This is a genomic window from Kitasatospora sp. NPDC036934 (assembly GCF_055608425.1).
In genome coordinates this window covers 1-56,744 of sequence record NZ_JBVJQR010000012.1, presented here as the reverse complement: position 1 = coordinate 56,744, position 56,744 = coordinate 1, and the positions used below count along the sequence as shown (strand labels likewise).

The window sequence follows — 56,744 nt, the reverse complement described above, 5'->3', positions numbered from 1 at the left end:
ACGGCCGCCAGCAGCACGCCCGCCAGCAGTGCCACGGCCGCTCCGGCCGAGACCAGTGCCTGGTCGTGCTCGGTGCGCTGCCGGCTGCCCGGCAGGGTGGTGTGCCGGGGCGTGGCGAGCAGCCGCAGCGGCGGGACGGCGTGGCTGCGGACGGCCTGGCCGATCCGCGGCTGCCAGACGGCCGCCTGGGCCGTCGCACGGACGGCGAGCCGGCGCAGGGCCGGTCCCACGGGCGGAACGTTGGACATCGCCGGTCGCACCTCACGGTCGTACGGGGGCAGCAGCGTGAAGCGCCCGACGGGGCGCTGCGCTGAGCGGGGGACCACTCAGCTTTAACCGTCACCGAGCGGAGCCTCAAAAACGGTGACGTACTACCCCGTGTAGTCGGCAGCGGCACCCGGATTCAGCTCGATGGCGTAATGATCATGAGATCGCACCGCCTGCGACCGGCCCGGTCCGCGCGGGTGGCCCGCCCCGCCCGACTACTAGGCCCGGTCGTACCACCCCGGAGCGCTGTGACGAGTGCCACCCGGTGGCGGGGTTTGAACCGCCGCCGGAAAAGCGTCCGGCCCGCCCCCGCGCGATGGCGGGGACGGGCCGGACGGGGAGACTTCAGTGCCGCGCGATCACGGCCTGACCGTCAGGACGATCAGTTGTCGACCGGGCGGACCCGGATCCAGGTCTCCAGGTAGTTCGCGGACTCGTTCTCGACCTCGATGCTGGTGCCGGTCTTCGGCACGTCGACACCGCTGTACGGGTTGTCCTTCGACCACCACGACTTCAGGTCGGAGAACTCGTCGACGCCCTTGGACTTCGGGATGACCGTCTCGACGTCGGCCTTGTGCAGGGTCAGCGCCGGGACGCGGCGCGAACCGAAGGTCGAGTCGAAGCCCTGCATGCGCGGGCGCATCAGGGTGCCGTCCGTCCACTTCAGCGGAGCCGGGTGCGAGTCGACCGGCAGCACCAGGCCGTGGCCCGGGTGGGCGCTGACGTTGTTGTCGGTCTGCGACTCGTCCCAGTACCAGATCAGCAGACCGGGCTGGTACGAGTAGTGCTCGACCCAACCGGGCTTGGCGGCCGAACCGAAGTTGTACGGGCCGGTCTTCAGCGTCTGGTCGAACGACACGTACTGCTTGTTCTCCGCGATGTAGTACTGCGCGTAGTCCTTGGTGTACGAGCCGCCGAAGCGGGTGAAGCCGGCGGCGGTCCAGCCGTTGTCGCCGTTCTCCACGTCGTCGCTGAACACGGTGGCGCCGTCGGCGGTCACCGCGATGTTGTCCACCGCGAGGCCGCGGTAGTGCAGGCCGCCGTCGGTGGTGTTGTGGTAGCGGAACTGGATCTTCTTACCGGCGTAGGCGTCCAGGTTGAACGACAGGTCACCCCAGGCCGCGGCCTGGCCGCTGAGGGCCGGGCGGCCGTTCTCCTTGGGGAGCGCGGCGCCGTTCCAGGTGCCGTCCACGACGGTCCAGGTCTTGCCGCCGTCGGTGGAGACCTCGCCGAAGGCGTAGTCGAAGTCCTGCTCCAGCTCGTACCAGGCCTTGGCGTTGATGCTGGCCTTGGCCTTGCCGGTCAGGTCGATCTCGCGGGTCAGCGTGACGTTCAGGTTGTCGGCGCTGCCGCTCCACCACTCGCTGTTGCCCCCGAAGGGCTTGTTGATGTCGGTGGTGATGCTCTTCTTCGGCAGGTCGACGAGGAGCGCCTGCGGCAGGCTGGTGTTGTACTCCACCGGGCCGATGTGGTGGGTCGACTCGGTGCCGGCCTTGGCGCGGTCGACCTTCAGCCAGCCGAGCTGGTACTTGCTCCAGGCGTCGAGGTCGTTCGGCATGTCGCCGATGCTGTCCTTGCCCTCGCCGAGCCAGGAGCCGGAGGACATCAGCGACCAGAAGCCGACCGAGTTGTCGATGCCCTTGCCGGCGGTGTCGTAGAGGTCCGGCAGACCGAGGTCGTGGCCGTACTCGTGGGCGAAGACGCCGAGGCCGCCGTTCTCCGGCTGCATCGTGTAGTCGCCGATCCAGAGGCCGGAGTTGCCGACCTGGACGCCGCCGAGCTTGTTGCCGTCGGGGCCGGCCTGGCCCGTCAGGTTGCCGTAGACGTACGAGCGGTGGGCCCACAGGGCCTTGCTGCCCTGCTTGCCGCCGCCGGCCGACTTGTCCTCACCGGCGTGCACGATCTGGAAGTGGTCGATGTACCCGTCGGGCTGGTTGAAGTTCCCGTCGTGGTGCGAGCCGTAGCGGTCCCACTGGTCGTACTGGGCCAGCGTCGCCTTGATCTGGGCGTCGGTCTGACCCTTCGCCTGCTGGTCCTTGTACCAGATGTCGACGGCGTCGCGGATCAGGTCCTGGGCGCTCGCGCAGACGTTGGAGCCGCAGTAGTCGGAGCCGTACCGGGCCTCGTTCCACGGCACCCGGACCCAGTCCGAGACCACGCCGTCGACCGAGTAGCGGCCCGAGGACTGCTTCTCGTAGAAGGTCTTCAGCGAGGGCTTGTCCTTGGAGAAGTACAGGTCCTGGTAGTGCTGCTGGTTGTAGTCGGCCTGCCAGGCGGTCGAGTTGTTCGTGGCGCGGTCCGGCGCCTCGATCTCGTTGTGCTTGGGGCCGGCCTCGCCGCCGTACTTGACCTTGCCGTCGGCGGTCTTGGTGGTGTTGTCGACCTGGTCACCGAAGTCGACCAGGATCGTGAAGATCTTGTCCGTGCGCTCACGGGCGAGCTCGACGTACTTGTCCTTGCCGAGCTTCACGCTGGTGCTGCCGTTGTGCTGCTCGACCTGGGCGGTGCCGTTGAGCAGCTGCTCGGTGGCGGCCTTCTTCTCGGCGTCGACCTTGGCGGTCAGCGGGCCCGGGATGTTGTGCTCGGTGTTGACGGACTGGACGGCGTCGGCGGGGTCCCTCGGAACCGGTGCCGAGCCGGCCGCGACGGCGCTGCTCGGGAACAGACCCGCGCCGAGCGTGACTATGACCGCCGCCGCGGTGGTGACCGCTGCGGCTCTCCTGGTGGTCTTCAACGTTGTGACGCCCTCCCCGACCGAGCCGACTCTTGGCCAAGGCCCGGTAAACCAATATGAAAGACAGGTGGACGTCATTTGACCGAAGTGGGGCGGGAAAAGATAGACCTTGACCCTGACATGGCCACGGCGCTATGCTGACCGATTTTCCGTCAGCTGACGCCCGGTCAGGCGGGATCCGGTCAGGAGAGCCCTGGTCAGGGGAGCGGACCGGCGCCGGAACGCACCGAGCCCCCGGCGCGAACGCCGGGGGCTCGGTGGCTGTGAAGTTGTCTGTTAAATGTTGGCTTACTTCGTCAGGTCCGGACCGGACGAGGCGACCGCGGCCGGGGTGTCCGCGACGGCCGACTTCTCCTCGCCGCGGAAGGTGAACTTGGCTTCCTTGCCCTCGCCCTCCACGTCGACGACCACGATGTGGCCGGCCCGCAGCTCGCCGAAGAGGATCTTCTCGGAGAGGTGGTCCTCGATCTCGCGCTGGATGGTGCGGCGCAGCGGACGGGCACCCAGGATCGGGTCGTAGCCGCGCTTGGCCAGCAGCTTCTTGGCCTCGACGCTGAGCTCCAGGCCCATGTCCTTGTCCTTGAGCCGCTCGTCCACCTTGTCGATCATCAGGTCGACGATCTGGATGATGTCTTCCTCGGACAGCTGGTGGAACACCACGATGTCGTCGACGCGGTTCAGGAACTCGGGGCGGAAGTGCTGCTTGAGCTCCTCGCCGACCTTCGCCTTCATCCGCTCGTACCCGGTCTGGGTGTCACCCGTGGCCGCGAAGCCCAGGTTGAAGCCCTTGGAGATGTCCCGGGTGCCGAGGTTGGTCGTCATGATGATGACGGTGTTCTTGAAGTCGACCACGCGGCCCTGGGAGTCGGTCAGGCGACCGTCCTCCAGGATCTGCAGCAGCGAGTTGAAGATGTCCGGGTGGGCCTTCTCGACCTCGTCGAAGAGGACGACCGAGAACGGCTTGCGGCGGACCTTCTCGGTCAGCTGGCCGCCCTCCTCGTAGCCCACGTAGCCGGGCGGGGAGCCGAACAGCCGGGAGACGGTGTGCTTCTCGGAGAACTCGGACATGTCGAGCGCGATCAGCGCGTCCTCGTCGCCGAAGAGGAACTCGGCGAGCGTCTTGGACAGTTCGGTCTTACCGACGCCGGACGGGCCGGCGAAGATGAACGAACCGCCGGGGCGCTTCGGGTCCTTGAGGCCCGCACGGGTGCGCCGGATGGCCTGGGAGAGCGCCTTGATGGCGTCCTTCTGGCCGATGACGCGCTTGTGCAGCTCGTCCTCCATGCGCAGCAGTCGGGAGGTCTCCTCCTCGGTCAGCTTGAAGACCGGGATACCGGTGGCGGTGGCCAGGACCTCGGCGATGAGCTCCTCGTTGACCTCCGCGACGACATCCATGTCGCCGGCCTTCCACTCCTTCTCGCGCTTGGCCTTGGCCTGCAGGAGCTGCTTCTCGTCGTCGCGCAGGGACGCGGCCTTCTCGAAGTCCTGCGCGTCGATCGCGCTCTCCTTCTCGCGGCGCACGTCGGCGATCTTCTCGTCGAACTCGCGCAGGTCCGGCGGCGCGGTCATCCGGCGGATGCGCATTCGCGACCCGGCCTCGTCGATCAGGTCGATCGCCTTGTCCGGCAGGAAGCGGTCCGAGATGTACCGGTCGGCCAGGGTGGCGGCGGCGACCAGGGCGGCGTCCGTGATGGAGACCCGGTGGTGGGCCTCGTAGCGGTCGCGCAGACCCTTGAGGATCTCGATGGTGTGCGGCAGCGAGGGCTCGGCGACCTGGATCGGCTGGAAGCGGCGCTCCAGCGCGGCGTCCTTCTCCAGGTGCTTGCGGTACTCGTCCAGGGTGGTGGCACCGATGGTCTGCAGCTCGCCGCGGGCCAGCATCGGCTTGAGGATGCTGGCGGCGTCGATGGCGCCCTCGGCGGCGCCCGCGCCGACCAGGGTGTGCAGCTCGTCGATGAACAGGATGATGTCGCCGCGGGTGCGGATCTCCTTGAGCACCTTCTTCAGGCGCTCCTCGAAGTCACCGCGGTAGCGCGAGCCGGCCACCAGGGCGCCCAGGTCCAGCGTGTAGAGCTGCTTGTCCTTGAGCGTCTCCGGGACCTCGCCCTTGACGATCGCCTGCGCCAGGCCCTCGACCACGGCGGTCTTGCCGACGCCGGGCTCACCGATCAGGACCGGATTGTTCTTGGTGCGGCGGGACAGCACCTGCATGACCCGCTCGATCTCCTTCTCGCGCCCGATGACCGGGTCGAGCTTGGCCTCGCGGGCGGCCTGGGTGAGGTTGCGCCCGAACTGGTCCAGGACCAGCGAGGTCGACGGAGTGCCCTCGGCGGGCCCGCCAGCCGTGGCCGACTCCTTGCCGCCGCTGGCCTGGTAGCCGGAGAGCAGCTGGATGACCTGCTGGCGCACCCGGTTGAGGTCGGCACCCAGCTTCACCAGGACCTGGGCGGCGACGCCCTCGCCCTCGCGGATCAGGCCGAGCAGGATGTGCTCGGTGCCGATGTAGTTGTGGCCGAGCTGCAGGGCCTCCCGGAGCGACAGCTCCAGGACCTTCTTCGCCCGGGGGGTGAAGGGAATGTGACCGGACGGGGCCTGCTGGCCCTGGCCGATGATCTCCTCGACCTGCTGGCGCACCGCCTCAAGGGAAATCCCGAGGCTCTCCAGGGCCTTGGCGGCGACGCCCTCGCCCTCGTGGATCAGACCCAGGAGGATGTGCTCGGTGCCGATGTAGTTGTGGTTGAGCATCCGGGCTTCTTCCTGAGCCAGGACGACAACCCGCCGCGCGCGGTCGGTGAACCTCTCGAACATCGTTTATCGCTCCTCAGAGCGGTCGGGCAGTTCGGGGTCCGTCCCCGCCCTGTCCTTCCGCATGCTAGTCCCGCTCAGCGGCGCGGCCCACGGATTCACTCCCCCGGTAGAGGAGCGAGATGCTGCGCGACCAGCCGACACCAATCCCAACCTGATGCTGGGAATCGGTGTTCCCACAGGTGGGCCGGATGCACCGGAATCCGCTACGCCATCGGCGAACAAGAGCCGCCGGGGCGGAGCCGGATCCACTCCGGCCGGTCGTACATGCTGCCCCTGGACAGGTCGAAGAACCCGTCCACCTGCATTCATACCCGGTATCGGGGCGGTTCTCGCGCAGTTTCCGCGGTGGCGGTGTTCGCCTGGCGAGAAGTCGGGCCGCGGTGGCGCTGGTTCGACGGCGGCCGGGGCCGGTTGTACGCCGTCCCGGGGTGTCCGCGTTACCGCTTCGCCCCTACAGCGTTGCACAGCTCGTGATTGTTCCGCCGCCCGAGCCCGCCGCCCCGGCCGCCGGTGCCGACGCGGCTGCCGGCACCGGTGGCGCCCCGGTCGTCCGGGCGCGCGCCGCGGGGCGCGGAGGGGACCCCTCCGCGCCCCGCGCGTGTGTCGTCAGTGCCGTACGCGGTCGCCGGGGCCCCGCATCCGCTCCGGCGGGCCGGTGGCGCCGGGGTCAGGCCGCGTTGGCCTTGTCGTAGGCCTCGCGGACGGTGCTCGGCACCCGGCCGCGGTCGTTGACCTCCATGCCCTGCTCCTTGGCCCACGCGCGGATCTTCGCGGTGTCGGGAGCGCTGCCGGACGGGCGGGCCGCGGTGCCGCGGCCCGGACGCCGGGTGCCGGCGAGCCGGCCGCTCTGCTTGCGGCCCTTCTCCAGGTAGGGCGCCAGCAGACCGCGCAGCTTGTCCGCGTTGGCGCTCTTCAGGTCGATCTCGTAGGCAACGCCGTCGAGCGCGAACGTCACCGTCTCGTCCGCCGAACCGCCATCGAGATCGTCTTCAAGAATGACCTGCACCCTCTGTGCCACGGGCTTCCCTTTCCGCTAAACGACCCATTGCCTAAGGAAAGGAAAGCGCCTTTCTCCGGAAAACACAAACCCTTGACCGGCTCGGAGCCGCTCAGAGGTGCAGCAGCATGCGTGAGTTGCCCAGTGTGTTGGGCTTCACTCGCTCCAGGTCAAGGAACTCGGCGACACCTTCATCGTACGAGCGGAGAAGTTCTTCATAGACATCCGTAGCGATCGCCGCCGGGTCTGTCGTACCATCATCGGTTTCCTGGAGCTCTCCGATCTCGACGAAACCGTGTTTCGCGAAGAACGGAACCTCGAACGTCAAGCAGAAAATCCGACGGACGCCCAGCCAGCGAGCCGTCTGCACCAGCTTCTCCAACAGCAGGTGCCCGATCCCGAAGCCCCGGCAGGACGGATCGACCGCGAGCGTACGGACCTCGGCGAGGTCCTCCCACATCACGTGCAGGGCGCCGCAGGCCACCACCACGCCGTTGTCGTCGCGTTCCGCGACCCAGAACTCCTGGACGGATTCGAACAGTGTGACTGTGGGCTTGTCGAGCAGAATGCCGTCGCGCGAGTAGGCGTCGATGAGCCCGCGTACGGTCCGTACGTCCGTGGTCCGCGCGCGGCGGATGGTGACCTCCATGGCGGGACGTTATCGCGTCGCGCCCGGCGCGGTCCCGCCGGTATCAGCTCCGCCGGTATCCGGGCCGTCCGCGGGGGATTCCGCGGCCGGCGGATCGGACGGGAACAGAGCCGCCACCCGCAACGCGTCCCGCAGTGCCTCGCGTTGCTCCGGCGACATCAGGCCGAAGAAGTGGACCAGCGCCGCCGCGGGATTGTCGCTGGTGGCCCAGGCGTCGTTCATCAGGGCCGCCGTGTACGCCTCGCGCGAGGAGACCGGTTCATATCGATAGGCCCGGCCGGCCCGCTCGCGGCGCAACCAGCCCTTTCTGTGCAGCTTGTCCAGGACGGTCATCACCGTGGTGTACGCGATTTCGCGTTCCGACTGCAGATCCAGGAGAACCTCGCGAACCGTCACCGGTCGGTTCCACCGCCACACCCGGGTCATGATGGCGTTCTCAAGTTCGCCGAGTTGCCGGACCATAGTCCGGCCAGGATAGGGAGTGAATGGGGCAAATCTTGTGAAGTGCGCCAAACCGGCGCGCCGCCACCCCCGGGAATCGGGAATGACGGCGCGCGGTGGTTCGGGCGGCTGACGGCGTCAGTCGATCAGTCCAGGTCTTCCTTGGCCTTCTGGGCCCCGCCCTGGCTGCGGACGATGGCCCGCACCAGGAATCCGAAGCCGATCGCCATGACGAGCGGCGGCACGATCGCGCTGACGTAGTCCATCAGGTCAGTCCTCCTCGGTCTTCTCCGCCGTCGCGGCGGAAGCCTTCGGTTCCGGCTTCACCAGCGGGAAGAGCACGGTCTCCCGGATGTTCTTGCCGGTCAGCAGCATGATCAGGCGGTCCACGCCGAGGCCGAGGCCACCGGTGGGGGGCATCGCGTACTCCAGGGCACGCAGGAAGTCCTCGTCCAGCTGCATCGCCTCGACGTCGCCGCCGGCCGCCAGCAGGGACTGCGCGGTGAACCGGGCGCGCTGCTCGACCGGGTCGACCAGCTCGGAGTAGGCGGTGCCGATCTCGGTGCCGAAGATCACCAGGTCCCACTTCTCGGCCACGCCGGCGACCGAGCGGTGCTGGCGGGTCAGCGGGGAGACCTCGGTCGGGTAGTCCTTGATGAAGGTCGGCCGGACGGCGTTCTCCTCCAGCAGCCGCTCGACCATCTCCAGCACGATCTGACCGTGGCCCCAGTCCTTCTCGAACGGGATGCCGTGTTCGGTGGCCAGCGCGCGCAGCTCCTCGACGGTGGTCTCCGGGGTGACCTCGACGCCCAGGTGGGCGGAGATGCCCGGGTAGACGCCGACCTCCTCCCACGGCTCGGCCAGGTCGATCTCGTGCTCCACGCCGTGCGCGTCCACGCCCTTGATCACCGTGGTGCCCAGGGCGTCCCGGGCGGCGTTGACGATCGTCTCGCGGATCAGCTCGGCCTGGGTGTTGTAGTCGCCGTACGCCTCGTACGACTCCAGCGAGGTGAACTCGGGGTTGTGGGTGGCGTCCGCGCCCTCGTTGCGGAAGTTGCGGTTGATCTCGAAGACCTTCTCGGCGCCGCCGACCACCAGCCGCTTGAGGTACAGCTCGGGGGCGATGCGCATGTAGAGGTCGATGTCGTACGCGTTGATGTGCGTCTTGAACGGACGGGCGTTGGCGCCGCCGTGCACCGGCTGCAGCATCGGGGTCTCGACCTCGATGTAGCCGCGGTCCTCGTACGTGCGGCGGATCGAGCGGACGACCTTGCTGCGCAGGTGCAGGATCTCGCGCGCCTCGGGGTTCACGATCAGGTCGAGGTAGCGCTGGCGGACCCGGGCCTCCGGGTCGGTCAGGCCCTTGTGCTTGTCCGGCAGCGGACGCAGGCACTTCGCGGTGAGTTCCCAGCGGTCCACCATCACGGACAGCTCGCCGCGCTTGGAGGTGATCACCTCGCCCTCGACGCCGACCTGGTCGCCGAGGTCGATGTCGGCCTTCCAGGCCGCCAGCCGCTCGGCGCCCAGCTTGTCCAGGGAGAGCATCACCTGGAGGTCGCCGCTGCCGTCGCGCAGGGTGGCGAAGCAGAGCTTGCCGCCGGTGCGGGACAGGATCACCCGGCCGGTGATCCCGGCGCGCTCGCCGGTCGCGGTGTCGGGCTCGAGGTCCGGGTGCTTGGCACGCAGGTCCGCGATGGTGCTGGTACGGGGGAATCCGACCGGGTACGGGTCGACCCCGGCCGCCCGGAGCCGGTCCAGCTTCTCGCGCCGGACGCGCATCTGCTCGGGAAGGTCGTCGGTCGCGGGAACAAGACTCTGATCGCTCACCCCACAAGGGTAGCCAGCCGTACACCGTGCTCCGCGACCGGATGACACCGGAGGGGAGGCCGTCGACCCGACGGCCTCCCCTCCGGGGGCTGGGCGGGGCGGGATCAGCCGGTGCCGGTGCGGAGTTCGATCTCTTCGGGGGACTGGTCGGCCGGTGGGGCGGAGGGGGCCGGGGGCTTGGGGCGGCGGCCGAAGAGTTCGGCCGGGGTGGGCATCCGGTGCGGGCGGGGCGGGGTCTGCGCGGCGGCGGGCTGCTCCGGGCGGGAGTCCCGGGAGTCGGTGCTGCTCATCGTGGTCCGTCCTCCTACAGGGGTGGGGTGACTGCTCGGTGGTGCGGCGGGGTTCGGTACGGCCACCAGGTGGCGGGGGTGCCCGGTGGTGAGCGCGAGCCGCTCGCGGACGGCGGCCTCGGCCAGTGCGTGGCAGCGCCCGGCCAGTCGGGAGCGGCGGGCCCGCTCGCCGTGGCCGCAGGGCTGGCGGGACAGCCCGCGCAGCGCGGTGAGGTCCTCGGGGCCGGGCAGGTAGCCGTCGGTCACGGCCTCCTCCAGCCGCTCCAGGTAGCCGGCGGCGCTGCCGGGGAGGGCGGCGCGGTAGCGGCCGAGGTCGGCGAGCAGGAAGGCGCGCAGTCGGCCGCCCTCCTGGACGGCCTCGTCGATCGCCTCGGTCAGGCGCAGGGCGTCCTGGACGTCCTCGGCCCACAGTTCGGCGCCCGGCCCGGCGAACGCCGTCCGGTCGGGCAGCTGGAGGTGGACGGGGACTGCGGGGTGCAGGGCTTGGGCGAGGGCTCGGCGCAGCACGCGGACTTCGTCGGCGCTGAAGGCCATGCCGCCGCGCGATCCGTGTGGCGTAGGCATGGGCTGACACTACGTGACGAATATCCGATTTGTCGGTAACGTCGCGCGGAATTCCGCACGATCGGCCCGGCCGGGCTCAGCTCGTCGGTCGGTTGCGCTCGTACACCAGGCGCAGGCCGATCAGGGTCAGCCAGGGCTCGTGCTCGTCGATGGTGGCGGCCTCGCCGAGGACCAGTGGCGCGAGGCCGCCGGTGGCGATCACCTGGACGTCGTCCGGGTCCTTGGCCAGCTCCCGGGCCATCCGCTCGACCAGGCCGTCGACCTGCCCGGCGAAGCCGTAGAGGATGCCGGACTGCATGCCCTCGACGGTGTTCTTGCCGATCACGTTGCGCGGGCGGGCCAGCTCGATCTTGCGCAGCTGGGCGCCGCGGACGCCGAGCGCCTCGACCGAGATCTCGATGCCGGGGGCGATCGCGCCGCCGACGTAGTCGCCGCGGGCGTTGACGGCGTCGAAGGTGGTCGCGGTGCCGAAGTCGACCACGATGCACGGGCCGCCGTACAGGTGGTTGGCGGCCAGTGCGTTGACGATCCGGTCCGCGCCGACCTCCTTGGGGTTGTCCATCAGGACGTGCACCCCGGTTTTCACGCCGGGCTCCACGATCACCGCGGGGACGTCGCCGTAGTAACGGCGGGTCACCTCGCGGAGCTCGTGGAGCACGGCGGGGACGGAGGAGCAGATCGCCAGGCCCTCCACCGCGGCCTCCCGGACCGCGGTCTGGTTGCCCATCAACCCCTGCAGCAGCACCGCCAGTTCATCGGCCGTGCGGCGCGGATCGGTGGAGATCCGCCAGTGTTCCACCACTTCATCGCCGTCGAACAGGCCGAGTGTGGTCTGGGTGTTGCCGACGTCGATGGTGAGGAGCACGGGGACGCTTTCTGCGAGTCGGGACGGGGTCGGGGCAGGAACCGCTCTCGACCTGACGGTCAGGCGCGCAGGTCCAGGCCGATGTCCAGGATCGGCGAGGAGTGGGTCAGCGCGCCCACGGCCAGGTAGTCGACACCAGTCTGGGCGACCTCGCGCGCGCTGGCCAGGGTCAGTCCGCCGGAGGCCTCCAGCTTCGCCCGGCCGGCCACCAGCGCGACGGCCTCCTTCAGCTGGTCGACGGTGAAGTTGTCCAGCAGGATGAGGTCCGCCCCGGCGTCCAGCACCGGCGGGATCTGCGCCAGCTCGTCCACCTCGACCTCGACCGGCAGCTCCGGGTACGCGGCCCGGACGGCCCGGAAGGCCTCGGCCACGCCGCCGGCCGCGACCACGTGGTTGTCCTTCACCAGGGCGGCGTCCGAGAGCGCCATCCGGTGGTTGGCGCCGCCGCCGCAGCGGACCGCGAACTTTTGCAGCGCGCGCAGGCCCGGGGTGGTCTTGCGGGTGTCCCGGACGACCGCGCCGGTGCCCTCCAGGGCGTCCGCCCAGGCCCGGGTCGCGGTGGCGATGCCGGACAGGTGGCAGAGCAGGTTGAGCGCGCTGCGCTCGGCGGTCAGCAGGTCGCGGGTGCGGGAGCGCACCGACAGCAGCACCTGGCCGGCCTTCACCCGGTCGCCGTCCTCGACGTGCCGCTCGACCTCGAACTCCTCCTCGCAGACCAGCGAGACGACCGCCTCGGCGACCCGCAGACCGGCGACCACGCCGGCCTGGCGGGCGGTGAAGTCGGCGGTCGCGACGGCCTCGGCGGGCACGGTGGCGACCGAGGTGACGTCCTCGCCGCCGGCCAGGTCCTCGGCCAGCGCCAGGGTGGCGATGTCCTCGACCTCGATCGGGTCCAGCCCGGCCGCCTCCAGCAGCTCGGCGAGCTGCGGGTCCAGGCCGGTCTCGTAGCCCTCGCCGTCCCCGCAGGCGCAGCCGTCGCCGCAGCCGCCCTGGTCGGCCAGCGGGAGTTCCTCGTGCGAGTGGGTCATGGTTCTACTGCTCCTCGGGGGTGCTGACGGGGTCGCCGGAAGCGGCGAGGGTGGTGATCAGGTGGCGCCGCCAGTGGGCGTCGTCGCGCTCGGGGAAGTCCTCGCGCCAGTGGCAGCCGCGGGTCTCCTCGCGCTGCGCGGCGGCCGCGACCAGTGCGGTGGCGACCAGCAGCAGGTTGGCGGCCTCCCAGGTCTCCACCCGGGGATCGGCCGGCTTCTCCTCGGCCACGTGGAAGTGAGCCTGCTCGGCGAGCAGGGCCAGCCCGGCCGCGGTGTCGGCCATCGAGGCGGCGGAGCGCAGGATGCCCGCGCCGCGCGACATCAGCCGCTGGACCTCCGCCCGGGCCTCGGACGGCGGCAGCGGGACGGGCCGCGCGGCGCGCGCGGCGCCGACGTCGACCGCGCGCTCGGGCAGCTCGCCGGCCGCGTGCCGGCCGGCCAGGTCGGCGGCGATCCGCTCGGCGAAGACCAGGCCCTCCAGCAGCGAGTTGGAGGCCAGCCGGTTGGCGCCGTGCACCCCGGTGCAGGCGACCTCGCCGCAGGCGTACAGGCCGGGGACGGTGGTGCGGCCGTGCCGGTCGGTGCGGACGCCGCCGGAGGCGAAGTGCGCGGCCGGGGCGATCGGGATCGGCTCGGTGACCGGGTCGATGCCGTTGGCGCGGCAGAAGGCGAGGATGGTCGGGAAGCGGTGCTCCCACATCTCGGCGCCGAAGTGCCGCCCGTCCAGGAACATGTGCTCGGCGCCCTGCTCCTGCATGCGCCGGGTGATCGCCTTGGCGACGACGTCGCGCGGGGCCAGCTCGGCCAGCTCGTGCTGCCCGACCATGAAGCGGACACCGTCCGCGTCGACCAGGTGGGCGCCCTCGCCGCGGACCGCCTCGGAGACCAGCGGCTGCTGGCCCTCGGCGTCCGGGCCCAGCCAGAGCACGGTGGGGTGGAACTGGACGAACTCCAGGTCGGTGACGGCGGCGCCGGCCCGCAGCGCCAGCGCCACGCCGTCGCCGGTGGAGACCGCCGGGTTGGTGGTGGCGGAGAAGACCTGGCCCATGCCGCCGGTGGCGAGCACCACCGCGCGGGCCCGGACGGCGCCGACGCCGTCGCGCTGGCCCTCGCCCATCACGTGCAGGGTCAGCCCGGCGGCGTGGCCCTCGGCGTCGGTCAGCAGGTCGAGGACGAGCGCGTGCTCGATCAGCTCGATGCCCGGGTCGGTGCGGACGGCGGCGACCAGGGCGCGCGACACCTCGGCGCCGGTCGCGTCCCCGCCCGCGTGGACGATCCGGCGGCGGTGGTGGCCGCCCTCGCGGGTCAGCAGGACCTCGCCGTCCTCGCCCCGGTCGAACAGGGCGCCGGTGGCGATCAGCCGGCGGACGGCGTCCGGGCCCTCGGTGACCAGGGTGCGGACGGCCTCCTCGTCACAGACGCCGGCGCCGGCCACCAGGGTGTCGTCCAGGTGCTGCTCGGGGGTGTCCCCCTCGCCCAGGGCGGCCGCGATGCCGCCCTGGGCCCAGCGGGTCGAGCCCTCGTCCAGCATCGACTTGGTGACCACCATGGCCCGCAGGCCGGCCTTGCGGACGTTGAGGGCGACGGTGAGACCGGCCACCCCGGAGCCGACCACGACCACGTCGGTGGTGGCGGTCCACCCGGGGTTCGGGGCGGTGAGGCGATGGGTAACGGACATGGCTCAGTGGCTCCTTCAGCGCGTGGCGGCGGTGACCGCGCCGTCTTCGCCACGGTACGCCGCGTCCCCGCGGAGCAGTCCGGTGCCCTCCTGGGCCTCGGCCGGGTCCCCGCCGAGGCCGGTGATCCGGTTCCGCTCGTCCACGAAGACGACCTTCGGCTCGTAGCCCTTGGCCTCGGCCGTGTCCATCTGCCCGTAGGCGATGAGTATGACCAGGTCGCCCGGGTGGACCAGGCGGGCGGCGGCGCCGTTGATGCCGATCACGCCGGTGCCGCGCGGGCCGGCGATGGTGTAGGTCTCCAGCCGGGCGCCGTTGTTGATGTCGACGATGTGGACCAGCTCGCCGGGGAGCAGGTCGGCGGCGTCGAGCAGGTCCTCGTCCACCGTGACCGAGCCGACGTAGTGCAGGTCGGCCTGGGTCACGGTGGCCCGGTGGATCTTGGACTTGAGCATGGTGCGGAGCATTGCGGGTCACGCCTCCTGTGAGTGCATGCCTGAAGGGGGGTTCTTACTGCCGGTGCCGCCGGACGAGCCGTCGGTGCTACCGGACGATCATGCGGACGTTGTCGATCAGGCGGGTCGAGCCCACCTTCGCGGCGACGGCCAGCACCGCCTCGCCCTGGAAGTCGTCCGCCGCCTCGGTGAAGGCGTGCGGGTCGATCAGGGCGAGGTAGTCGAGGGTGACGCCCTCGGCGCCGTCCAGGACGGCGGAGGCGGCCTCGCGCACGGCCTTCGGGCCCTGCGCGGCGACGTCCCGGCCGGCGAACAGCGCCTTGGACAGGGTGAGCGCCTGGCCGCGCTCCTCCTCGGAGAGGTAGCGGTTGCGCGAGGACAGCGCCAGGCCGTCCTCCTCGCGGGCGGTCGGCACGCCGACGATCTCGACGTCGAAGTCCAGGTCGGCGACCATCCGCTGGATCAGGGCCAGCTGCTGGGCGTCCTTCTCGCCGAAGAACGCGAAGTCCGGGTCGGTGATGTGCAGCAGCTTGGCGACGACGGTCAGCACGCCGTCGAAGTGACCGGGGCGGGTGGCGCCCTCGAAGCGCTCGCCCATCGGGCCGGCCGCCAGGCGCACCTGGGGCTCGCCGTTCGGGTAGACCTCGTCGACGGACGGCGCGAAGACCACGTCCGCGCCGTTCTCCTCGGCCAGTTTCACATCGGCGTCCAGGGTGCGCGGGTAGCGCTCCAGGTCCTCGGACGGGCCGAACTGCAGCGGGTTGACGAAGACCGTCACCGCGACCCGGCCCTCCCGGCCGACCTGCTTGCGGGCGGCCCGGATCAGCGCGGCGTGGCCCTCGTGCAGGGCGCCCATGGTCATCACCACGGCGTTGTCCACCGGCTGCTCGTCCGGCCAGAACGCGGCCTCGAAGTCGTCCACGGTGTGGGTGACCACGGCCCGGTGGACCTTCGGCGCCCGCTGGGCCTTGCTCGGCTGCTTACCGCGTGCCATCTAGCGCTTCTCCTCGTTCAGTACGTCCAGCAGCGCCGCCGCCGACGCGTCGTCGATCGTTCCGTTGGCGAGCGCCCGCTGGGCGGTGGCACGGGCCATCGCGCGGTAGGCCGCCGGGATGTCCGGGGACACCGTACTGAGCTGCGCCAGGTGGCGCCGCACGGTGCCCGCGTCGCCCCGGGCGACCGGGCCGGTGAGGGCCGCGTCGCCGGAGCGCAGGCTGTTGTCCAGGGCGGCGCCGAGCAGCGGGCCGAGCAGTCGGCCGGGCTCGGCGACGCCGGCCGTGCGCAGCAGGTCCATCGCCTGGGCGACCAGGGTGACCAGGTGGTTCGCGCCGTGGGCGAGGGCGGTGTGGTAGAGCGGGCGGACCTCCTCGGGGACCCACTCGGGCTCGCCGCCCATCTCCACCACCAGGGCCTCGGCGACCGGCCGCAGCTCCTCGGGGGCGGTCACCCCGAACGGGCAGCCGGCCAGCCGGGCGAGGTCGACGGAGGTGCCGGTGAAGGTCATCGCCGGGTGCAGGGCCAGCGGCAGCGCCCCGGCCCGGGTGGCGGGCTCCAGGATGCCGACGCCGTGCGCGCCGGAGGTGTGCACCAGCAGCTGGCCGGGGCGGACCGCGCCGGTGGCGGCCAGCCCGGTGACCAGGTCGGCCAGCGCGTCGTCCGGGACGGTCAGCAGGACCAGGTCGGCGGCGGCCATGACCTGCGGCGGGGTGACGATCCGCACGCCCGGCAGCAGCGCCTCGGCGCGCCGGCGGGAGGTGCCGGACACCCCGGATGCGGCGACCACGGTGTGCCCGGCCAGCTGCAGGGCGGCGCCCAGCGCGGGGCCGACCCGGCCGGTGCCGACCACGCCGACGGCCAGCCGGGCCGGGCGGTTGCCGGGGTCGCGGGGATCTCCGAAGGCCGGGTCGCCGAGGCCGTCGGCGAGCGGGGCGAACTCACCGGAGTCGGCGAAGTCGGACGAGTCCATGTCCACCCTTGTCCTGAATGACCGTTCCGGTCCATCTGCGGGTACCGGACGTACCGCCCCAGTGTACGGGCGGCCCCAGTCGGAGGCCCCGGCCCGGATCAGTCCGAGGCCCCGGCCCGGATCAGCCCCGCCTCGTACGCCAGCACCACCGCCTGGACCCGGTCGCGCAGCCCCAGCTTGGCCAGGATCCGGCCGACGTGGGTCTTCACGGTGGCTTCGGAGAGCACCAGCCGGGCCGCGATCTCGCCGTTCGACAGGCCCTGGGCGACCAGCAGGAACACCTCCCGCTCGCGCTCGGTCAGCGGGCCCAGGACGTCCGAGCCGGTGGCGCTCTGCGAGGTGGGCAGCACCTCGGCGAAGCGGTCGATCATCCGGCGGGTGGTGGTCGGGGCGACCACGGCGTCGCCGCCGTGCACCGCGCGGATCGCGGCCACCAGCTCGGTCGGCGGGACGTCCTTGAGTAGGAAGCCGCTGGCCCCGGCCTTGAGCGCGGCGAAGGCGTACTCGTCCAGGTCGAAGGTGGTGAGGATGAGCACGTGCGGGGCGTCCGGCAGCGGGCTGCCGTCCTCGGCGAGGCAGATCCGGCGGGTCGCCTGGACGCCGTCCAGGCGGGGCATCCGGACGTCCATCAGGATCACGTCCACCTTCGTGTGCCGCAGCAGCTCCACGGCCTGGGCGCCGTCGCCCGCCTCGGCGGCGATCTCGATGTCGCCCTGCGACTGGAGGATCATCCGGAAGCCGGTGCGCAGCAGCTCCTGGTCGTCGACGAGCATCACGCGGATGGTCAAGGTGGCTCCTAACAGGGGGCGGGGGGTTAGTGCGCCGTCTTGAGCGGGAGGACGGCGCGGATCCGGAAGCCGCCGCCGGGGCGGGGGCCCACGTCGAGGCTCCCGCTGACCATGCCGACCCGCTCGCGCATGCCGATCAGGCCGTGGCCCAGGCCGTCGGTGCCGCCGGCGGCCAGCTGTTCGTCGGTGCTGCCGCGGCCGTCGTCCTCGACCAGGACGGCCAGCTCGCGGTCGCCGAAGTCGACCGCGACCCGGGCGTGGACGTCGGGGCCGCCGTGCTTGCGGACGTTGGTCAGTGCCTCCTGGACGATCCGGTAGACCGTCAGCTCGACGCCGCGCGGCAGTTCGCGCGGGTGCCCGGAGGTCGCGTAGTCCACCTGCAGCCCGGCGGTGCGGACCTGCTCCAGGAGGTCCGGCAGCTCCTCGACGCCCGGCTGCGGGACGTACTCCTCGGCGGTGTCCGCGGTGCGCAGCACGCCCAGCAGGCGGCGCATCTCGACCAGGGCCTGCCGTCCGGTGGAGGCGATGGTGCCGAGCGCCTCCTTCGCCTGCTGCGGGGAGTTGTCGAGCACGTAGGCGGCGCCGTCGGCCTGGACGATCATCACCGAGACGTTGTGGGCGACCACGTCGTGCAGCTCGCGGGCGATCCGGGCCCGCTCGGCGGCGACCGCCACCTTGGACTGGGCGTCCCGCTCGCGCTCCAGCCGGGCCGCGCGGTCCTCCAGCTCGGTCAGGTAGGCGCGGCGCACCCTGGTCAGCCGGCCCCAGGCCCAGCAGAGGATGAACGGGGTGCTCATCAGCAGGGCGTACAGCACCGACTCGCCGAGGCCGAACGACCGGGAGACGTAGTGCCCGCCGCCGGTGGAGACCGTCTTGGTCGGGTGCAGCCGCCAGAACTCCAGCGGCCCGGCGGCCAGGCCGGCCACCAGGGCGAGCCGGGAGGTCCACTTCTGGCCGAAGGCGGCGCCGGTGTAGGCGAACACCAGGTAGGCGATGGCGGAGCCGCCCGGCGTGACGTCGGCGGCCACCTGGCCGAGGCCGATGCCGGTGGCCGCGGCCACGGTGACGTCGGGGAAGCGCCGGCGGAAGACCATCAGCAGCGGCAGCAGCACCGCGATCAGGAGCTCGGAGTCGAGGCCCCAGCCGTCGTCGGGGAAGTCGCCGTTCGGCAGCAGGCCGAGGAGGAGCACGATCGACGCCCAGACGGCGTCGACCACCATGGGGTGACGGCGGAGCCAGGCGTTGAGTCGATGCACGTGTCCAGCCTAGGCAGTCGCGCGAGGTGCCCAGGTCCGCCGGTAGGGCGATCCGCTCTACTCCGTAGGTCGGAGACGTCGTGGCTCCGGTTGGGAGGGGCCGCCCGGTGCCGGGTAGCGTCCCGCCCCATGACGTGGATGCGGTGGGCGCCCGCCATGGAACGGGCCCTGTACGACCGGGACGGTGGCTTCTACCGCAGGCCGGAGGGCCCGGCCGGGCACTTCCGAACCTCGGTGCACGCCTCGCCCCGGTTCGCCCGTGCGGTGGCACGGCTGCTGCTGGAGGTTGACGCGGCCCTCGGTCGTCCGGAGGAGCTGGCCCTGGTCGACGTCGGGGCCGGGCGGGGGGAACTGCTGACCGGGGTGCTGGCCGAACTGCCCGGCGAGGTGCTCGCCCGGCTGCGCCCGTACGGCGTGGAGCTGGCGGCGCGGCCCGACGGACTTCCGTCCACAGCCCTGTGGACGGCGGAGCCGCCGCGCGGGGTGACCGGGCTGCTGTTCGCCAACGAGTGGCTGGACAACGTGCCGCTGGACGTCGGCGAGGTGGACGACGACGGGGTGCTGCGCTACCGGGAGGTGGACACCGCGACCGGTGCGGAGCGCCTCGGCGAGCCCGTTTCGGCGGCGGACGCGGCCTGGGCCGAACGCTGGTGGCCGGTCGCCGAGCCCGGCGAGGTGGTGGAGTTCGGCGCCCCCCGGGACGCGGCCTGGGCCCGGGCCGTGGCCGGGCTGGACCGCGGGCTGGCCGTCGCCGTCGACTACGGGCACACCGCGGGGCGGCGGCCGCCGTTCGGCACCTTCACCGGGTTCCGGGACGGCCGGGAGGTCGCGCCGGTGCCGGACGGCTCCTGCGACGTGACCGCGCACGTCGCGCTGGACGCCGTCGCCGTCCCCGGTCTCCACAGCCTGTGGACAACCCAGCGCGAGGCCCTGCGCGCGCTCGGGGTCGGCGGCGGACGCCCGCCGCTGGCGCTCGCCTCCACCGACCCGGCGGCCTACCTGCGGGCGCTGAGCGGGGCGGGGGAGGCGGCCGAACTCACCGACCCGAACGGGCTGGGGGCCTTCGGGTGGGTCCTGCAGGCCGTCCGCATGCCGCCCCTTGACATCTTCGGGAGGGCAGCAAGACCGGCGGCCCTGCCGGGATGGCAGACTCTGGGGTCATGAGGGAGACCACGGTCGGCATCGGGGCGGGAGCCGAGAACTTCACCGGCGAGGCGGGCACCACCGACATGGTGCTCAACATCGGCCCGCAGCACCCGGCCACCCACGGCGTGCTGCGGCTGCGGCTGCTGCTCGACGGAGAGCGGATCGTCACCGCCGAGCCGGTGATCGGCTACATGCACCGCGGCGCGGAGAAGCTCTTCGAGGCCCGTGACTACCGGCAGATCATCATGCTGGCCAACCGGCACGACTGGCTCTCCGCCTTCTCCAACGAACTCGGCGTCGTGCTCGGCGTCGAGCGGATGCTCGGCATGGAGGTCCCCGAGCGGGCGGTGTGGGTCCGCACCCTGCTCGCCGAACTCAACCGGGTGCTCAACCACCTGATGTTCCTCGGCTCCTACCCGCTGGAACTCGGCGGGATCACCCCGATCTTCCACGCCTTCACCGGCCGCGAGGACCTCCAGCACGTGCTGGAGGAGGCCTCCGGCGGCCGGATGCACTACATGTTCAACCGGGTCGGCGGCCTCAAGGAGGACCTCCCGGCCGGCTGGCTCGGTCGGGTCCGCACCGCCGTCGCCACCGTCCGCTCGCAGCTGCCGGTCTTCGAGGACCTCGTCCTCGGCAACGAGATCTTCCGCGCCCGCACCGCCGGCGTCGGCATCCTCACCAGGGCCCAGGCCGAGGCCTACGGGGTCAGCGGCCCGATCGCCCGGGCCAGCGGACTCGACCTCGACCTGCGCCGCGACGAGCCCTACCTCGCGTACGGCTCCGAGGAACTGCGGCAGGTGCTCACCGTCGTCACCCGCGAGGAGGGCGACTGCCTGGCCCGCTTCGAGTGCCTGCTGGAGCAGACCCTCAACTCGCTGGACCTCGCCGACGCCTGCCTCGACAAGCTCGCCACCCTGCCGCCCGGACCGGTCAACCAGCGGCTGCCCAAGGTGCTCAAGGCGCCCGAGGGCAGCACCTACGCGTGGACCGAGAACCCGCTCGGGATCAACGGCTACTACCTGGTCTCGCGCGGCGACAAGACGCCGTGGCGGCTCAAGCTGCGCTCGGCGTCCTTCAACAACATCCAGGCGCTCACCGAGCTGCTGCCGGGGACGCTGGTGGCGGACATGGTGGCGATCCTGGGGTCGATGTTCTTCGTGGTCGGCGACATCGACAAGTAGGCCGGTGCCGGTGACCGGGCCGGCACCACCGGCGGGTCGGCCGTCAGGCCTTCTTGGTCTTCTTCCGGGCCGGGTCCGCAGGGTGCGGGGCCACCTTGCGGTCGCCCTTGGTGGCGATCCGCTCCTCGCACAGCCCGGCCAACACCTCGTACGCCGCCTTGCCCATCAGCTCGGTGAGCTCCGGGCGGTAGCTGACGTACACCGGCACCGCGCCCTGGTGCGCGGCCGGGGCCCCGGTGCACCACCAGTGCAGGTCGTGGCCGCCCGGGCCCCAGCCGCGGCGGTCGTACTCGCCGATCGAGACCTGGAGGTAGCGGGTGTCGTCGGGGCGGTCGATCCAGTCGTAGGTGCGGCGGACCGGAAGCTGCCAGCAGACGTCCGGCTTGGTCTCCAGCGGCTCGCGGCCCTCCTTGAGGGCGAGCGCGTGCAGGGCGCAGCCGGCGCCACCCGCGAAGCCGGGGCTGTTCACGAAGATGCAGGCGCCGTTGACCCGGCGGGTCTGGCGGTCGCCGTCCTCGTCCAGCATGGTGACGCCGCCGTCCGACCGGAGCCGGCCCTTGGCGTCGGTGCCCTCGGCGAAGTTCTCCCACAGCTCGGGCGTCAGCCGGGCCGCGTGCCCCATGACGCGCTTCTCGTCGTCCTCGTCCGAGTAGTGGGCGCCCAGCGTGCAGCAGCCGTCGGACTCGCCGCGGCCCTCGCGGATGCCGTGGCAGCCCTGGCCGAAGACGCAGGACCAGCGGGAGGTCAGCCAGGTGAGGTCGCAGCGGAAGACCTGCTCCTCGTCGGCGGGGTCGGCGAACTCGACCCAGGCGCGCGGGAAGTCGAGCGGGACCTCGTCGCGCGGGATCTCGCGGCGCAGGGTCGGCATCGCGAGGTCGACGGGGGCGGGGGAGGCCTTCGGCTTCGCCTTGGCCTTCTTCTGGGACGTTTCTGCTGGTGCCACCCGGCAAGGGTAGAGCTTTCCGGGGGCGTACGGGCCCGTGGTCGCGCCCGGGTCGCGGCCCGGGGTCTCCGCCGGGTCGCGGTGAAGGCGGGGTGAAGAGGTCCGGCCCCGGCCGCGGGCGTGCCTAGGATGGCGGCCGGTCCGCTACGGGGAGGTACGGGGATGGCAGGCGGCAGCACCGGGAAGACCGGCGGCGACGGCGGCTCCTTCGCCGTCAAGCCGTGGGAACTGCACGGCGAGGGGCGGGAGTTCGAGAAGCTCGGGCGCGAACTGGGCAAGGCCGTGGGCACCCTGGAGAAGGACCTCGCCGCGCTCGGCACGCCCTGGGGCGCCGACCAGCCCGGCAACGCGTTCGCCGCCGTGTACGGCCCGGCGCGCGGCGAACTCCTCGGCGGGCTGACGGCGTTGGCCGACCAGGTGGGGGGCGTCGGCGCCGGACTGCACACGATGGCCGAGCGGACCACCGACACCGACACCTCGACCGCGGACGGCTTCGGGGGCACCCCCGGCTCGTCCGGCCCGTCGGGCCGGACCGGCCAGGTCGCCCGACCGGCCGTCTATTCGGGAGCGGCCGTGCATCCGGGATCGGCCGTGAATGCGGAGCCGGCCGTGAATACGGAGCCCGGGGCAACCCCGGGGGCGGCACCGGCCGTCCCCCAGGACATGTCGGTCTGAACGGCCCGGCTCGAAGGGGGAGAGACGCGTGTCCCGGAAACTGCCCGAGGAACTGGTCCCGCTGCTGGCCAGGACCGGTCACCCGTGGCCGCAGGCCGATGAGGAGGCCCTGCGCAAGGCGGCCGCGCACTGGCGGGAGTTCGCCGCCGAGGCCGACCGGATCACCCGCCGCGGCGGGGAGTCCGCCCAGCGGGTCGCCGCCGACAACACCGGTCACGCGGTCGACGCCTTCACCGCCTACTGGCGGACGTACAGCGACGGCGGCAAGGGCCGGCTGGCGGACGCCCACACCGCCGTCGGGCTGGTCGCCGCCGCGTTCGACGCCGCCGCCCAGGCCGTCGACGGCGGCAAGGCCGAGATCATCACCACCCTGCAGAACCTGGCCGCCGACCTCCAGCAGGCCCGGGAGCAGGCCGCCAAGGTCCAGCAGACCGCCGCCGTGGTCGCCCGGAACGTCGGACGGACCGGGCAGACCGGGGTGTTCGGCGGACTGGAGAAGTCCGTCGCCGGCCTCGCGGACGACGTGAAGAACGCCGCCGCCGGTCAGGTCGCCGCGGGCGTCGAGGCCGTCGCGGTGGAGACCGCCGCCCTGAAGATCGCCGGGCTGCTCACCGAACTCGGCCGCGCCATGAAGGACGCCCTGGCCACCGCGCTCGAGGACCCCGCCGCCGTCGCCCTGCTGCGGCTCGGCACCGCCGCCGCACCGGGCGTCACCACCGCCTCCTACCGCACCGGGGGCGGCTTCGACCCGCTCGCCGCCGGACTGCCCGCCGCCCTCGGCGAGCCCGGCGTGCTCGGGAAGGACGGCACCGGCCTGATCGTGCTCTCCGGTCGGGACGGCAAGCCCCTGGTCGGCGTGCCCGGCCTGAGCGTCAAGCTCGACGGGCACGGGCAGCCCGTCCTCGGCCCGGACGGCAATCCGGTCATCCTGCGCTCCGACGGCACCCCGGTCGCCGACGCCGCCGGGCTGCTGGTGACGACCGGGCCGGACGGCAAGCCGGTGGTCGGGGTGGCCGACCTGGCCGTCCGGCTGGACGAGCACGGGCAGCCGGTGCTCACCGACCAGGCCGGCCGGGAGCTGCCCGGGCTGCCGCTCGCCGATCTGACCGACCCCCGCGCCCCGCGCCATCCCCACAACCCCACGGCACCGGGCGTGCTGCCGGTGGTGGACCCGGCGGACGCGCCGGCCGCCCCGTCCGTGCTCTCCGGGGTCGATTCCGCCGCGGCTCCGGCCGTCGCGCCGGTGGCCGCTCCGATCGCGGCTCCGGTGGTCGACGGCACCCAGGCCGCGGCGTCGGCGAGCCCCTCGTACCCCGGCTCGCACCGGGCCGTGGCCGCCGCCGACTGGTCGCCGCCCGCCCGGGACGACGGGCCGTCGGTCCGTGCGGCCGCCGGGCCCGGCCACCAGGGCGGCGGCCCGGTCGCGGCGAGCTGGTCGGACGGGGACTACCCGCTCCAGGCACCCGCCCACAGCGGCGGGGGCGGCTGTCCGCCGGTGACCGTACGGACCGACTCGGTCGGTGCGCCGCCCGCGCCCGCCGCTCCGCTCTCCACCCCGCTCTCCACCGGCGGCCCGGTCTACCACCCGGCGCCGGACGCGCCCCCGGTGGTCCGGCCGGTCGGAGTCGTCGGGGTGCCCGCACAGTTCGGCACACCGGTGTACTCCGGCGGCTACCCGGTGACCGGCCCGATCGGCACCGTCGGGCCCGGCCCGCTCGCGGTCGGCGGCGGGTTCCCCGCGCACCCGGCGGCGCCCTTCGGCAGCGGCATCGGTACGGGCCTGCCCGGCGGTGCGGCGGGCGGTGCACCCGTGACCGGCGGACCGGCGGCCGGTGCTCCGGCGGCCGGTGCCCCGGTGGTCGGCGGACCCCGCAGCCCGGTCGGCGCCGCGCCCCACCCGGGCACCGCCCCCGGCCCGGGCACCGCCCCCGGCCCGGGCACCGCGCCCCACCCGGGCACCGCCCCCGGCCCGGGCACCGCCCCCGGCCCGGGCGGCACGCCGCCGGCCCCGGCCGAGCCGCCGATCGTCGGCACCACCCCGGTCATCGGCCGGCCCGAACCCCAGCACACCGACGGCCGCCGCCGGGACACCGCCGCCGCCCTCGCCGACCCGACCCTCGTCTGGGGCGCCGTCCCGGTCGCCACCGCCCACGCGATGGCCCTCCAACTCGCCCTGCGCGCCCGCCGCGGCCCGCTCGCCGACGACCCGCAGACCCGGCCGCGCACCATCGCCGACAGCCGCCCGTACGGACTGCCCGGCGGGCTCGGCCCCGTCGACCCCGCACACCAGGCCGAACTCGAACGCCGGGTGCCCTGCGACGAGGACGGCCTGCCCGTCCGCCACCCCGACCCGGCCGGCGGCTGGACCGAAGCCGTCAACGCCGGCGGTCCCCGCGACCCCGGCCGGGCCAACAACAGCCTGGAGATCGCCCTCTCCGCCGTCGACACCTACACCGGCCGCCCCACCTGCGCGGCCCCGCGCATCCCCACCGAGGGCGACGCCGGCGAACGCGGCGGCCGCGACCGCGCCGAACGCGAACTCGGCGCCCCCTTCCGCGACCTCGGCGACGGCGGCCTGGCCTTCACCCGCCTCACCGCTGAACTCCGCCGGGCCGGCCACGGCGCCCAGGCCGTCCTGCTCACCCTCGACGCCTACGGCCGCCCGCACGCCTGGAACGCCGTCAACCACCGGGACGCCGTCACCTACCTCGACCACCAACTCGCCCGCCGCGGCCCCACCCCGCTCCACCCGGCCACCCAGGGCCTCTGGGCCATCGCCCTCACCCCGGACGGCCGGCCCCTGGACCTGGCGGCGGCCTGAGCCAGCCGGCAGAAAGCGACAGCACTACTGCACGCATGACCGCCCTGACGATCCGGGACGTCCCGGAAGACCAGATCCAGACCCTGAAGGTGCGCGCGGCCCAGGCCGGTAAGTCCCTCCAGGCCCACTTCCTCGACCTCATCGCGCGCGAGGCGTCCAAGCCGACCATGGCCGAGATGGTCGCGCGCCTCGACCGGGAGGCCGCCGCCAGCATCAGCGCTCCGGCACGAGACGCTCGCGTGCTGGGACCGGGTCCAGGTGCTCCACGGGAACCTGAACGCCTACGGCGCCCAGTGCGTCGCCCTGGCCGAGGCCCTCACCGGGACGCTGACCACCAGTGACGCGCGGATCGCGCGGAGCGGCGCCGCCAGGTGCGGCATCGAGGTGTTCGGCTCGAACTGACCACGGTCGGCTGGGTGATGATGGGGGCCGGATCGATGACGGGGGTGGGCGGATGATCTCGCGGGCGCAGGCGGTGGAGGCGGGGCACCGGTGGATCAACGGGGACCTGCCGCAGGGGGCCGGGGCCGTGCGGCGGGTGTGTGCGCACGAGTTCGAGCTGGGGTGGGTGGTGTGGGCGGAGCCGCCGAGGCCGGAGGTGGATCCGCGGACGGGGGAGCGGCGGGCGCCCGCGGAGGTGGGGGCCGCGTGCGCGGTGGTGGACCGGGAGAGCGGGCGGTTCACGGTGTGGCCGTCCGTCCCGGTGGACGAAGTGGTCGGTCTCTACCGGGACTTCGTCGGCGCGGGCGGCTACGACCCGACCAGGCCGCCGGCCACCGGCCGGGGCGCCCGGGCCGAACTGACCTACCGGGACGGCGCCGACGGCACCCGCTCGCTGGCCCTGCGCTCGGCCGCCGGCCTGCCGCACCCGGCGCTGCGCGGCTGGTGGTGGCTGCGGGAGCAGGGCGTCGCGGCCGAGGACGTGCTCGCGGTGCGGACCGACCTGCGGATGGCCGCGCTGCCCGGCGGCTACTGGTCGTACGCGCTGGCGGCCGAACTGCCGCACGCCCGGCTGGAGTCGGACCTGCCGTACGGGCCCCGCTTCGACCACCGGGCCGCCGCCGTGCGGGAGTTGCCCGCCGAGCCGGACGGCCCGGGCCGCAACCGGGTGCCCTTCCCGCGGGCAGTGCCGCCGCTGCCGGAGGAGCCGGACGCCGCGCTGGCGGAGCGGCTGGCCGGGCGCTTCGGCCCGGCGGGCGTGCAGCGCTTCGAGCCGGCCGACGTGGGGCGCGCGGAGCTGCCCGGGGACGCGGCCGCGCTGCTGCTGACGGTGGGCGTGCCGAAGGCGGTGGACGGATTCTTCGCGCTGCACCACCCGGGCGTCGAGGCGATCGCGGACGGCTCCCGGCCGGGCACCGTGCTGCCGCCGCTCGCCCCGCACCTCGCGGCGCTCGACCGGGGCGCCAGGGCGGCCGAACGGGAGCGCTCGGCGCTCGCCGGCCAGTCGGTGCTGGGAACGGACGGCTGGGCGCTGATCACCCTGGACTCCCGCCAGGGCACCGTCCGGGCCATCGACCCCGACCACGCGACCGCCCGTCACTGCAACGCCGACCTGCGCGCCTTCCTCCGCTGCCTGGAGCTGTTCGCAGGCTGGTGGCCCGCCCTGCGCGGACTCGACCCGGCCGCGGCGGGCACCGCGGTGGACGCGCTGCAGCGGGGGCTGGCCCGGCTGGACGGTACGGTCTACGGCGATCCGGAGAACTGGTGGGCCGTCATCGTGGAACAGTTGTGGGACGGCCTGCTCTGACCCGGCCTCGGCCGGTGCGCCCGGCTACCGGCTACCGGCCACCGGCCAACGACCGCCCGGAGCGAGCCGGAGAGAGCAGCGCCGAGTCGGACCGAGCCGGAGAGAGCAGCGCCGAGCAGGGCCGAGCCGAGCCGGACCGAGCAGGTCCGAACCGTAGTCACCGAGACCGCAGCTGGAGCACCGAGCCGTGACCGCCCCGCCCCGCGCCGCCCAGACGGCCGTCCTCGCCGCGCTCGCGGTCCTGGCCGCCGGGTGCGCCTCCGGCGGCCCCGCGCTGCAGGCCCGTTCCGCCGCCGAGCCGCCGGTGTGCGGCTCCCCGGTGGTGATCGGCCACCGCGGGGCGCCGTTCAACGCGCCGGAGAACACCATGGCCTCCTTCGAGACGGCCCTCGACCAGGGCGCCGACTGGCTGGAGACGGACGTCCAGACCACCCGGGACGGCGTCCCGGTGCTGATGCACGACCCGACGGTGGACCGCACCACCGACGGCAAGGGCGCCGTCGCCGACCTGACCGCCGCCCAGGTCGCCGCCCTGCGGGTGACCGTCGGCCCCGGGGCCGACCAACCCGTCCCGACCCTGGAGCAGCTGCTCGGGCGCCTCTCCGGCAGCGGCACCACGCTGCTGATGGAGATCAAGTGGCAGCGCCCCGAGGACGTCGCCCGGATCGCCCGGATCGCCGCCGACAGCCGGGCGCACGTCGTCCTCTACTCCTTCTCGGCCGACCACCTGCGCCAGGCCCGCTCCGTGGCGCCCAGGCTGCCGGTGGTGCTGATCCAGAGCGGCGGGATCGCCGAGGACCCGAAGGACCTCAAGCTGGACGGGATCGCCCTGGACGCCGGCCTGGCCACCGCCGCCCGGATCGCCGCCGAGCGCAAGGCCGGGCGCGAGGTCTACGTCTGGACGCTGGACGACGCGGACGCCTGGCAGCTGATGACGGCCCGGGACGCCGACGGTCTGATCACCGACACCCCGGGCCCGGCCCGCCGCTGGGTGGACGCCAACTGCCGCACCGAGCGCCGGGCCGGGCCGCGCGGCCACTGAGCGGTGGCCACCGGACGGCCTCGCCGAACGACCCCCACCGATCGCACCCGGAACGGTCGCGAACGACCGGGACCAGCACTCATGCCGTCACACCCGATCACCTCCACAGCCGAATCGCGTAGCGTGGAGAGTTATGCGACTCGGTGTGCTCGACGTAGGTTCCAACACGGTCCACTTCCTCGTGGTGGACGCCCATCCGGGTGCCGCTCCGCTGGCCGCGTACTCGCACAAGGCCGAGCTGCGCCTGGCCGAGCTGCTGGACGAGTCCGGCGCGATAAGCGAGGCCGGCGTCCAGCGGCTGATCGGGCACATCGCCTCCTCGCTGCGGGTCGCCGAGGACAAGGGTGTGGTCGACATCCTGCCGTTCGCCACCTCCGCCGTCCGCGAGGCCGCCAACGGCGAGCAGGTGCTGCGCCGGGTCGCCGCCGAGACCGGGATCGAACTGCGGGTGCTCTCCGGGCAGGACGAGGCGCGGCTCACCTTCCTGGCGGTCCGCCGCTGGTTCGGCTGGTCCTCCGGCCGACTGCTCAACCTGGACATCGGCGGCGGCTCGCTGGAGATCGCCTGCGGCCTGGACGAGCAGCCGGACGTCGCCTGCTCGCTGCCGCTGGGCGCGGGTCGGCTGACCGCCCGCTGGCTGCCCGGGGACGTCGCCGACCCGGACCGGCTGCGCGAGCTCAGACGGCACATCCGGGCCGAGATCGCCCACGTGGTCGGCGAGGTCTCCCGGCTCGGGCCGCCGCGGCACGCCGTCGCCACCTCCAAGACCTTCAAGCAGCTCGCCCGGATGACCGGCGCCGCCCCCGCCGACGCGGGCCCGTACGCCGACCGCCGGCTCACCCGCAGCGGGCTCTCCGCCTGGCTGCCGCGGCTGTCCACGATGACCGTCGCCGAGCGCGCGCAGATCCCCGGGGTCTCCGAGGGACGGGCCAAGCAGCTGCTGGCCGGGGCGCTGGTCGCCGACGCCGCGATGGACCTGTTCGGCCTGGAGGAGCTGGACGTCTGCCCGTGGGCGCTGCGCGAGGGCATCATCCTGCGCGAGCTGGACGCCATGGACAGCCCCGCCGACCACCGCCGGCCCGCGCTCACCCCGTAGGGCCCGTCCTTCAAACCCCCGCCTCCGGGCGGACGACGGCGGTTTGAAGACGGGCCCTACCCGCCCGGCGGGAGCGTGCCGGTGGTCACTCCGCCGGGCATCCGACCCCGTTCGCCGCGTGCTCCGCTTACGCTGTCTCCCGTGGTGCAACCAGCGGGCGAGGACGGAACGCAGGAGGGCCGCGCTCCCGGAGACGGGCAGCCGCGGCCGGAGAGCCCGCGCCGCCGGCTGGGCAAGACGGGCCTGGGCAAGACGGGGCTCGGCAAGGCGGTCAAGGGCGCCACCGTCGCCAAGGCGGCCAAGGCCACCGAGGCCGTCAAGGCGGCCCAGCGCACCGCGAAGACGGCCGCGGCGAGGACGGCGGAAGTGAAGAAGTCCGCAGCGAAGAAGACCGCAGCGAAGAAGACGGCGAAGACGGCGAAGAAGACCGCCACCGCGAAGAACACCGTCGGCACCGAGAAGACCCCCGCCGCGAAGCCGGCCCCCGGCACCCGGCAGCAGCCGCCCAAGGAGACCCGCGCCGCCCGGGCCGCCGGCGCCGCCAAGGCCGCCGTCCAGTCCGTCCGCTCGGTCAAGGCCGCCAAGCGGGACGCCGCCCGCCCGCCGCTGCTGCGCACCACCGACCGGCTTGTGCTGCCCCAGCACCCGACCCTGCACATCCCGGACACCAAGGTGGCGCTGTCCACCGCCTCGGTGTACCCGGCGAGTACCGCCGTCGCCTTCGAGCTGGCCGCGAAGCTCGGCTACGACGGGGTCGAGGTGATGGTCTGGAACGACCCGGTCAGCCAGGACCTGGGGGCCCTGCGCCGGCTCTCCGACGCCCACCAGCTGCCGATCCTGGCGGTGCACGCGCCCTGTCTGCTGATCACCCAGCGGGTGTGGACCACCGACCCGTGGACCAAGCTGGTCCGGGCCCGGGCGGCGGCCGAGAAGCTCGGCGCGAGCGCCGTCGTCGTCCACCCGCCGTTCCGCTGGCAGCGGCAGTACGCCCGGGAGTTCGTCGAGGGCATCAACCGGATGGCGGGCGAGACCGACGTCCGGTTCGCCGTCGAGAACATGTACCCGTGGCGCTACCGCGACCGCGAGGTGCTGGCGTACGCCCCCGGCTGGGACGTCACCGACGAGGAGTACCGGCACTTCACCATCGACCTCTCGCACGTCGCCACCTCCCGGATCGACACCTTCGCCATGGTCGAGCGGATGGGAGACCGGCTCGCCCACGTCCACCTCGCCGACGGCAGCGGCTCCGGCAAGGACGAGCACCTGATCCCCGGCCGGGGCAAGCAGCCCTGCGCCGAACTCCTGGAGCACCTCGCCCGCACCGGCTTCGACGGCCACGTGGTGCTGGAGGTCAACACCCGGCGCTCCGCGTCCCCCGCCGAACGCGAGGCCGATCTGGCCGAGGCCCTCGCCTTCACCCGCTTGCACCTGGCGACTCCCTCGCGCGTACGCTGAGCCGTCGGGCCCGGCCGGGCGCGAACTTCCTTACGGAGGGGGAGACGTGGCGCAGCGTCAGGAAAACCGGGAGATAGCCCTGAGCTTCGGCGCGGTCGCCGCCGAGTACGACCGGGGCCGCCCCGGCTACCCGGACGAGCTGTTCGACGCGCTGGAGCGGCTGTGGGGCCGGCGCCTCAAGGGCGCCAGGGTCCTGGACGTCGGCGCCGGCACCGGGATCGCGACCCGGCTGCTGGCCGCCCGGGGCGCCGAGGTCGTCGCGGTGGAGCCCAGCGGCGGCATGGCCGCCCAGTTCCTGGCCTCCTCGCCGACCCTGCCGCTGGTCCGCGGCACCGGCGACGACCTGCCGTTCCACGACGCCTGCGTCGACCTGATCGGCTACGCCCAGGCCTTCCACTGGACCCGCCCCGAGCTGTCCGTCCCGGAGGCGCTCCGGGTGCTGCGGCCCGGCGGCGCCCTCGCCACCTGGTGGAACGTGCAGGACGAGACCGTGCCCTGGGTCCGGGCCCGGGCCGAGCGGCTGGCCGCCGCCCTGCCCGACCGCTACCACGGCTACGGCGGGATCAGCGCCCACACCGGCCACTTCGCCCCGGCCGGACTCGCGGTCGAGCGCACGGTGCTGCGCTGGGAGCGGCGGATCACCGTCGAGCACCTGCTCACCGACCTCACCTCCCGCTCCTACCTGGCCTCGCTCAGCCCCGAGGAGCGCGCACCGGTGCTGGCCGCCGAACGGGAGGCCACGCTCGCCGAGTTCCCGGACGGCGTGGTGATCGAGCCGTACACCCTGAACCTCACCGTGGCCGTCAAGCCGAGCTGACGCACCGGGCCCGCCCGCTGCCCGCATCGCGGACGCCCGGTCCGCCGGCCGGACGGCGGGCGTAGGCTCGGACACCACACGGCCCCCGCACCCTCCTCACCGGCGGGGCGCCGGCGAGAGCCCCGAAGGAGTGGAGCACAGTGCCCGAGCTGAGGTCCCGTACGGTCACCCACGGTCGCAACATGGCAGGCGCCCGGGCGCTTCTCCGGGCCGCCGGCGTAGCCCGCGAGGACTTCGGCAAGCCGATCATCGCGGTCGCCAACTCCTTCACCGAGTTCGTCCCCGGCCACACCCACCTCCAGCCGGTCGGCCGGATCGTCTCCGAGGCGATCAAGGAGGCGGGCGGCATCCCGCGCGAGTTCAACACCATCGCGGTGGACGACGGCATCGCGATGGGCCACGGCGGCATGCTCTACTCGCTGCCCTCGCGCGACCTGATCGCCGACTCGGTCGAGTACATGGTCAACGCGCACTGCGCCGACGCGCTGATCTGCATCTCCAATTGCGACAAGATCACCCCCGGCATGCTGATGGCCGCGCTGCGCCTCAACATCCCGACCGTCTTCGTCTCCGGCGGCCCGATGGAGGCCGGCAAGGCCACCCTGGTCGACGGCACCGTGCGCCGGCTGGACCTGATCGACGCGATGTCCCAGGCGGTCAACGAGAGCGTCTCCGACGAGGACATCGCGATCATCGAGGAGAACGCCTGCCCGACCTGCGGCTCCTGCTCCGGCATGTTCACCGCCAACTCGATGAACTGCCTCACCGAGGCGATCGGCCTCTCGCTGCCCGGCAACGGCTCGGTGCTCGCCACCCACACCGCCCGCCGCGCCCTGTACGAGAACGCCGGCCGGACCGTCGTCGAGATCACCAACCGCCACTACGGCCAGGACGACGCCTCGGTGCTGCCGCGCGCGATCGCCGGCCGCGCCGCCTTCGAGAACGCCATGGCCCTGGACATCGCCATGGGCGGCTCGACCAACACCATCCTCCACCTGCTCGCCGCCGCCCAGGAGGCCGAGCTGGACTTCGACATGCGGGCCATCGACGCCATCTCGCGCAAGGTGCCCTGCCTGGCCAAGGTCGCGCCCAACGGCTCGTACTACATGGAGGACGTGCACCGGGCCGGCGGCATCCCGGCCATCCTCGGCGAGCTGTACCGGGGCGGGCTGCTCAACGAGGACGTCCGCACCGTGCACACCGACTCGCTCGCCGAGTGGCTCAAGAACTGGGACGTGCGCGGCGGTTCGCCCTCCGCCGAGGCCGTCGAGCTGTGGCACGCCGCGCCCGGCTGCAAGCGCTCCGCCGAGGCCTTCTCGCAGTCCGAGCGCTGGGAGTCGCTGGACACCGACGCCGCCGGGGGCTGCATTCGCAGCGTCGAGCACGCCTACTCGGTCGAGGGCGGCCTCGCCGTGCTGTACGGCAACCTCGCCGAGGACGGCTGCATCGTGAAGACGGCCGGCGTGGACGAGTCGATCTGGACCTTCAGCGGCCCGGCGGTGGTCTGCGAGTCCCAGGAGGAGGCCGTCGAGGCGATCCTCGCCAAGCGGATCAAGGAGGGCGACGTCGTCGTCATCCGCTACGAGGGCCCCAAGGGCGGCCCGGGCATGCAGGAGATGCTCTACCCGACCTCCTTCCTCAAGGGACGCGGCCTCGGCAAGGCCTGCGCGCTGATCACCGACGGCCGCTTCTCCGGCGGCACCTCGGGCCTGTCCATCGGCCACGCCTCCCCTGAGGCCGCCTCCGGCGGCACCATCGCGCTGGTCGAGGACGGCGACGTCATCGCCATCGACATCCCGGCCCGGACGATCTCCCTGGAGGTGCCGGCCGAGGTCCTCGCCGAGCGCCGCAGCGCGCTGGAGGCCGGGCACGGCTACCGGCCCAAGGATCGCGAGCGCCAGGTCAGCCAGGCGCTGCGGGCCTACGCGGCGATGGCCACCTCGGCCGACAAGGGCGCCGTCCGGGACGTCAGCAAGCTCGGCTGAACCCCGCGCACGACCGGAGGAGCCGTCCCGCCGCCCGGGACGGCTCCTCCGTCGCATGTGCCGGTCGGGTGATAATCGACGGCGTGAGCGAGCAGCCCCCCACCCCCGCCCCCACGTCCGCCGGCGCCCCCGAGCCGGAGCCGATCCGCTTCTTCGGCACCAGCTGGGTCGACCGGGACAACGGCTACTGGCTGCGCCGGGTCGGCGTCTCCGCGGGCGCCCTGGCCGCCACCGCCGCCGCCGTGCTGGTGCTGCGCTTCGGTGTCGAGGGCATCGCCCTCTCCGACAACGGCGGCTTCCTGAACGGCCTGCTGACCGCCGCCATCGCGGTCTGCTCGCTGATGGCCGTCCGACGCACCTGGAAGGCGCTCACCGAGGGCAAGGACCAGCTGACCGGCTGGATGGCCGAGGACAAGTCGCTCGGCGCGGTCTGGCTGATCGGCGGGGCCGGCAGCCTGGCCGCCTACTTCGCCCGCAGCCTGGTCGAGGCCCCCGGCGAGGCGGTCCGGCGGGCCGCCCACCAGAAGGCCGTCGAGCAGTACCAGCGGCGCCGGGCCGGCCGCGGCGGCCGCCCCGGCGGGAAGCGCAAGCGCTGACCGTCAGGTGCGGCTGATGGTGCCGCAGCCGCGGTTCTCGTCCAGGTCCTGGCTCCGGTCGTACGGATCGCCGGTCGGGCCGGTCTGCTCCGGGTGGGGCCGGGCGAACTGGTTGAACTGCGGGTGGACGAAGCCGTCGTAGACGTAGCAGTCGTTGTTGCCCAGGTCGACCTGGTACCGCTTGAAGACGATCTTCTTGGGGTCGACCTTGTAGCGGGACGGGTCGTAGAAGCGGTAGTCGTCGACCCTCCGGACGATGGCCCGGGTCGTCCAGGTGTCCCCGGCGGAGGCGGCGGCCGCTCGGACCAGGCCCACCGACTGCGGCGCGGAGCCGGACGGGGCCGGGCGGGCCTCGGCCAGCTTCCGGGCGTCGGGGCCGGGCTGCACCGGGTAGACGAAGGTGAAGTCGGTGTGGATCAGCACGCCCCCGCTGCCGTCCCCCTCGTAGCTGATCCGGCCCTGGGCCTTGACGCTGTCGCCGACCAGGAGCGCCTCGCGCGGGTCGAAGCGGGCGAACCAGTTCAGCGGGTCGCTGTCCTTGCCGGGGTGGTCGAGGGCGGCGGCGACGGTCTTGCGGTCATCGCGGTCGAGCATCGCCAGCGCCGCGTCGGGGCGGGCGCCGCCGATCACCTTGGGGTCGAGGTTGGCGGCCGCGAGGTAGTCCTTGACCTGCTGGAGCTGGGCGGCGACCTCGTCGGCCGAGAAGACCCCGGTGGCCTTCGCCTCGGGCAGCACCATGGCCTCGGTGCCGGTCGGCCAGCCCTCGGCGGGGGAGGCCTTCCAGGGGTGGTCGACGGTCGGCTGGTCGTCCGGGGTGGACGGCGGGGCCGTGGTCGGCCTGGCCGTCTCCGGGGCCACGGTCGGCACCGGGAAGTGGACGGCCGAGGAGCCGCCGCCGGTGTCCTTGTGCAGCCAGTTGCGCAGCGCGTCGACGTTCAGCGCGGCCAGCAGCACCGCGACCGTCAGCGCGATGAACAGCGGCGTGCGCCACTCGAATCCGCGCCGGCGCTTGGCCGGGCGCGGATTGCCCCATGGGTCGACCACCTGGAGCTCAGGCCTGCGGCCGAACCGGCGCTTGGCCGGCGCCGGGCCGTCGTTGACCGAGCGTCGGCCGCCCGGGTCGACCGGCGGGGTGTGCTTCCAGCGGGCGGACAGCATCCGGGTGCGCGCGGACTGCTCCTTGACGCTGGCTGCCCTGATGAACTGTTCGTCCAGGACGAGCTCGGCGAACGGGTCCTTCCCGCCCGCTCCGGACGGGTCGGACCCGCCCGGCTCGCGGCCCTCGGAGGGGCGCGGTTGCGGATCTTCGGCTATCGGCATCGCGCCAGTATGCCGACGGGGTGTGACGATTCGTCGATCGGGGGCACGTCCTGTGGTGAACCGGTGTGCGGCGCCGGAAGGTTCGCCACTGTTTGTCTGAAAATCGCCCCCCGGTTCAGCCCTTGCCGCGGGCCTGCTTCACCGAGCCGACCACTCCGGCGATCGCCAGCAGGATGCCGGCGGGCAGCAGGGAGACGAAGAAGGCGCCGAACACTCCGGCGTCGCCGAGGAACAGCTGCGCCAGCATGTTGAGCACCAGCAGTCCGCCGGCCGCCGGGAGGGCGGACTTCCACGGGTGGGCCTCCGCCCAGCGGCGCAGTCGCCGGTCGGCGGTGTCGCGGCGCAGCTGACCGCCGACGCTGCCGATCAGGAAGAAGAAGAACAGGCCCCAGCCGGCCGGCCCGGCCAGCATGCTCAGCGACCAGTTCCCGGAGATCGCCTCGATCCCCAGGGACGTCGCCCCCACCACCGCACCGACTCCCGCGGCCGTCCGCCACGGGCCCGCGGTCGCCGAGGCGACCGCGAGTTGCCGGTTCTCTCGTCGGGACATTCCGTCGTGTGCCATGGCTCCACGGTGCGCCCGCGCGGGCCGGGAGGCCATAGGGGAAACCCCCGAGTTTTCTCCCTAGGGGCGAGGCCGGGCGCGACCTGTGCGCGGCCGGGGCGCGGGGACCACGGGCCGGACGGCGACCACGGACCGGACGGTCCCGACGGGCGCCGCCGCCCGGTGCGAGGATGGCCGCAGTACCGAGGCAAGGAGCGGACCATGGGCAGCAGCGCAGCGCACGGACAGAAGATCGCCTTCCTGGGCACCGGCAAGATCGGCGAGGCCCTGCTCTCCGGTCTGCTGCGGGCCGGCACGGACCCGTCGGACGTCCTGGTGACCGCCCGCCGCCCCGAGCGCGCGGCCGAACTCGCCGACCGCTACGGGGTGGTGGCCGTCTCCAACGCCGAGGCCGCCAAGCTGGCCGACACCCTGATCCTCGCGGTCAAGCCGCAGGACATGGGCAGCCTGCTGGAGGAACTCGCCCCGCACATCAGCCCGGACCGGCTGGTGATCTCGGCGGCGGCCGGCGTCCCCACCGCCTGGTTCGAGGAGCGGCTGGCGGCCGGCACCCCGGTGGTCCGGGTGATGCCCAACACGCCGGTGCTGGTGGACGAGGGGATGAGCGTCATCTCCGGCGGCTCGCACGCGCGGGAGGAGCACCTGGCGCGCGCCGAGGAGATCTTCAGCTCGGTCGGCAAGGCGCTGCGGCTGCCCGAGACCCAGCAGGACGCGGCCACCGCGCTGTCCGGCTCCGGCCCGGCCTACTTCTACTTCCTGGTCGAGGCGATGACGGACGCCGGCATCCTGCTCGGCCTGCCCCGGCAGGTGGCGCACGACCTGATCGTGCAGTCCGCGATCGGCGCCTCGGTGATGCTGCGCGACTCCGGCGAGCACCCGGTGAAGCTGCGCGAGGCGGTCACCTCCCCGGCCGGCACCACCATCGCGGCCATCCGCGAGCTGGAGAACCACGGGGTGCGGGCGGCGCTGCTGGGCGCCCTGGAGGCGGCCCGGGACCGCTCCCGGGAGCTGGCCTCCGGCGGGAAGTAGCCCGCGGGCACCGGCCGCGGAAGTCCCTGCGCGACCCCTCCCGCAAAGGCGCCGCACCGCCTACGCTCTCGGCCAACATCGTTCTACCGGCCGGTAGCGGGGCCCGTACGGGGGCTCGCGCGGGCCCGTGCGTGGAGGTCCGTATGAGTGCCGCACCGCCCGTGCCCGCCCCGGCCGCGACACCGCCCGGCCTGCGCGCCGGGCGGGCCGCGCTCGCCGTCAGCTTCCTGCTCCAGGGCACGACCTTCGCGCTGCTGGTGACCTGCATCCCGGAGATCCAGCACCGGTACGGGCTGAGCGACGGCCTGCTGCCGGTCTTCCTGGCGGCGGTGCCGATCCTGGCCGGGGCCGGTTCGATCCTCTCCGAGCAGTTGGTGAAGCGCACCGGCGCCCGGGCCGTGCTGCGGGTCGTCCAGCCGGCCGTCTGCCTCAGTCTGGCGGGCGCCGGCCTGGGCGACTCGCTGTGGCAACTCGCCCTCGCACTGGGCGGGTTCGGGCTGCTGGTGGGGGCGCTGGACGCCAGCATGAACATGCTCGGGGTGGGCCTCCAGCACCGCTACGGCCGCTCGATCATGATCGGCTTCCATGCCGCGTTCAGCCTCGGCGGCATCCTCGGCGCGGCGATCGCGGGCCTCGGCTCGCACTACGACCTGGGCCTGCCAGTGCTGTTCGGCACCGCCGCGGCGGTGATCGCGCCGCTCGCGGTGCTGACCGGCACCCGGTTCGCCGGCCCGGCCGAACTCGGCGACGCCGTACGGGAGGCGGCGGCGGCCGCCGCCCGGTCCATCCCCTGGCGCCCGCTGCTGCCGCTGTGCCTGGCGATGGCCTTCGCCTACATCGCGGACGCCTCGGTCTCCAACTACAGCGTCAAGTACCTCACCGACGGCCTGGGCAGCCGGGAGGACCTCGCCAAGCTGTCCTACCTCGGCTACATGGTCGCGATGCTGCTCGGCCGGGCCCTGGGGGACCGCGCGGTTCAGCGCTTCGGCGCCGTCCCGGTGGTGCGCGGCGGCGCCGCGCTGGCCGCGCTGGGCTTCGGGCTGGCCGCGGTGGCGCCCGCGCCCTGGGCCGGCATCGCCTCGTTCACCGTGCTGGGCTTCGGCATCTGCGCGATCATCCCGCAGGTGTTCGCGGCCGGCGGCCGGCTCTTCCCGGCCGACTCGGACGCGGCCGTGGCCCGGCTCAACCTCTTCAACTACGTGGGTTTCCTGGTCGGTTCGCCGCTGGTCGGGGCGATCGCGGATGCCGGTTCGTACCGCTGGGCGCTGCTCGCCCCGATGCTGCTGGTGCTCGCCGTGCTGCCGCTGGCCGAGCGCTTCGCCCCGGCCCCGGTGGCGGCCCCCGCCCCCGCGTGACGGCGGGGGTTCGGTGAGGCCCGACGCCCCCACCCACTACGGTGGAGGCCATGCCCGAAGCCGAGCGTGACACCCCCTGCGGCCTGCACCTCTTCTGGGACGAGGCCGTCACCGCCTACGACTTCGGCCCCGGCCACCCGATGGACCCGACCCGGCTGGCGCTCACCATGCGCCTGGTCGAGGACCTCGGACTGGCCGCCGGGCCCGGGGTGACCGTCCGGTCCGCGCCGCCCGCCGGCGACTCCACCCTGCGGCTGGTGCACACCGGGGAGTACGTCGAGGCGGTCAAGCACGCCGCCGCGCACCCCGAGCGGACCGACCCCCGGCACGGGCTCGGCACCGACGACAACTGGGCCTTCCCGGCCATCCACTCGGCCTCCGCGCTGATCGCCGGCCAGTCGGTCGCCGCCGCCGAGGCGGTCTGGCGCGGCGAGACCCCGCACGCCGTCAACTTCGCCGGCGGGCTGCACCACGCGATGCCCGGCAAGGCCTCCGGCTTCTGCATCTACAACGACCCGGCCCTGGCCATCGCCCGGCTGCTCGAACTCGGCGCCGAGCGGATCGCCTACGTCGACGTGGACGTCCACCACGGCGACGGCGTCCAGGAGGCCTTCTGGAACGATCCCCGGGTGCTCACCGTCTCGCTGCACGAGCACCCGGCCACGCTCTTCCCGCAGACCGGCTGGCCCACCGAGACCGGCGGCCCCGACGCCCCCGGCTCCGCCGCCAACCTGCCGCTGCCGGCCGGCACCGGCGACAGCGGCTGGCTGCGCGCCTTCCACGCCCTGGTGCCCGAGCTGCTCACCGCCTTCCGGCCGCAGGTCCTGGTCACCCAGCACGGCGCGGACACCCACCTGGAGGACCCGCTCGCCCACCTCGCCGTCACCGTGGACGCCCAGCGGCTGATCGCCGAGGAGCTGCACGAGCTGGCCCACCGGCTCACCGGCGGCCGCTGGGTGGCCACCGGCGGAGGCGGCTATGCCGTGGTGGACGTCGTCCCGCGGACCTGGACCCACCTGGTCGCCACCGCCGCCGGCCGGCCCGTCGACCCGGCCGCCGAGACCCCCGACAGCTGGCGCGCCGAGGTCCACCGCCGCACCCGCCGCCCGGCCCCGCTGCGGATGACCGACGGCGCCCGACCGGCCTGGCGCGACTTCGACTCGGGTTACGATCCGGCGGACCGACTCGATCAGGCCATCCTCGCCAGCCGCCGCGCGGTGTTCCCGAACCACGGTCTGCTGGCCTGAAACCGCCGCCCCGGCCGCGCGCCGGGCGGGCCGTGCGTACGCCCACCGGTGCCATCCGGGGGGTGACTACGTACTGCAACGGTCCTATCTCCCACCGTACGAGGACTGCACCTCCCCTCTTCCCACTGGTACCACCCATAACTACTCTGGGGATACACGTGTGCCGGTGGAGTCACCGGAGGGGAAGCCGGTGCCTTGCACACGGGTAAGGGTCGGGTGATGGTCATGAGTTCCGTCGAGCGTCCCCTGCAGGAAGTCGTCTTCCTGACCGTGGCCGAGGTCGCCGCGGTCATGCGGGTGTCCAAGATGACGGTGTACCGGTTGGTGCACAGCGGAGAGCTGCCGGCCATCCGGGTCGGACGGTCCTTCCGGGTGCCCCAGCAGGCGGTGCACGAGTACCTCAAGGAGTCCTACGTGCGGCTGGAGAGCGCGTAGCCGACGGGCGGACGGGGGCGGGCCACAGCCGTGGATCCGCCCCCGTTCGCCCCGGATTTCCCATGAGTTTCCCGGTCACGGGGAGCGCGATTTACAGCCCCGGCCACGCGGACGGTAGGCTAGGCCCTCACGTCAGTCGTATGGACTCCGTCTCTCACGGACGAGAGTCTCAGTGAGCGAGGGTTGTTCCGTGGGCTCTGTCATCAAGAAGCGTCGCAAGCGTATGGCCAAGAAGAAGCACCGCAAGCTTCTCAAGCGCACTCGCGTTCAGCGTCGCAACAAGAAGTAAGCGCCCTCGGCCGCGCCCAGCGCGCCCAGCGCTTTCGCCGCCCGTCCTGGTCCCCGTGGCCAGGGCGGGCGGTGTCGTTTCACGGCCCCCCGGGGCGGCGCGGTACGGTGCAACGAGGGCCGCTCGGGCCGAGGGAATGGGGTGCAGCACCGTGGGCGTGGTCGTGCTCGTCACCGGCGTGGCACGCCATCTCGGCGCCCGCTTCGCCGCCGAGGTCCGCCGCCGGCCGGGGGTGGACCGGGTCGTCGGCGTGGACGTGCAGCCGCCCCGGCTGCCGGTCGAGGAGCCGGCCGGACCGGCCGCGCCGTACACCTTCCACCAGCTCGACCTGCGCCGGCCCGCGGTCTCCCGGGTGATCGCCGAGCACCGGGTGGACACCGTGGTGCACCTGAGCGTCAGCGCCACCGGACTGGGCTCCACCAACCGCTCCGCGGTCAAGGAGGCCAACGTCATCGGCACCATGCAGCTGCTCGGCGCCTGCCAGAAGGCGCCCGGGGTGCGCCGGCTGGTCGTGAAGTCCACCACAGGCGTCTACGGCTCCGCGCCCCGCGACCCGGCGGTGTTCAGCGAGCGGATCCAGCCGAAGGACCCGCCCGGCGGTGGTTTCGCCAAGGACGCGGCCGAGGTCGAGGGCTACGTCCGCGGCTTCGCCCGGCGCCGCCCGGACGTCGCGGTGACGGTGCTGCGCTTCGCCAACATCGTCGGCCCCGGTGCCGACACCCCGCTCAGCGAGTACTTCGCCCTGCCGGTGCTGCCGACCGTGCTCGGCTACGACCCCCGGCTGCAGTTCGTTCACGAGGACGACGCCGTCGAGGTGCTCTGCCGGGCCGCCGACGAGCCCGTACCGGGCACCGTCAACACCGGCACCCTCAACGTGGCGGGCGAGGGCGTGCTGCTGCTCTCCCAGTGCGCCCGCCGGCTCGGCCGGCCCACCCTGCCGCTGCTGCTTCCCGCGGTCAGCTGGATGGCCGTGCTGGCCCGGCAGACCCGCTTGGTGGACGTCTCACCGGAACAGCTGCGGCTGCTCACCCACGGCCGGGTGGTGGACACCACCCGGCTGCGGGAGACCTTCGGCTACCGCCCGGCGTTCAGCACCCCGGAGGCGTTCGCCGACTTCGCCACCGCCCTGGGCCCCGGCCTGCTGCCGCCCGAGCGGCTGGCCGCCGTCACCGACCGGCTGACCGCCCTGCTCGGCCCCGAAGGGGCCGGCGACGCCGTACCGACCCACCGCCCGAGGAGCTGAACCCGCGATGAGTGCCGCTGCCGAGAACACGCCGGGCGAGGCCAAGGTCATTCCGATCGAGTCCGCCCCCAGCTACACCTCGCCCGAGGGCCCCGGCCTGGCCGACCGGCTCGCCGGGGCCGTCGGCGGCGCGCTGTCCGGGCAGCTCGGCCCGGCGGCCACCCGGCTGTTCGGCAAGGGCTGGGAGGGCCGGGCCACTGAGGGGCTGGCCTTCCTGCGCCGCCGGATCACCGGCGACTACGAGGTCGACGAGTTCGGCTTCGACCGGGAGCTGACCGAGGAGGTGCTGCTGTCGCTGCTGCGCCCGCTGGCCGAGAAGTACTTCCGGATCGACGTCCAGGGGATCGAGAACATCCCGGCCGAGGGCGGTGCGCTGATCGTCGCCAACCACTCCGGCACCATCCCGCTGGACGCCCTGATGACCCAGGTGGCCATCCACGACCACCACCCGCACCACCGGCACCTGCGGATGCTCGCCGCCGACCTGGTCTTCGTGCTGCCGGGCATCAACGAACTGGCCCGCAAGGCCGGCCACACCCTGGCCTGCAACGAGGACGCCCAGGCGCTGCTGGAGCGCGGCGAGGTGGTCGGGGTCTGGCCGGAGGGCTTCAAGGGCATCGGCAAGCCGTTCTCGGAGCGCTACAAGCTCCAGCGCTTCGGCCGCGGCGGCTTCGTCTCCTCGGCGTTGCGGGCGCGGGTGCCGATCGTGCCGTGCTCGATCGTCGGGGCGGAGGAGACCTACCCGATGATCGGCAACGTCAGGACGCTGGCCCGGCTGCTCGGCCTGCCGTACGTGCCGGTCACGCCGACCTTCCCGTGGCTGGGGCCGCTCGGGGTGCTGCCGCTGCCGACCAAGTGGACGATCCGCTTCGGCGAGCCGATCGCCACCGACGGCTATCCCGCGGAGGCGGCGGACGACCCGATGCTGGTCTTCGACCTGGCCGACGAGGTGCGGGAGACCATCCAGCACACCCTGTACCAGCTGCTGGTGCAGCGGCGCTCGGTGTTCTTCTGACCCGTCCCGGCCCCGTCCCGGCTCCCTCCGGGCTCCGCTGAGCCCCTTCGGCCCGGCTGAACCCCGTCAGGGGGCCCCGACGCGACCGGGCCCCGGCGGGCGTTCCGCCGGGGCCCGGTCGCGTGCCGCTCAGCTGCCGCCGAGGATCCGCAGCCCGGGCAGCAGGCCGGGGATCAGCGGGGGCACGTCCACGCCCTGCTGGGCGCCGCTGGGCGTGCTGGGCGGACCGGACGGCTGCTGCGGCACCTGCGGCGGGGCCGCGTCGGCGCTCGGCGAGGGCCGGCCGGCCCCGGTGAGCCCGTTGGTGAGGTTGCCGACCAGGCCGTTGACGGCGTCCGGTGCGCTGCTGGGCAGGGTGCTCGGCAGCCCACCGCCCTTGCCGGCGCTGCCGACCGTGCCGCCGGTGTCGGCCGGGGAGCGCTCGGTGCTGCCGGGGCGGCTGCCGTTGCCGGTGCCGTCCTGGGGCTGCCCGGAGCCGGGGGCGGTGCCGGAGCCGTTCGCTCCGGAGCCGGCCGGGGATCCGCCGGTCGAGGAGGACGAGTCGTCGCCCGCTCCGGTGCCGGCCGCGCCACCGCTCTTGGCGGGGGGCTGGGCCAGGCGCAGGGGCGCGACGTCCTCGCTTATGTCGTCGAAGAGCTGGTTCACCAAGTGAGCCTGATCGGTGAGCTGGACGGGCAGTCTGCCCTGCAGCTCGCTCCAGCGGCCGTCCTCGTCCTGGGCGAAGCCGGCCAGCGCGCGCATCGGGTCCAGCGAGCCGTTGCTGCGGTAGACCGAGCGCAGCAGGTCGCGGCCCTTGAGGGCGTCGGCGTGCATGTCGTCCAGGGCCCGGCGGACCCGCTCGACGGTGGCCGGGCTGAGCCCGGTGGCCGAACCGGTCTGCCCGACCAGGGTGTTGGCCTCGCCGAGCCGGGTGGCGGCGTTGCCGAGCAGCAGCTCGCCGCGTTCCGAGTCGGAGTCCGCGAGGTCCAGCCGGAGCCCTTCGAGGCCGCGCTTCATGCCGTACAGCGTGTCCCCGGGGAGGGCGTTGGTACTCGCGGCGGCGGCCCCGGCCAGGCTGCCGACGGCGAGCCCGGCGACCAGCCCGCCGATCGCGAAGCGGCGGCTCCACCGGCCGCGCGGCGCCGTCCGGACCGCCCGGTGGCGGCGCTGGCGGGGCACCGTGGCACCCGGCCCGCCCGCGAAGGCCTGCTCGAACGCGGCCATCAGCTGGGCGCGTTGGACCGTCCGGACCTCCTGGTCCAGGGCCGGTCCGGGCAGCGCCCCCAGTGCGTCGGCCAGACCGACCAGTTCGGCCATCGCGACCGAACCGGCCTCGCCGGCAGCGGCGTTGGCCGATTCGGCGTCGGCCGCGCGGCGTTGCTCCGCCTGGTGGGCCTCCAGCGCCTCGGCGAAGGCCTTCGCCCGTCGGTGCTCCAGCACGTTTGCCGTCACGGGCCACACCTCCCTTCGTCGTTGTCGACACCCCGGCCTGCCGGACGGTTGCCCCGGCGGGCCAAAGCCACTCCATCGGGTGATAGGTCACAATTCGGCTTGACCGTACGCCTGGTGGGGGCTTGCACGTTGGCCAACGAGCGGTGCGGGCGGTCGGTTACGCACGGCTGATCATCGGACCGACCGTTCACCCGGACGTGTCGGTCTGACGGGTGTGGTGACGGGCCGTCGGGCCGGCCCCGTCGCCGGGCTATCGCCCCCTCGGTCACCGTCGCCTCACCGCGCGTCGGGCGGGAGGAGCCGGGCCAGGGTGCGGACGGCGCGGTACTGGAGGGTCTTGATCGCGCCCTCGTTCTTGCCCATGATCCGCGCGGTCTCGGCCACCGAGAGGCCCTGCAGGAAGCGCAGCGTCACGCACTCCTGCTGCTGGGGGTTGAGCCGGCGCACCGCGTCCAACAGGGCGGCGTTGGAGAGCGACTCCAGCACCGACTCCTCCGGGCTGCGCTCGCACTCGTTGGAGTCGAGCATCTCGCCGGTGGTGACCTCCAGCCGGAACCGGCTGGACTTGAAGTGGTCGGCGACCAGGTTGCGGGCGATGGTGACCAGCCAGGCGCCGAAGTCCCGCCCCTGCCAGGTGAAGGTGCCGATCCGGCGCAGCGCGCGCAGAAACGTCTCGCTGGTGAGGTCCTCGGCGGTGGCCCGGCTGCCGACCCGGTAGTAGATGTAGCGGTAGACGGTGTCCGCGTAGTGGTCGTAGAGCCGGCCGAAGGCCTCGCTCTCACCGGCCTGGGCCCGCTCGACCAGCTCCATGATCGGGTTGTGCTCGGTCTCGTAGCCGGGGCTCGGCGCGGTGCGGGTACGGCTGCGGCCGACGCCGGAGCTGCCCGTGCGGCCCCGCGAGCCGGTGCCGGTCGAGCCGGCGGCGGTGGTGCGCAGCGCCGTCCCGGGGCCGTGCTGGTGGCCGAACGAGCCGCCGGCGGGCACGAGTTGGGGCGTGGTGGCGAGCTGACTGAGGAGCACCGTGCGCAACAGGTCCAGGCCGGTGGAGATCTGCCGCTCGGCGGCCGGGCGGCCGCGGAGGCCGGTGCGGGGGCGCAGGGACGCGGACGACGGGCGGGAGGGTGCAGGCGCGTCGTTCCGGACGGGTGGGTACACGGGACTCCCAGAGGCAGAACTGTGGACGGATCACCTCCGCCTGCGCGGAGAGCACTCCCCATGACACCCGTTCGAGCGGGATGCATGGGTGACGTGCATCCAGGAGAGAATAACGCTTTGTGCAATGACAGCTACACCGTGTGGTCGAAGTGGTCGTTTGGGATCCATTTGTTGTGCATATTCGGCTGACACTGACCGGAGATGTCATCGTTCATCCGGCTCAACGTGACCGTTCGGGCGCCCAGGGTGACCAATTCGGCGGTGATGGGGGCGGTTTCCCAGCCTTGGGGCTCGGCAACCCCTGACTTTCCCGGCCTGACGAACGATCAGAACCGGTCACCGGGTGACAGGTTCGGACAGCCGACCCGGACGGCCGTGTCGGAGCTGGGAGTTCGCTCGTACGAGGGGCCAGGTCAGGCCCCTGATTGACGCCTTCTCACCCGCGCGGGGGAGCGGCGGGAAGCGCGGCAGAAACGGTTCCGTGGAGGGGGCCGGGCCGGGGCCGACGGAAGTTCGGCCGGAGTTCGTCCCGACACCGGCCTCAGGCCGGAGTTCAGCCGCGCCGACGGCGCCGCTGCAGCGCCACCCCGGCCGCCGCCGCCCCGGCGAGCACCCCGAGCGCGGCCGCCGCCGGCAGCCCCACCCGGGCCGCCTTCCGGCCGGTCCGGAAGTCGCGCACCCGCCAGCCCTGCGCCCGGGCGTGCCGCCGCAGCGCGCCGTCCGGGTTCACCACGTACGGGTGGCCGACCAGCGAGAGCATCGGGATGTCGTTGGCCGAGTCGCTGTAGGCGGCGCAGCGGTCGAGGTCCAGCCGCTCGTGCCGGGCCAGCGCGTTCACCGCGGCGGCCTTGGCCGGGCCGTGCAGCAGGTCGCCGACCAGGCGGCCGGTGTAGTGGCCGTCCCGGGCCTCGGCGACGGTGCCCAGCGCGCCGGTCATGCCGAGCCGCCGGGCGATGATCCGGGCCACCTCCAACGGGGCGGCGGTCACCAGCCAGACCCGCTGGCCGGCGTCCAGGTGCATCTGGACCAGGGCGCGGGTGCCGGGCCAGATCTTGTCGGCGACGACCTGCTCGAAGACCTCCTCGCAGATCACCTCCAGGTCGGCGGTGCGCTTGCCGGCCACGATGCCGAGGGCGGTGTTCCGGGCGTCCGAGATGTGGTCCGGGTCCTCGGTGCCGTGCAGCCGGAAGAGCGCCTGCTGCCAGGCGAAGCGGGCGATGTCGCGGCGGGTGAGGAAGCCGTGCCGGTAGAGGCCGACGCCGAGGTAGAAGATCGCGGCGCCGCGCAGGATGGTGTTGTCGCAGTCGAAGAAGGCCGCGGCGCGCGGGTCGTCCTGGTCGGGGGTGTGGTTCCCGGTCGGGGCCTTGGGGGCCTTCCCGGGCTTGCCCGCCGCCGCGGCCTCGGGCGCGTCCGTCCCGAGGGCATGCCCGGCGGCGGCGTTCCCGGCGGGAGCGTCCACGACGGTGCCCTCCATGACGGTGCCGTTCGCGGCCGTGTCGTTCCCGGTGGGACCGGCGGGGGAGAGCAGCGGTTCGGCGCGCAGCGCGGCCTCGGCGGCCGCGGCGGCGGCCTCGCCCGCCAGGGCGCTCCGCTCGGTGGTGGAGCGCCTCGCCTGGGTGAGCCTTCGGAGCACGGCCATGTCATCGAGCATATCCAGCCGGGCGGGGAGCGGCCGTGACGGAGCCGTGCCCGTGCGGTGAACGGCTCCCCGCCACCGCTCCGGGGGCGGGCGGGTGGGCAGCCGCCACAATGGCGGGGTGAGCCCACTGCTGCGACGCAAGAGCCCCGAGCCGGCGGACCGTACCGTGACCCTGGTCGGCAAGCCCGGCTGCCACCTGTGCGATGAGGCCCGGGAGGTGATCGTCCGGGTGGCGGCGGAGCTGGGCGCGACCTTCGAGGAGAAGGACATCACCCGGGACGAGGAGCTGTACCGCCGCTACTGGGAGCAGATCCCGGTCACCCTGATCGACGGTCGCCAGCACGACTTCTGGCGGGTCGACGAGAGCCGTCTGCGCAAGGCCCTGGGCGCCTGACGAGACGCTCGTACGGGCACCGCCGCCCCCGCCGACCGGCGGGGGCGGTTCGCCGAATCGTTGCCAAAGACACTCCGTCCGGGCTTGGGGTGGGGCGCCTCGGTCGGCTTACGATCGAACGCGTTTGCGCCCGTGGGGGGCTGAGCACACGAGGAGTGCCGTCATGCTTCCCCGCCCGGTCCCAGGGACGCCCGTAGCCTCCGAGGGCTTCGCGGTGGTGGACGTGGAGGCGACCGGCCGCAGTCCGTGGCGGCACCGGGTGGTCGAGGTCGCGGTGGTGCTGCTGGACGCCCGGCTCCGCCCCGAGGGCGAGTTCGCGACCCTGCTGGACCCCTTGGGCCCGGTCGGCCCGACCCATGTGCACCGGATACACCAGGCCGACGTCGAGGGTGCCCCGCGCTTCCGGGAGATCGCCCCCCGGCTGCTGGAGCTGCTGGCCGGCCGGGTGCTGGTCGGCCATCACGTCAGTTGCGACCACGCCTTCCTGGACCGTGAGTTCGCCCGGATCGGGGTGCCGCTGCCGCCCGTCCCGCTGCTGTGCACGATGGGGCTGGCCCGCGCCCACCTGCCGGAGGCCCGCAGCCACGGCCTGGCGGCCTGCGCGGAGGCGGCCGGTCTGGGCTGGTACCCGGCGCACACCGCGCTGGGCGACGCCCGGGTGACGGCGGAGCTGCTGCGGTACTGCGCGGGCGCCCCGTCCTGCCCGCCGGGCGACTGGACCGGCCCGCTGCGCGAGGCCGCCCGGGTGCCCTGGCCACGGCTGGGCCGGGCGCGGTCCCGGCCGTCCGGCGGCGCCGTCCCGCTGGTGCGCCGGGAGGCCCCGTACGGCCCCTGGCTGCCCGGTTCCGCGGCCCCGGAGCTGGTTCTGACCCAGGCCGGTGTTATGAGCACAACGGCGTGATGCGCATCACTGTGCAGGGACAAAACGGACACCATCTTTGTGCACACGTTCACAAACGCTTAGCCTGGCTGCCAAAGCCCAGCTTCACCCACAGGAGCACCGTGGCAATCGGCCGATCACCACAGAGCAGTTCGCAGACGCCCGACCAGGGCGCCGCGCGCCGACCCTCGCGCGCCCGGGGCATCCCGGAAGCGACGGTCGCCCGGCTCCCCCTCTACCTGCGGGCCCTCACCGCGCTCTCCGAGCGCTCGGTGCCGACCGTCTCCTCCGAGGAGCTGGCCGCCGCCGCCGGCGTGAACTCGGCCAAGCTGCGCAAGGACTTCTCCTACCTCGGCTCCTACGGCACCCGCGGTGTCGGCTATGACGTCGAGTACCTCGTCTACCAGATCTCCCGCGAGCTCGGTCTGACCCAGGACTGGCCGGTCGTCATCGTCGGCATCGGGAACCTCGGCCACGCCCTCGCCAACTACGGCGGGTTCGCCTCCCGCGGCTTCCGGGTCGCCGCCCTGTTGGACGCCGACGCCAACGTGGTCGGTTCCACCGCCGCGGGGCTGCCGGTGCGCCACATGGACGAGCTGGAGGCGATCGTCGAGAGCCAGCACGTCTCGATCGGCGTGATCACCACCCCGCCCGGCGCCGCCCAGCAGGTCTGCGACCGGCTGGTCGAGGCGGGCGTGACCAGCATCCTGAACTTCGCCCCGACCGTGCTGACCGTCCCGGACGGCGTGGACGTGCGCAAGGTGGACCTCTCCATCGAGCTGCAGATCCTCGCCTTCCACGAGCAGCGCAAGGCCGGCGAGGAGCCCGACCGCACCGAGTCCGTGCTGGACCGCGCCCCCGGCCCGGTCCGCGCGGCCGCGGCCAAGCTGCGCCGGGCGGCAGGCGGCACCGCCAAGGGCCGCGGCGGCGCCGAGCCGGCGGCCAAGGACCAGGCCGAGCAGTCGGCCAAGGGCAAGTCCGCCAAGGGCGGCGAGGGCGAGCTGTCCGCGGTGATGCCCGCATGAACACCGAAAGCTGTGGGGGACGGGCATGAGTCTTCTCGTCGTCGGACTGAGCCACCGGACGGCCCCGGTCGGCGTGCTGGAGCGCGCCGCGCTGACCGGTGAGGTCCCGACCCGGCTGCTGCACGACGCGGCCGCGTCCTCGACCGTCGCCGAGGCCGCGCTGCTCAACACCTGCAACCGGATCGAGCTGTACGCGGACGTGGACAAGTTCCACGCGGGCGTCGCCGAGTTGTCGCTGCTGCTGGCCCACCACAGCGGGGTGGACCTGGAGGAGCTGACCTCCCACCTGTACGTCCACTACGAGGACCGCGCCGTCCACCACCTCTTCTCGGTGGCCTGCGGCCTGGACTCGATGGTGGTCGGCGAGGGCCAGATCCTCGGCCAGCTGCGCGACGCGCTGGCCAAGGCCCAGGACGAGCACACCGCCGGGCGCGACCTGAACGAGCTGTTCCAGCAGGCCCTGCGGGTCGGCAAGCGGGCGCACAGCGAGACCGGCATCGACAAGGCCGGCCAGTCGCTGGTCACCTTCGGCCTGGAGCAGGTCGCCGCGGGCGCGGGCGAGATCGCCGGCAAGCGCGCGCTGGTGGTCGGGGCCGGCTCGATGAGCTCGCTGGCCGCCGCCACCCTGGTCCGCTCCGGGGTCACCGACCTGCTGATCGCCAACCGCACCCCGGCCCGCGCCGAGCGCCTGGTGGAGATCCTCGGCCCGGACGTGGCCCGCACCCTGGACCTCGCCAAGGTGCCCGAGGCACTGGCCGACGTCGACCTGGTGATCTCCTGCACCGGCGCGGCCGGCGTGGTGGTCCGGGCCGAGGACGTGGCCGCCGCGGTGGCCGTGCGCCGCTCGCCCCGGCCGCTCGCCCTGCTCGACCTCGCCATGCCGCGCGACGTCGACCACGCCGTGCACGAGCTGGACGGTGCCCTGCTGGTCGACCTGGAGAGCCTCTCCCACGCGCACGCCGCCAGCCCCGGTGCCGGTGACGTCGACGAGGTCACCCGGATCGTCTCCGACGAGGTGACCGCCTTCGGCGCCGCCCAGCGGGCCGCCCGGATCGCGCCGACCGTGGTCGCGCTGCGGGCGATGGCCTCCGACGTGGTCGCCGCCGAACTGGGCCGGCTGGACACCCGGCTGCCCGACCTGGACGAGCGCTCCCGCGCCGAGATCACCCAGACCGTCCGCCGCGTCGTCGACAAGCTGCTGCACGCCCCGACCGTCCGGGTGAAGCAGCTGGCCGCCGAGCCCGGCGGCGCCTCCTACGCGGACGCCCTGCGCGAGCTGTTCGACCTCGACCCGGCGGCCGTGCACGCCGTGTCGGGCACGCCCGTCGGCGGCCGCTCCCAGCCTTCGGCCGGGAGCACCAGATGAACCGTCAGCCATCCCACGAGTACCACCGGGACGATCACCTCATGAATGGTCAACCGCTCTCCGAGCAGGCTCCGGCCGCCGCCCTGCGGCTCGGCACCCGGCGCAGCGCGCTCGCCATGGCCCAGTCGGGCATGGTCGCCCGCGAGGTGACCAGGCTCACCGGCCGCCCCGTCGAGCTGGTCGAGATCACCACCTACGGCGACACCTCTCGGGAGGCGCTCGCGCAGATCGGCGGCACCGGCGTGTTCGTCTCCGCCCTGCGGGACGCCCTGCTGGCGGGTCGGATCGACTTCGCCGTGCACTCGCTCAAGGACCTGCCCACCGCCGCGCCCGAAGGCCTGACGCTGGCCGCCGTCCCCGCGCGTGAGGACGCCCGGGACGCCCTGGTCGCCGCCGAGGGCCTGACCCTGGACGAGCTGGTGGAGAAGCTGGCCGGGGCCGGCCGCCCGGCCCGGATAGGCACCGGCTCCCCGCGCCGGATGGCCCAGCTGAACGCCTGGGCCCGGGCCCGCGAGGCCCAGCTGGAGACCGTCGCGATCCGCGGCAACGTGGACACCCGGATCGGCTACGTGAGCGCCGGCGAGCTGGACGCCGTGGTGCTGGCCACCGCCGGACTCAACCGGCTCGGCCGCAGCGCCGAGATCTCCCAGTACCTCGACCCCGAGCTGATGGTCCCGGCCCCCGGCCAGGGGGCGCTCGCGATCGAGTGCACCACCGCCGACACTGGGCTGACCGCCGCACTCGCCCTGCTGGACCACACCCCCACCAGGGTCGCCGTGGCCGCCGAGCGCGCTCTGCTGGCCGCTCTGGAGGCCGGTTGCTCGGCCCCGGTCGCCGCACTGGCCACCTGGGGCCGGGAGAACGAACTGCAGCTGGACGGCGTGGTCGGCGACGCCGACGGCGCCGCCCTGCTGAAGATGTCCGCCAACGGTCCGATCGTCCTCGACGAGACCGCCGAGCAGCAGGCGCGGGCCCTCGGCCACGCCCTGGCCGCCCGGCTGCTCGACGCGGGCGCGGCCACCCTGATGGGGGAGCGAGCCCGATGAGCCCCACCGCCGCCACCGATGCCCTGTTCCCGGCCGGGCAGCCCACCGGACGGTGCACCTTCCTGGGTGCGGGCCCCGGTGACCCGGGCCTGCTGACCCTGCGCGCCGTCGAGGTGCTGTCCTCGGCCGACATCCTGGTCGCCGACCCGTTGACCGCCGCGGCCGTGCGCACCCACTGTCCGACCGGCGTGCAGGTGCACGCCCCGGCCGCCGAGGGCACCGGCTTCGACCTGGCCAAGCTGGTCGCCGAGGCCGTCCGGGCCGGCAAGCACGTGGTCCGCACCGTCGACGGCGACCCGGGCCTGGACGGCTGCGCCGCCGAGGAGATGCTCAGCTGCGCCGGTGACGGGATCCCCTTCGAGGTGATCCCGGGTGTGGCCCAGTCGGTCGGCGTCCCGGCGTACGCGGGCGTCCCGCTGCGCGGCGCGGCCGGCACCGACGTCCGTTTCGTGGACGGCGGCCAGCTGCTGTCCGGCGCCCCGGTCGACCTGGGCGCGCCGGAGACCACCCTGGTGGTCCGCACCACCCTGGGCCAGCTGCCGGCCACCGCGAGCGCGCTGGTCTCCAACGGCCGCAAGCCGGAGTCGGCGCTGAGCGCCACCCTCTCCGGCACCACCACCCGCCAGCGCACCTTCACGTCCACGCTGGCCACCATCGCGGCCGACCTCAAGGTGGCCCGGGTGCTGCCCTCGCCGGTCTCCGCCCCGGTGGACCCGGCGACCTCGGTGATAGCCGTGGTGGGCGAGCAGGTCGCCCACCGCGCCTCGCACTCGTGGTTCGAGACCAAGCCGCTGTTCGGCTGGAACGTCCTCGTGCCGCGCACCAAGGAGCAGGCCCACGGCCTGTCCGAGCAGCTGCGCTCGTACGGCGCGGTGCCGCAGGAGGTGCCGACCATCGCGGTCGAGCCGCCGCGCACCCCGCAGCAGATGGAGCGGGCCATCAAGGGACTGGTCACCGGCCGCTACGAGTGGATCGCCTTCACCTCGGTGAACGCCGTCCGTGCCGTCCGGGAGAAGTTCGAGGAGTACGGCCTGGACGCCCGGGCGTTCGCCGGGATCAAGGTCGCGGCGGTCGGCGAGACCACCGCCCAGGCCTTGGTGGACTTCGGCGTGAAGCCGGACCTGGTGCCGTCGGGTGAGCAGTCCGCCGCAGGGCTGCTGGAGGACTGGCCGCCGTACGACCCGGTCTTCGACCCGATCGACCGGGTGCTGCTGCCGCGCGCCGACATCGCCACCGAGACCCTGGTGGCCGGCCTGGTCGAGCTCGGCTGGGAGGTCGACGACGTGACGGCGTACCGGACGGTGCGCGCCTCGCCGCCGCCGGCCGAGACCCGCGAGGCGATCAAGGGCGGCGGCTTCGACGCGGTGCTGTTCACCTCGTCCTCGACCGTCCGGAACCTGGTCGGCATCGCCGGCAAGCCGCACAACGTCACGGTCATCGCCTGCATCGGCCCGGCCACCGCCAAGACCGCCGAGGAGCACGGCCTGCGGGTCGACGTAATGGCCCCGGCGCCGTCGGCGGCCGCGCTGGCCCAGGCGCTGGCAGACTTCGGAGCCAAGCGCCGGGACACCGCGACGGCCGCGGGCGAGCCGGTCTACCGGCCCAGCGAGCGCCGTCCGGGATCCCGCCGCAAGGCCCGCTGAGGATTCCCGACAGGATTCCCAACTATGGTGCTGGGGGCGGCAGTTCGTCGCCCCCAGCGCTGCACAACCGTTCGGAGAGAGAAGCCGTGTCCGCTGAATTCCCGTACGTTCGCCCGCGCCGGCTGCGGCAGAGCCCGGCGATGCGCCGGCTGGTCGCCGAGACCCGCCTGCACCCCGCGGAGCTGGTCCTGCCGCTGTTCGTCCGCGAGGGCGTCAGCGCGCCCGTCCCGGTCGCCTCGATGCCGGGAGTGGTCCAGCACACCCGCGACACCCTGCGCAAGGCCGTCGTCGAGGCGGCCGAGGCCGGCCTGGGCGGCGTCATGCTGTTCGGCGTCCCGGCCGTGCAGGACGCGATCGGCAGTGAGGGCACCAACCCGGACGGCATCCTCCAGCAGGCGATCCGGGACGTGGTCGCCGAGGTCGGCGACTCGCTGGTGGTCATGTCCGACCTCTGCCTGGACGAGTACACCGACCACGGCCACTGCGGCGTGCTGGCCGCCGACGGCAGCGTGGACAACGACGCCACCCTGGAGCGCTACGCGGAGATGGCCCGGGTGCAGGCCGACGCGGGCGTCCACCTGGTCGGCCCGTCCGGCATGATGGACGGTCAGATCGCCGTCGTCCGGCGGGCGTTGGACGAGGCCGGGCACCAGGACACCGGCATCCTCGCCTACACCGCCAAGTACGCCTCGGCCTTCTACGGCCCGTTCCGGGAGGCCGTCGGCTCCTCGCTCAAGGGCGACCGCAAGGCCTACCAGCAGGACCCGGCCAACGCCCGCGAGGCGCTGCGCGAGCTGGAGCAGGACCTCGCCGAGGGCGCCGACATGGTGATGGTCAAGCCGGGCATGGCCTACCTGGACATCCTGCGCCAGGTCGCCGACGCCTCCCCGGTGCCGGTCTCCGCGTACCAGGTGTCCGGCGAGTACGCGATGGTCGAGGCCGCCGCCGCGAACGGCTGGATCGACCGGGAGCGGATGATCATGGAGACGCTCACCTCGCTCCGCCGGGCCGGTGCCGAGCAGATCCTCACCTACTGGGCGGTCGAGGCCGCCGGGATGCTCAAGTAGCGGACGCGCACAGCGGAAGGCCGGGCCACCCCCGACGGGGGCGGCCCGGCCTTCCGGCTGTTACTTCCAGCCGTTGATGTGCGCGAAGCCCTCGCCGCCGCCCATCAGGTCGGTCGCGGTGGCGGCGCCGCCACCGAAGCCGCCGGCGATGGTGTTGGAGGTGTGGCCGACGCCCCACTCCATCCCGGCCACGAACGGGTGGTCGCCGGAGGCGACGAGGCCGCCGCCGCCCGCCAGGCCGACGTGGGCGAACGCCGGGGTGGCGGCACCCGCGAGCGCGAGCGCGGCGGTGGCGGTCAGGGCGGCCTTGGCCAGCTTGCTCTTCATGGATCTGCCCTCTCTGTGGGGGCGCCCCAGCGGGCGCCCTTGCTGTGACTGGTGATCACCTCGGCCCGTCCGGCCGACGCCCCGCGCGCCGGTCCGGACGGACGGTCACCCGGTCGGCCGCAGCGGTTCGGCGGCCGACCGGACACCTCGGTCAAGCCCGGAGGGCCCGGGGAGACCTTCCTCCCCGGGCCCTCCGTCCGTGCCATGCCCCTTGATCAGCCGATCAGGTGCGAGACACCCGCGTCGCCCGAGGACTGGGTGTTCTGGCCGACGTTGCAGATCTGCTTCGGGGTGCTGTTCAGGACGGGCACCTCGACCGGAACCGCGACGCCGACGACGGCGACGGCGATGTTGTGGACCTCCGGCAGGCAGATGTTCGCGTTGTCCAGGGTGTGGAAGTTCGGGCTGCCGTTGCCGTGGGTGCCGGTCTGGTTGGTGCCGCCGTTGCCCTGGACGGAGGTGGCGGCGCCGTCCGAGTCGACGATGGCGGAAGCCGAGCCGGCGGACATCGCGATGGCGGCGGCGGCCAGGCCGGCGGCGGCGAGGGACTTCTTGATCATTTCCGGTTTTCCTCTCAAGGGTGAATCGGGGAGCGATTCGAGGGTGGTTCGGGGGGTGGTGCGGAGGTGGGCTGTGGGAACGTCAGCCGACCAGGTGGGACACGCCCGCGTCGCCGTGGCTCTGGGTGCCCTGGCCCTGGGTGCAGTACTGCTTGCCACCGCTGTTGGCGATCGGGACCTCGACCGGGACGGCCACACCGAGGACGCCGACGGCGATGTTGTGGATCTCGGGGAGGCAGACGTTCGCGTTGTCCAGGAAGTGGAAGTTCGGGCTGTTGTTCCCGACCGTCCCGGTGAAGTTGGTGCCGCCGTTGCCCTCGATGGAGGCGGCTGCGCCGTCCGCGTCACCGATGGCGGAGGCGGGAGCTGCGGCGCCGGCCAGCGCGGCGACAGCCAGGCCGGCGGCGGCGAAGGACTTCTGGATCATGGGGAGATCCCTCTCTGAAATGCTTTCGGTTTCCGTGCGTAGCAACGCGTCGAACGCTCAGACCCGGTCTGCAGTCACTGACGTCCAGATCAAAGAATGACGGCACGGAAGGTTACGGGGATTTTTGAAAAGAGTCCGGGAGGCGCGTCCGGGAGTGGTTTCCGGTCGGATTATTAGGCCGAACCGGTTAAGGCCCGCAATCCGAACTCACGGTCACTCGTTGCGCAGATTGCTTTCCGGCTGCGGGTACCCGCAGCCCTCCCCGAAGGAACTCCGGTACTGGACCACCAGGACGTCCCCAGTACGGACAGGCAGAACGGTGAAAAGCATGAAGTTCTCCAAGCGGGCCGGCGCGATGCTGTTGGCGGTCGGTGCGGGCGTGCTCGCCTCCCAGGGAGCGGCCTCCGCCGCCTCGGTCAGCCCCGACCAGGTCGGAGCCCTGGAGGACAAGCTGTCCACCCAGCAGGTCCCGGCGGACGTGCCGCTCACCCCGCTGGGCAGCCACGTCACGGCCGGAATCCCGACCTCGCTGGTCATGCCGCCGGCGTCCGGCCGGACCACCGACAACGGGCTGCTGCCGGACCACCTGGTGCCCCAGCTGGCCACCGGCAAGGTCGGCCCGAGCGCCAAGGCCCAGCTGCCGCTCCCGCTGGTCGACCAGGGCGCCGACCTCGGCGAGGTGCTGCTGGAGGCCCCGGCCGCGCCGCTGCAGGCCAAGACCCCCGGCCTGGACGTGGGCAAGCCGCTGGCGCTGGTGCACGACGGCACCGGCCAGCTCGCCGACGGCCGGCTCCGGGTGGACGAGGTGGACCCGCACCTGGTGCCGGGCGCCGTGCAGACCGTCCCGGGGGCCACCGCGAGCCTCGGCGGCGACGAGAGCCGGCTCTCCGTCACCGACGAGGTGAACGACCTGGCCAACACCACCACCGCGACCGCCACCGGCGTGCTGCAGCAGTCCGACGCGACCGACACGGCCACCTCGACCGCCACCGGTCTCGTCCAGCAGAGCGGCCTGGTCGACCTGGCCCGGCTCTGACGCGGCCCTGGCCCGCGCCGGACGCGGCGGGGGGCGGGGCCGCGCCGGGTGGACAGGGGGGGAGGGGGGCGGGGGGTCTGCGGGGGGGTTGTCAGACGAGGAAGATAGAGAGGAGATCGCCGAACAACAGAA

General features: G+C 73.4%; 52 protein-coding genes and 1 pseudogene (1 of these 53 running past the window's edge). 28 read left to right on the top strand and 25 right to left on the bottom strand.

Features of this window, described 5'->3' with window-relative positions:
* From ACZ7BZ_RS19645 to ACZ7BZ_RS19570, 16 genes are all read right to left on the bottom strand, one after another.
* Positions 1-248, bottom strand: partial view of a M23 family metallopeptidase gene (locus ACZ7BZ_RS19645; protein ID WP_470359358.1) — the beginning only. Its footprint begins 676 nt before the window's first position; the window shows 248 of its 924 coding nt (coding positions 1-248); it begins with the start codon at positions 246-248; the stop codon falls past the left edge of the window.
* A gap of 401 nt (positions 249-649) precedes the next feature.
* Complete coding sequence (locus ACZ7BZ_RS19640; RefSeq protein WP_470359357.1) at positions 650-3,001, bottom strand: immune inhibitor A domain-containing protein; 2,352 nt, start codon at positions 2,999-3,001, stop codon at positions 650-652.
* Positions 3,002-3,289: 288 nt separating this feature from the next.
* Positions 3,290-5,809 carry an ATP-dependent Clp protease ATP-binding subunit gene (locus ACZ7BZ_RS19635; protein WP_380456196.1) on the bottom strand — a complete coding sequence of 840 codons (2,520 nt, stop codon included), beginning with the start codon at positions 5,807-5,809 and terminating at the stop codon, positions 3,290-3,292.
* A gap of 667 nt (positions 5,810-6,476) precedes the next feature.
* Entirely contained in the window at positions 6,477-6,827 is a 351-nt protein-coding gene (locus ACZ7BZ_RS19630) for a histone-like nucleoid-structuring protein Lsr2 (protein WP_380456198.1), read from the bottom strand.
* A gap of 91 nt (positions 6,828-6,918) precedes the next feature.
* Entirely contained in the window at positions 6,919-7,455 is a 537-nt protein-coding gene (locus ACZ7BZ_RS19625; RefSeq protein WP_380456200.1) for an amino-acid N-acetyltransferase, read from the bottom strand.
* 9 nt (positions 7,456-7,464) lie between these two features.
* Positions 7,465-7,917 (bottom strand): BlaI/MecI/CopY family transcriptional regulator, encoded by a 453-nt coding sequence (locus ACZ7BZ_RS19620; RefSeq protein WP_380456202.1) that lies wholly within the window; start codon positions 7,915-7,917, stop codon positions 7,465-7,467.
* Between the two features lie 249 nt (positions 7,918-8,166).
* A complete protein-coding gene (gene lysX, locus ACZ7BZ_RS19615; protein ID WP_465739468.1) occupies positions 8,167-9,723 on the bottom strand; it encodes a bifunctional lysylphosphatidylglycerol synthetase/lysine--tRNA ligase LysX in 1,557 nt (518 codons plus the stop codon).
* A gap of 104 nt (positions 9,724-9,827) precedes the next feature.
* A complete protein-coding gene (locus ACZ7BZ_RS19610) occupies positions 9,828-10,577 on the bottom strand; it encodes a hypothetical protein (protein WP_470359356.1) in 750 nt (249 codons plus the stop codon).
* 76 nt (positions 10,578-10,653) lie between these two features.
* A complete protein-coding gene (locus ACZ7BZ_RS19605; RefSeq protein ID WP_470359355.1) occupies positions 10,654-11,442 on the bottom strand; it encodes a type III pantothenate kinase in 789 nt (262 codons plus the stop codon).
* Positions 11,443-11,501: 59 nt separating this feature from the next.
* Positions 11,502-12,470 (bottom strand): carboxylating nicotinate-nucleotide diphosphorylase, encoded by a 969-nt coding sequence (nadC, locus tag ACZ7BZ_RS19600; protein ID WP_470359354.1) that lies wholly within the window; start codon positions 12,468-12,470, stop codon positions 11,502-11,504.
* A gap of 4 nt (positions 12,471-12,474) precedes the next feature.
* Positions 12,475-14,148 carry an L-aspartate oxidase gene (locus ACZ7BZ_RS19595; RefSeq protein ID WP_470359353.1) on the bottom strand — a complete coding sequence of 558 codons (1,674 nt, stop codon included), beginning with the start codon at positions 14,146-14,148 and terminating at the stop codon, positions 12,475-12,477.
* Between the two features lie 15 nt (positions 14,149-14,163).
* Complete coding sequence (gene panD / locus ACZ7BZ_RS19590; RefSeq protein WP_380456214.1) at positions 14,164-14,613, bottom strand: aspartate 1-decarboxylase; 450 nt, start codon at positions 14,611-14,613, stop codon at positions 14,164-14,166.
* A 76-nt stretch (positions 14,614-14,689) separates the two neighbouring features.
* A complete protein-coding gene (panC, locus tag ACZ7BZ_RS19585) occupies positions 14,690-15,595 on the bottom strand; it encodes a pantoate--beta-alanine ligase (RefSeq protein WP_380456216.1) in 906 nt (301 codons plus the stop codon).
* Positions 15,596-16,567 (bottom strand): Rossmann-like and DUF2520 domain-containing protein, encoded by a 972-nt coding sequence (locus ACZ7BZ_RS19580; protein ID WP_380456218.1) that lies wholly within the window; start codon positions 16,565-16,567, stop codon positions 15,596-15,598.
* 98 nt (positions 16,568-16,665) lie between these two features.
* Positions 16,666-17,355 carry a response regulator gene (locus ACZ7BZ_RS19575; protein WP_470359352.1) on the bottom strand — a complete coding sequence of 230 codons (690 nt, stop codon included), beginning with the start codon at positions 17,353-17,355 and terminating at the stop codon, positions 16,666-16,668.
* Between the two features lie 26 nt (positions 17,356-17,381).
* Positions 17,382-18,611 carry a sensor histidine kinase gene (locus ACZ7BZ_RS19570; RefSeq protein ID WP_470359351.1) on the bottom strand — a complete coding sequence of 410 codons (1,230 nt, stop codon included), beginning with the start codon at positions 18,609-18,611 and terminating at the stop codon, positions 17,382-17,384.
* A gap of 129 nt (positions 18,612-18,740) precedes the next feature.
* On the opposite strand from ACZ7BZ_RS19570, the gene ACZ7BZ_RS19565 reads away from it, so the two are divergent.
* Complete coding sequence (locus ACZ7BZ_RS19565; RefSeq protein ID WP_470359350.1) at positions 18,741-19,775, top strand: SAM-dependent methyltransferase; 1,035 nt, start codon at positions 18,741-18,743, stop codon at positions 19,773-19,775.
* Entirely contained in the window at positions 19,772-20,941 is a 1,170-nt protein-coding gene (locus ACZ7BZ_RS19560; protein ID WP_380456223.1) for an NADH-quinone oxidoreductase subunit D, read from the top strand. Before ACZ7BZ_RS19565 ends, ACZ7BZ_RS19560 begins: the two co-directional genes overlap by 4 nt.
* Before the next feature lie 43 nt (positions 20,942-20,984).
* Here the strand turns inward: ACZ7BZ_RS19560 and ACZ7BZ_RS19555 are convergent, their stop codons facing one another.
* A complete protein-coding gene (locus ACZ7BZ_RS19555; RefSeq protein WP_380456273.1) occupies positions 20,985-21,809 on the bottom strand; it encodes a DUF3109 family protein in 825 nt (274 codons plus the stop codon).
* Positions 21,810-22,046: 237 nt separating this feature from the next.
* Between ACZ7BZ_RS19555 and ACZ7BZ_RS19550 the strand changes: the two genes are divergently transcribed.
* From ACZ7BZ_RS19550 to ACZ7BZ_RS19500, 11 genes and pseudogenes are all read left to right on the top strand, one after another.
* Positions 22,047-22,559 (top strand): hypothetical protein, encoded by a 513-nt coding sequence (locus tag ACZ7BZ_RS19550; RefSeq protein WP_470359349.1) that lies wholly within the window; start codon positions 22,047-22,049, stop codon positions 22,557-22,559.
* A 28-nt stretch (positions 22,560-22,587) separates the two neighbouring features.
* Positions 22,588-25,380 carry a toxin glutamine deamidase domain-containing protein gene (locus tag ACZ7BZ_RS19545; protein ID WP_470359348.1) on the top strand — a complete coding sequence of 931 codons (2,793 nt, stop codon included), beginning with the start codon at positions 22,588-22,590 and terminating at the stop codon, positions 25,378-25,380.
* 35 nt (positions 25,381-25,415) lie between these two features.
* Positions 25,416-25,517: pseudogene (locus ACZ7BZ_RS19540) on the top strand (FitA-like ribbon-helix-helix domain-containing protein); the annotation flags it as partial.
* 121 nt (positions 25,518-25,638) lie between these two features.
* A complete protein-coding gene (locus ACZ7BZ_RS19535; RefSeq protein ID WP_470359517.1) occupies positions 25,639-25,782 on the top strand; it encodes a hypothetical protein in 144 nt (47 codons plus the stop codon).
* A gap of 52 nt (positions 25,783-25,834) precedes the next feature.
* The gene (locus tag ACZ7BZ_RS19530) at positions 25,835-27,127 is read left to right on the top strand and encodes an SUKH-4 family immunity protein (RefSeq protein ID WP_470359347.1); all 1,293 of its coding nucleotides are present in this window, start codon (positions 25,835-25,837) and stop codon (positions 27,125-27,127) included.
* Between the two features lie 187 nt (positions 27,128-27,314).
* Complete coding sequence (locus ACZ7BZ_RS19525) at positions 27,315-28,169, top strand: glycerophosphodiester phosphodiesterase (protein ID WP_470359346.1); 855 nt, start codon at positions 27,315-27,317, stop codon at positions 28,167-28,169.
* A gap of 133 nt (positions 28,170-28,302) precedes the next feature.
* Positions 28,303-29,265 (top strand): Ppx/GppA family phosphatase, encoded by a 963-nt coding sequence (locus ACZ7BZ_RS19520; protein ID WP_470359345.1) that lies wholly within the window; start codon positions 28,303-28,305, stop codon positions 29,263-29,265.
* A gap of 651 nt (positions 29,266-29,916) precedes the next feature.
* The gene (locus ACZ7BZ_RS19515) at positions 29,917-30,720 is read left to right on the top strand and encodes a sugar phosphate isomerase/epimerase family protein (protein WP_470359511.1); all 804 of its coding nucleotides are present in this window, start codon (positions 29,917-29,919) and stop codon (positions 30,718-30,720) included.
* 46 nt (positions 30,721-30,766) lie between these two features.
* Positions 30,767-31,537, top strand: a complete 771-nt coding sequence (locus tag ACZ7BZ_RS19510; RefSeq protein ID WP_470359344.1) for a class I SAM-dependent methyltransferase — start codon at positions 30,767-30,769, stop codon at positions 31,535-31,537.
* Between the two features lie 140 nt (positions 31,538-31,677).
* A complete protein-coding gene (ilvD, locus tag ACZ7BZ_RS19505; protein WP_470359343.1) occupies positions 31,678-33,522 on the top strand; it encodes a dihydroxy-acid dehydratase in 1,845 nt (614 codons plus the stop codon).
* An 83-nt stretch (positions 33,523-33,605) separates the two neighbouring features.
* Positions 33,606-34,118: a hypothetical protein gene (locus tag ACZ7BZ_RS19500; protein ID WP_380456237.1), complete on the top strand. Its 513-nt coding sequence runs from the start codon at positions 33,606-33,608 to the stop codon at positions 34,116-34,118.
* A 3-nt stretch (positions 34,119-34,121) separates the two neighbouring features.
* Here ACZ7BZ_RS19500 and ACZ7BZ_RS19495 read toward each other — a convergent pair whose 3' ends face one another.
* Both ACZ7BZ_RS19495 and ACZ7BZ_RS19490 read right to left on the bottom strand, forming a co-directional pair.
* The gene (locus ACZ7BZ_RS19495; RefSeq protein ID WP_470359342.1) at positions 34,122-35,438 is read right to left on the bottom strand and encodes an SCO2583/SCO2584 N-terminal domain-containing protein; all 1,317 of its coding nucleotides are present in this window, start codon (positions 35,436-35,438) and stop codon (positions 34,122-34,124) included.
* Positions 35,439-35,553: 115 nt separating this feature from the next.
* Positions 35,554-36,003, bottom strand: a complete 450-nt coding sequence (locus ACZ7BZ_RS19490) for a hypothetical protein (protein ID WP_470359341.1) — start codon at positions 36,001-36,003, stop codon at positions 35,554-35,556.
* A gap of 201 nt (positions 36,004-36,204) precedes the next feature.
* Here ACZ7BZ_RS19490 and proC point away from each other — a divergent pair, with 201 nt between their 5' ends.
* The 7 genes from proC (at position 36,205) to ACZ7BZ_RS19455 (ending at position 42,616) form a co-directional block, all read left to right on the top strand.
* Complete coding sequence (gene proC / locus ACZ7BZ_RS19485) at positions 36,205-37,032, top strand: pyrroline-5-carboxylate reductase (RefSeq protein WP_470359340.1); 828 nt, start codon at positions 36,205-36,207, stop codon at positions 37,030-37,032.
* A gap of 143 nt (positions 37,033-37,175) precedes the next feature.
* The gene (locus ACZ7BZ_RS19480; protein ID WP_470359339.1) at positions 37,176-38,387 is read left to right on the top strand and encodes an MFS transporter; all 1,212 of its coding nucleotides are present in this window, start codon (positions 37,176-37,178) and stop codon (positions 38,385-38,387) included.
* Between the two features lie 50 nt (positions 38,388-38,437).
* Entirely contained in the window at positions 38,438-39,634 is a 1,197-nt protein-coding gene (locus ACZ7BZ_RS19475) for an acetoin utilization protein AcuC (RefSeq protein WP_470359338.1), read from the top strand.
* A 225-nt stretch (positions 39,635-39,859) separates the two neighbouring features.
* Positions 39,860-40,069, top strand: a complete 210-nt coding sequence (locus tag ACZ7BZ_RS19470) for a helix-turn-helix domain-containing protein (RefSeq protein ID WP_045699258.1) — start codon at positions 39,860-39,862, stop codon at positions 40,067-40,069.
* A gap of 172 nt (positions 40,070-40,241) precedes the next feature.
* Positions 40,242-40,358: a 30S ribosomal protein bS22 gene (locus ACZ7BZ_RS19465; RefSeq protein WP_425311139.1), complete on the top strand. Its 117-nt coding sequence runs from the start codon at positions 40,242-40,244 to the stop codon at positions 40,356-40,358.
* A gap of 151 nt (positions 40,359-40,509) precedes the next feature.
* Positions 40,510-41,601 carry an NAD-dependent epimerase/dehydratase family protein gene (locus ACZ7BZ_RS19460; RefSeq protein WP_470359337.1) on the top strand — a complete coding sequence of 364 codons (1,092 nt, stop codon included), beginning with the start codon at positions 40,510-40,512 and terminating at the stop codon, positions 41,599-41,601.
* Positions 41,602-41,608: 7 nt separating this feature from the next.
* Positions 41,609-42,616 carry a lysophospholipid acyltransferase family protein gene (locus ACZ7BZ_RS19455; protein ID WP_470359336.1) on the top strand — a complete coding sequence of 336 codons (1,008 nt, stop codon included), beginning with the start codon at positions 41,609-41,611 and terminating at the stop codon, positions 42,614-42,616.
* Between the two features lie 129 nt (positions 42,617-42,745).
* On the opposite strand, the gene ACZ7BZ_RS19450 is transcribed toward ACZ7BZ_RS19455, so the two are convergent.
* The 3 genes from ACZ7BZ_RS19450 to ACZ7BZ_RS19440 all read right to left on the bottom strand — a co-directional run bounded on the left by ACZ7BZ_RS19450 (position 42,746) and on the right by ACZ7BZ_RS19440 (position 46,841).
* On the bottom strand, positions 42,746-44,047 hold the full coding sequence (locus tag ACZ7BZ_RS19450; protein WP_470359335.1) for a DUF5667 domain-containing protein: 1,302 nt from the start codon (positions 44,045-44,047) through the stop codon (positions 42,746-42,748).
* Between the two features lie 276 nt (positions 44,048-44,323).
* The gene (locus ACZ7BZ_RS19445; protein WP_470359510.1) at positions 44,324-45,097 is read right to left on the bottom strand and encodes an ECF subfamily RNA polymerase sigma factor, BldN family; all 774 of its coding nucleotides are present in this window, start codon (positions 45,095-45,097) and stop codon (positions 44,324-44,326) included.
* Between the two features lie 658 nt (positions 45,098-45,755).
* Positions 45,756-46,841, bottom strand: coding sequence for an HAD family hydrolase (locus tag ACZ7BZ_RS19440; protein ID WP_470359334.1), 1,086 nt, complete (start codon positions 46,839-46,841; stop codon positions 45,756-45,758).
* Between the two features lie 118 nt (positions 46,842-46,959).
* On the opposite strand from ACZ7BZ_RS19440, the gene ACZ7BZ_RS19435 reads away from it, so the two are divergent.
* The 7 genes from ACZ7BZ_RS19435 to hemB all read left to right on the top strand — a co-directional run bounded on the left by ACZ7BZ_RS19435 (position 46,960) and on the right by hemB (position 54,262).
* Positions 46,960-47,235: a glutaredoxin family protein gene (locus tag ACZ7BZ_RS19435; protein WP_380456256.1), complete on the top strand. Its 276-nt coding sequence runs from the start codon at positions 46,960-46,962 to the stop codon at positions 47,233-47,235.
* 163 nt (positions 47,236-47,398) lie between these two features.
* Positions 47,399-48,136, top strand: a complete 738-nt coding sequence (locus ACZ7BZ_RS19430) for a 3'-5' exonuclease (RefSeq protein ID WP_470359333.1) — start codon at positions 47,399-47,401, stop codon at positions 48,134-48,136.
* A gap of 107 nt (positions 48,137-48,243) precedes the next feature.
* The gene (locus tag ACZ7BZ_RS19425) at positions 48,244-49,140 is read left to right on the top strand and encodes a redox-sensing transcriptional repressor Rex (RefSeq protein ID WP_470359509.1); all 897 of its coding nucleotides are present in this window, start codon (positions 48,244-48,246) and stop codon (positions 49,138-49,140) included.
* Positions 49,141-49,165: 25 nt separating this feature from the next.
* Positions 49,166-50,506, top strand: a complete 1,341-nt coding sequence (locus ACZ7BZ_RS19420; RefSeq protein ID WP_470359332.1) for a glutamyl-tRNA reductase — start codon at positions 49,166-49,168, stop codon at positions 50,504-50,506.
* Between the two features lie 41 nt (positions 50,507-50,547).
* A complete protein-coding gene (hemC, locus tag ACZ7BZ_RS19415; RefSeq protein ID WP_470359331.1) occupies positions 50,548-51,552 on the top strand; it encodes a hydroxymethylbilane synthase in 1,005 nt (334 codons plus the stop codon).
* Entirely contained in the window at positions 51,549-53,195 is a 1,647-nt protein-coding gene (locus tag ACZ7BZ_RS19410) for a bifunctional uroporphyrinogen-III C-methyltransferase/uroporphyrinogen-III synthase (protein WP_470359330.1), read from the top strand. The genes hemC and ACZ7BZ_RS19410 overlap by 4 nt, the downstream gene beginning before the upstream one ends.
* 86 nt (positions 53,196-53,281) lie before the next feature.
* On the top strand, positions 53,282-54,262 hold the full coding sequence (gene hemB / locus ACZ7BZ_RS19405) for a porphobilinogen synthase (protein WP_470359329.1): 981 nt from the start codon (positions 53,282-53,284) through the stop codon (positions 54,260-54,262).
* A 60-nt stretch (positions 54,263-54,322) separates the two neighbouring features.
* Here the strand turns inward: hemB and ACZ7BZ_RS19400 are convergent, their stop codons facing one another.
* The 3 genes from ACZ7BZ_RS19400 to ACZ7BZ_RS19390 all read right to left on the bottom strand — a co-directional run bounded on the left by ACZ7BZ_RS19400 (position 54,323) and on the right by ACZ7BZ_RS19390 (position 55,576).
* Positions 54,323-54,589, bottom strand: coding sequence for a hypothetical protein (locus ACZ7BZ_RS19400; RefSeq protein ID WP_465739433.1), 267 nt, complete (start codon positions 54,587-54,589; stop codon positions 54,323-54,325).
* Positions 54,590-54,804: 215 nt separating this feature from the next.
* Positions 54,805-55,149 (bottom strand): rodlet layer protein, encoded by a 345-nt coding sequence (locus ACZ7BZ_RS19395; protein WP_188309838.1) that lies wholly within the window; start codon positions 55,147-55,149, stop codon positions 54,805-54,807.
* A gap of 82 nt (positions 55,150-55,231) precedes the next feature.
* A complete protein-coding gene (locus ACZ7BZ_RS19390; RefSeq protein ID WP_350507669.1) occupies positions 55,232-55,576 on the bottom strand; it encodes a rodlet layer protein in 345 nt (114 codons plus the stop codon).
* 328 nt (positions 55,577-55,904) lie between these two features.
* Here ACZ7BZ_RS19390 and ACZ7BZ_RS19385 point away from each other — a divergent pair, with 328 nt between their 5' ends.
* A complete protein-coding gene (locus ACZ7BZ_RS19385; protein ID WP_470359328.1) occupies positions 55,905-56,612 on the top strand; it encodes a hypothetical protein in 708 nt (235 codons plus the stop codon).
* The last annotated feature ends 132 nt before the right edge of the window (positions 56,613-56,744 follow it).

Coding starts and splice junctions, on each gene's coding strand:
- ACZ7BZ_RS19520 (WP_470359345.1), top strand. CDS start 28,303: ATGCGACTCGGTGTGCTCGACGTAGGTTCCAACACGGTCCACTTCCTC.
- ACZ7BZ_RS19470 (WP_045699258.1), top strand. CDS start 39,860: ATGAGTTCCGTCGAGCGTCCCCTGCAGGAAGTCGTCTTCCTGACCGTG.
- ACZ7BZ_RS19610 (WP_470359356.1), bottom strand. CDS start 10,577: ATGCCTACGCCACACGGATCGCGCGGCGGCATGGCCTTCAGCGCCGAC.
- ACZ7BZ_RS19530 (WP_470359347.1), top strand. CDS start 25,835: ATGATCTCGCGGGCGCAGGCGGTGGAGGCGGGGCACCGGTGGATCAAC.
- ACZ7BZ_RS19430 (WP_470359333.1), top strand. CDS start 47,399: ATGCTTCCCCGCCCGGTCCCAGGGACGCCCGTAGCCTCCGAGGGCTTC.
- ACZ7BZ_RS19410 (WP_470359330.1), top strand. CDS start 51,549: ATGAGCCCCACCGCCGCCACCGATGCCCTGTTCCCGGCCGGGCAGCCC.
- panC (WP_380456216.1), bottom strand. CDS start 15,595: ATGGCACGCGGTAAGCAGCCGAGCAAGGCCCAGCGGGCGCCGAAGGTC.
- ACZ7BZ_RS19550 (WP_470359349.1), top strand. CDS start 22,047: ATGGCAGGCGGCAGCACCGGGAAGACCGGCGGCGACGGCGGCTCCTTC.
- nadC (WP_470359354.1), bottom strand. CDS start 12,470: ATGACCCACTCGCACGAGGAACTCCCGCTGGCCGACCAGGGCGGCTGC.
- ACZ7BZ_RS19395 (WP_188309838.1), bottom strand. CDS start 55,149: ATGATCAAGAAGTCCCTCGCCGCCGCCGGCCTGGCCGCCGCCGCCATC.
- ACZ7BZ_RS19620 (WP_380456202.1), bottom strand. CDS start 7,917: ATGGTCCGGCAACTCGGCGAACTTGAGAACGCCATCATGACCCGGGTG.
- ACZ7BZ_RS19440 (WP_470359334.1), bottom strand. CDS start 46,841: ATGGCCGTGCTCCGAAGGCTCACCCAGGCGAGGCGCTCCACCACCGAG.
- ACZ7BZ_RS19635 (WP_380456196.1), bottom strand. CDS start 5,809: ATGTTCGAGAGGTTCACCGACCGCGCGCGGCGGGTTGTCGTCCTGGCT.
- ACZ7BZ_RS19385 (WP_470359328.1), top strand. CDS start 55,905: ATGAAGTTCTCCAAGCGGGCCGGCGCGATGCTGTTGGCGGTCGGTGCG.
- hemC (WP_470359331.1), top strand. CDS start 50,548: ATGAATGGTCAACCGCTCTCCGAGCAGGCTCCGGCCGCCGCCCTGCGG.
- ACZ7BZ_RS19455 (WP_470359336.1), top strand. CDS start 41,609: ATGAGTGCCGCTGCCGAGAACACGCCGGGCGAGGCCAAGGTCATTCCG.
- ACZ7BZ_RS19475 (WP_470359338.1), top strand. CDS start 38,438: ATGCCCGAAGCCGAGCGTGACACCCCCTGCGGCCTGCACCTCTTCTGG.
- ACZ7BZ_RS19555 (WP_380456273.1), bottom strand. CDS start 21,809: ATGCCGACCCTGCGCCGCGAGATCCCGCGCGACGAGGTCCCGCTCGAC.
- ACZ7BZ_RS19580 (WP_380456218.1), bottom strand. CDS start 16,567: ATGGACTCGTCCGACTTCGCCGACTCCGGTGAGTTCGCCCCGCTCGCC.
- proC (WP_470359340.1), top strand. CDS start 36,205: ATGGGCAGCAGCGCAGCGCACGGACAGAAGATCGCCTTCCTGGGCACC.
- ACZ7BZ_RS19480 (WP_470359339.1), top strand. CDS start 37,176: ATGAGTGCCGCACCGCCCGTGCCCGCCCCGGCCGCGACACCGCCCGGC.
- ACZ7BZ_RS19390 (WP_350507669.1), bottom strand. CDS start 55,576: ATGATCCAGAAGTCCTTCGCCGCCGCCGGCCTGGCTGTCGCCGCGCTG.
- ACZ7BZ_RS19565 (WP_470359350.1), top strand. CDS start 18,741: ATGACGTGGATGCGGTGGGCGCCCGCCATGGAACGGGCCCTGTACGAC.
- ACZ7BZ_RS19560 (WP_380456223.1), top strand. CDS start 19,772: ATGAGGGAGACCACGGTCGGCATCGGGGCGGGAGCCGAGAACTTCACC.
- ACZ7BZ_RS19595 (WP_470359353.1), bottom strand. CDS start 14,148: ATGTCCGTTACCCATCGCCTCACCGCCCCGAACCCCGGGTGGACCGCC.
- ACZ7BZ_RS19495 (WP_470359342.1), bottom strand. CDS start 35,438: ATGCCGATAGCCGAAGATCCGCAACCGCGCCCCTCCGAGGGCCGCGAG.
- ACZ7BZ_RS19420 (WP_470359332.1), top strand. CDS start 49,166: ATGAGTCTTCTCGTCGTCGGACTGAGCCACCGGACGGCCCCGGTCGGC.
- panD (WP_380456214.1), bottom strand. CDS start 14,613: ATGCTCCGCACCATGCTCAAGTCCAAGATCCACCGGGCCACCGTGACC.
- ACZ7BZ_RS19625 (WP_380456200.1), bottom strand. CDS start 7,455: ATGGAGGTCACCATCCGCCGCGCGCGGACCACGGACGTACGGACCGTA.
- ACZ7BZ_RS19400 (WP_465739433.1), bottom strand. CDS start 54,589: ATGAAGAGCAAGCTGGCCAAGGCCGCCCTGACCGCCACCGCCGCGCTC.
- ACZ7BZ_RS19490 (WP_470359341.1), bottom strand. CDS start 36,003: ATGGCACACGACGGAATGTCCCGACGAGAGAACCGGCAACTCGCGGTC.